Below are 57,671 nucleotides of genomic sequence, written 5' to 3'. Positions count from 1 at the left end.
TCCGCACGGATTCTCCATATCGCCATAAGCTACGACCATTTTTTGTCTCCAGACGATAAAAATTTTTCTCCTCCGGATGTTGTCTCAGGTAGGTAAGCGCCTGTTTCTCAAAATCATCTCTGGGGCCACCTTCAGCTTTTCGCCAAGGGTAAGGGTAATCGCTGTACAAACGCACTGACATACCATTCTGTTGTTCAGTGACTTTTTTGCCAAGTTCGATCGCATAAGTTGCTGGCGGAGGAATTGCACCCTCTTTGATTAGGTAGTTGTGAGCAATGGTAATTCCTTGTACTTTTTTAGCGCGATTGGCAGCTGAATCGCTGTAAAGTCTCCAAGCATCAATAATTGACTTGGCTTGCAATTCGGTATTCATGAGTGCTTGTGATTTTATGAGGCTAGCCGAGAGACTAGACATATTTGCTAAAGCTACACCCACGCCAATAGAGAATAACAGCAAAAGAATCAGGACAGTTTGTTTGAAAAGCAGATTCAGGAAAAAGCTCCGCACTCTAGAAATCAAATTATTCATTGCATAATCTCGGTTTTATTTGTTTCCCTGTCATGCCCATAAAAGTTTACTAGAGATTGTCAGGATCTACACCCATAGCTCGAAGTCTTTCTGCTAATAATTGAGCGCGTTGTTCAGCTTTTTCAGCGCGTTGTTTTTCCTGTTCAGCACGTTGTCTTTCCTGTTCAGCACGTTCATCTCCAGTAGCTAAAACAGTAAAATTTTGATAGCACCAGCGTAACCACACATCTTGTCTACCTTCAAACTCACCTTCCCAGAGAGTGACACCTAAACCAACTTGTTCAAGCCAAGTTTCTGAAGTTTCAAAGTAGCGTCTTCCTCTTAGTTCATAAACTCGCAGTACTTCTTCTCCTAACTGCTGGGTAGGATCGTACACGATATAGTAACTGGCTCGCATTTGTTCATAAATATTCAACTTTTTGCCTAATTCATCACCTTCTTTATTAGAGACAATTTCAATTACTACTTCTGGTGGTTTACCAAATTCCCATAACATATAACAGCGATTTTGTTTTTCCCACCAGTTTGTAGGGATTTCAACATCAAAACTCAGAAAGACATCAGGTACAATAGCAGGCTGTTTGTAGGCATGATAAATACCAACATTAGCTGCTGCTAAGAAAGTTTGCTGTTGTTGAGAACTGTAAAGAGAGCCAACCAAAAGGCGTTGTTGTTTTTCAGAGGCAAAATTATCCAAAGGTGTATCGTCTTCAGTAACTAGCTGGTTGGCATCTGGTACGTAGTAATTCTCATCATTGATTAGAAGTTGCTCAACCATGACTTTATTCACTATTTGAGAGCATTATTTATAGCTTAGTTGATTGGGGAAGAGAGGATAAGTAGGCGGATAGCAGTTTTTGCACATTCCATTGCAGAGCAATTACGTTTAGCTAGAATGTCTGAATAGGTTGTGGCAAAATTTACAGAGATTGGCGTGCAGAATAAAGCGACAAATATTAGAGATGCGATCGCACTCTTGTAACTCCTGCCACAATATTCTTTAGTATTAACTATGCATTTGCAGTAAACCTGGGCTGCATCCCAAATAAGAAACCACTTATGCTCACCCAAGATAAACAACAACGTAACTGGAAACCCATCATCAATGCATTTGAAGCTGTCCTAGGTAAAAATGGCGTAGTCCAACGCCGTGAGGAACTGATTACTTATGAATGCGATGGTTTAACAGCCTATCGCCAATGCCCGGCGGTAGTTGTACTACCCAGAACTACAGAACAAGTTGCTGAGGTAGTGAAGTTATGTAACAAATACTCTGTTCCCTTCATTGCACGGGGTTCTGGGACTGGGTTATCTGGAGGTGCTTTGCCTGGGAAAGATTCAGTTTTAATTGTCACCTCCTTAATGCGGCAAATACTCAGCATTGATTTGGACAATCAAAGGGCTGTTGTGCAACCAGGAGTAATTAATAGTTGGGTGACACAAGCAGTAAGTGGTGCTGGATTCTACTATGCACCAGACCCCTCTAGCCAAATTATCTGCTCAATTGGGGGCAATATCGCGGAAAACTCAGGTGGAGTACATTGTCTCAAATATGGTGTAACTACTAACCATGTTTTAGGATTAAAACTCGTACTTCCCGATGGTGAAATTGTCGATGTGGGAGGGCAAATTCCCGAAATGCCTGGTTATGATTTAACAGGTATATTTGTGGGTTCGGAAGGTACTTTGGGTATTGCTACAGAAATAACCCTAAAAATTCTCAAAAGTGCAGAATCAATTTGTGTATTGTTGGCAGATTTTACTAGTGTTGAAGCTGCTGGGGCAACGGTTTCCGATATTATCAGTGCGGGAATTATTCCTGGTGGTATGGAAATGATGGACAACTTCAGCATCAATGCTGTTGAAGATGTTGTGGCAACAAATTGTTATCCCCGCGATGCTACGGCAATTTTGCTGATAGAAATCGACGGTTTGGAAGTAGAAGTTGCAGGTAATAAACAGCGAATAATCGAAATCTGTAAACAGAATGGTGCGCGTAGCGTGACTTCTGCTAGCGATCCAGAGACGCGCTTAAAACTTTGGAAAGGACGCAAAGCTGCTTTTGCTGCTGCTGGACATTTAAGCCCTGATTATTATGTTCAAGATGGTGTAATTCCTCGGACACAATTACCCTATGTGTTGCAAGAAATTGAATTATTAAGCCAAAAATTTGGTTATCGAGTTGCCAATGTATTTCATGCTGGCGATGGCAATCTTCATCCACTAATTCTTTACGATAATTCGGTGCATGGAGCATTAGAAAAAGTGGAAGAATTAGGAGGAGAAATTCTCAAACTTTGTGTGAGAGTAGGCGGTAGCATTTCTGGCGAACATGGTATTGGTGCAGATAAAAAGTGCTATATGCCAGATATGTTTAGCCAAACCGATTTAGAAACTATGCAATGGGTAAGGGAAGTATTTAATCCTCAAGGTTTAGCTAATCCAGGAAAGATATTCCCTACACCACGCACTTGTGGGGAGGCGGCAAATGCAGCAAGTGTCAAGCAATTTGAAGGAGTAGATAGATTTTAATTAATTGTTAGCTGCGAACAGTTTTTTGATTGGAAATAGTAAAAGATTTCACAGCAGTAAATTATTTCAATAAACCACAGAGACATAGATTTTTGTAAGTTTTAGTAAAAAAGCCTGCTAACCCAGGCTTTTTTTGCATATTTTTACTCTTCTATATAGAGGCTATATTTGATAGTCTCGAAAAATGAAGGATTTGCAGTTTTGCTAATGGCATCTTTGGATATCACGAAGAATCAACATATAGCTACACGATCCGGAGCCTTGAAATTTATTTTGTAGTTATATATATTCCTTCTATTCGTTCAAAAGTAAGTCAATCTCACAGATGAATCGGTTTGCCCGCCGTTATTTTTGTTACTGGCTGTGTTTGGAATTAATATTATGCTTAATCGCATTTTCGCTTCCTTCTCACTCAGTTAATTACCAAAAAGCCAGCCATCCAACCACAACAGAAATTCGTGGCGTTTGGCTAACTAATGTTGCTAGTGGCGTATTCTTTGTGCCTTGGGGTATTAACCGCGCTGTCAACCAACTTTCGGCACTCAACTTTAATACGATTTATCCTGTAGTTTGGAATAGAGGGCATACTTTTTACAATAGTGCGGTTGCCAAAAGATTTATTGGTTCTGATACGCAAACTTTACTCAAAGTTATGCATGGTGGAGGTGATGTTTTAGCTAAGTTAATTAAACTTGCTAAACCTAAAGGGTTAAGTATTGTTCCTTGGTTTGAATACGGTTTTATGACACCGCCTAATTCAGAATTAGCCAGGCGATACTCTGATTGGTTGACAATTGGACAAGAAGGTATCAAATCAATTAAAGAAATTCCATTGGAGGAAATCGATACTAGTCATATCAGTAAGCAAGCTTGGCTGAATCCTCTACATCCGCAAGTTCAAGAGTTTATTCAAGAGCTAATTGTGGAAGTTGTTAGCAATTATGATGTGGATGGTATTCAGCTTGACGATCATTTTGGGATGCCAGTACAGTTTGGTTACGATGCTTTTACTGTCGAACTCTATCAGCAAGAACATCAAGGTAAAAGTCCGCCAAAAAACCCTTTTGATCCCGAATGGATGCGTTGGCGAGCCGATAAAATTACCGATTTTATGGCTGCAATCTATCAAGCTGTGAAGGCGATTAAACCTGAGGTGAAAATTTCTCTATCTCCGAATTCTCAAGCTTTTGCTTACAAATACTACTTACAAAATTGGGAAGATTGGGTAAAAAAAGGTTTGGTAGATGAGTTGATTTTGCAGGTATATCGAGATAACAAAAGCAGTTTTATTGCTGAACTGGAAAAACCAGCGGTAGAATTTGCTCGCAGTCAAATACCTGTAGGTGTGGGGATATCAACCGGAACTCTACGCGATTCTGTAGATATTGCTCAAATTAAAGAACAGGTGAAAGTGGTACGCGATCGCAAATTTCCCGGTATTTCATTTTTTTATTGGGAAAGTTTATGGGGTTACATCTCGCCGGAATCACCCCAGCAGCGCCGCCGGGCTTTTCGAGAAATATTTAATACCAAAGCTGCAACACCAATGTTACTACCGAAGAAAATTTGATGCTATTTGCGCCTGCTAAACCTCAATTTAGTTTTACACTGCGGTGGACTTTAGCTACTTTTAGCGGTTTTTTAGTAAGTTTGCTCTTCATTGAAATTGGTGAAAAGCCCGATTTGGGCGTTGTACAAGCTGCGATTGGCGGACTCGCGATCGCTTCTGCTCAAAGTCTCATTCTCAGACAGACAAGCTTCTATGGAAAGTGGGTGTTTTTCACCGTTGTGGGTTGGATAGCGATCGCAGTTATTGGTGTTGGTGTAGTTGGTTGGATTGTACCCACTACTCAATTGCTTCCTATGAGAATCCTCACTGGCGCATTTTACGGCGTCATTGGCGGTTTTGTCATTGGACTCGCTCAATGGTTAGCAATTTACCAGTCAGTTCCTTTAGCTTGGCGCTGGATCTTCATTAGTGCAGTCAGTTGGGCAATTGCCATACCCATCGGTTCTGCTATCGGGATTGTTTTACGCCAACTTACCCAGGTATTTTTAGGCGAAGTCATCGGTTTAGCGATCGCTTGGTTAATCTTTTCAATTCTCACCGGGATGAACGCATATAAATTGCTGAATTGAATTTCTCATTGGTGAAGAGTCAAGAGTCAATAGTCATTTCTCCCCACACTCCCGTCGTCTTGCATTAAAAATTATTACAATTATTGACGATCCTGCTTGAATATACCTACAATACGTGCAAAAATCTTAAGGAATTGTTAACAATCAATCTCAAGTCAGTTTGCGTTAACTTACTCATATATTTTCGCCTTCAATGAGTAAGGCTTGTTAAGCTTACTGTTATGGGCTTTTCGAGATTTCTGATTGTAAATAAAAAAGACACAAACTCAAATAAATAAAGGCTGACATCCTTTGCTTTAGGCGCTAAGGAGCATTCTTACCATAGTAAAAATAAGAGAGAGCGCCTAGATGAGTCAGTAACACCAGACAGGGACTCTCGCATGAATATTAATCAATCCGAATCAAGTGTAGAGCTGAAACCGCTATCACCGCCTTACTTTCTCTTCGGAAAAGATGCAGAAAATAAAAGTAGTAGCGAACAGTTTCTACTCAGTATCTACGATTCTGGGCAGGCATCTATTTTTGTGGTTGACGTTCTCGAAGATGGAGATTTTCGCTATGTAGCGCTTAACCCAACTCACGAACGATGGGTAGGACTGAGATCGGATGAACTCAAAGGTAAAAGACCTGAGGATATTCTCTCACCCACGGATGCGGCTAGGGTAAGACAGCACTATAGTGATTGTGTACGCTTTGGTAAAACAATTTCTTACGAACAATGCTTGCAATTTCAAGGGGTTCCTACTTGGTGGAGTACGACGCTGACACCATTACGGGATGCTAACTCTAGAATTTACCGATTGATTGGCACTAGTAGTAATATTACTCCGGCAAAGCAGCTAGAACGAGGCAGTAAGCTACAACAGCAAAGGGCGCAACTAGTAGAAGCGATCGCGCAAAAAATTGGTCAATCTCAAGATTTAGAAACAATTCTGCAACAGATAGTTAAAGAATTGCGGAATTTATTAGACAGCGATCGCGTTTTAGTTTACCGCTTCTTAGCTAATGGCAACGATCGCATCGTTGCAGAAGCAACTGTGGCTGCTAGCGGTTCGTTGTTAGATAAAAATATTACAGATCCTTGCTTTAGCAGCAAAAATCGCGATCGCTACAAACGAGGCGGAATTCAAGTAATTGAAGACATTTATGCAGCTGGGTTACATCCTTGTCAAATAGATTTTCTCGCCTCATTGCAGGTGAGGGCTAATTTAGTTGTGCCAATTCTCCTACAACAGGAGTTGTGGGGGCTATTGATTGCCCAGCATTGCAGTAAACCCCATCAGTGGCAAGATCCAGAAATTGACTTACTCAAACATCTAGCAACCCAAATCGGAATTGCAGGCCAGCAAGCAGAACTTCAGCAGCAAGTAGAAAAGCTGAAAGCCCAGATGAAATTACAAAAACAACAGCATACAGCTGAGTTAGAAAGAATTCAGGATTTTCAAGCGCTGGGGCGACGCATTACAGAAAACATCCGCGACAATCTAGATGCAAGCCAGGTACTAGAAACAGCGATTCAAGAATTAACACAGTTACTCAAATGCGATCGCTGTCAAATCGAACTTTACAGTGATGATTGCACTCTCGCAACCATTGCTTATGAATACACTACCAGTTCAACTGTCTGTCAGGGATTGAGTAAAACCGTTGCAGATTTCCCGGAAGTTTATCAACAATTATTACAAAAACAACCTCTGCATTCTGTAGAAATTATTCCCGGATGGCAACCACGATTGCGAGTAATTACGCAGATAGCTTATCCCATTTTCGATGCTCAAGGAATTATCGGCAATCTTTGGGCGATCCGCGCCACACAACAACCCTTTGATGAATTGGAGAATGGACTAGTCGCGCAAATCGCTAATGAATGTGCGATCGCAATTCGCAGATCTAGGCTGAATCAAACCATTCAAACCCAGGCTAAACAGTTAGAAACAATCGAACGCCTTAAAAGTGAATTTATCCGCACCTTAGCGCAAGAACTCCGCACGCCTATCACCAGTATTAGTCTTGCAGCCCAAACTCTCGAAAGCGTTCTCACAACTGAGAGACTTTCGGATAGAGACATAGTGGCGCAACTACTACAGATTCTCCATAGTGAGTGTGGACGAGGTAGTAAGTTAATTAAAGACTTGCTGACGCTTACCCAACAAGAAGATCCACACGATCGCCAAACCTTAATCGCCATCGACTTACAAACCTGGCTACCCCCAATTGTTGAGTCTTTTCGTCAAGTTACGGCTTGTCAGCGACAGCAGTTAAAACTAGATATTGCAACGGCACTGCCACCTTTAGAAACAGATATTACAGAATTAGAGCGCATTGTCACAGAACTTTTGAGCCATATCTGTAAATACACACCTGCGGGTAAAACGATCGCAGTATCAGCCCAATTGATAGCAGATATGGTACAGATTAGTTTCCAGAACTCAGGATTAGAAATACCTGTACAGCACCAGACAAGAATTTTTGAACCGTTTTATTACCTCGCCAAAAACAACGCTTGGCAACATAGCGGGACTGGGCTAGAACTGGCATTAGTGCAGAAAATGGTCAAACATTTAGGCGGTTCAATTCAAGTAGAAAGTGTAGCTGGGGAAACCACCTTTATCCTGAAATTCCCGAAAGCTTAAATATATCTCTCATTCTATGCTAGTAAAGCGCCCAGCAATTTGCTATAATCACAATTTGTATGGGTGACTAGCTCAACGGTAGAGCATCGGACTCTTAATCCGCTGGTTCTGAGTTCGAATCTCAGGTCACCCACCTCCTGAAAGTTTTCAACTACCTAAATAGCAATCGCATCACCAACGCCCAAGGCGATCGCACTTTTGGCGATGATGCTTGAGATAAGCGATCGCAGCTTCAACAAGCTAAAACTAAACAGGTCATCGCTCACACTATCCTGATGCTAGAGATACGATCAAATCTTTTTATCAAGCATCGATTTAGTAAATTTGATATGTTGCTGTTGTTTTAATGTTGCTGGGGATGCTAATAGGCTCCCGGTTGTGATAATTAGTACCAAAGCCGACGGAATTAGAGGAACCCAACCAGCTTGAAAAAATAAACCAGCACAGATTCCCACTAAGCAGAGTAGGGTTATACCTTCTACTACCGCTATGAGCCAGAAATTTCGTAACCAAGATCCTAAAACACCTCCCAGCAGTGACCAACCCCAAATCCATAAAAATTCAGCCCAATCTGGCCAGTCCCATATCAAAGGTCTTTTGTCCAAAACTGTACTGATTATCTGGCTTGCTATCTGCGCATGAATCAAAACTGGAGGGGTTCTAGCCGCTTGCTGTGGTGAAACACTATAGGGAGTATATAAACCAGGATGAATACTAGAAGCAGTTGTGCCAATAATTATCAACCTATCTTTAATCTGCTTAGGGCTGACTTGATTAGTAAGAACTTGTGTCAGGGTCACTTCCTGTGCTACCTGAGTAGAGTTACGGTAATTTAACATTATTTGATAACCTTGTGCATCTAACTGTTGGTAGCTACCAAAATTACTTGTCAAGATGGGGAAGATATTTTTACCAACAGAGAAATGATATTTATCAGGAAAATCTAATTCCAGACCTGCTTTTTCAAGGTAACTAATTGCCACTAAAGCAGCAAATGAAAATTGTGTTCTACATTTCTTATCTGTAGATTGAGCAAATAACAAAGCGCGACGTACAAATTGATCGTCTTCGCTGTCAGGAATTAGGTCAGTATAGCCTACATAATCTATAGATAAAGTCGGTGGTGGTGGAATTTCTTGTCTACGTATGCTACTGAATAAGCAAGTACCAATAATGTTGTTATGGCTTGCAAGACCAATAGCAAAATTTTTTTGTCCTGGTCGGTAAAGATTTAGCCCAATGACACGAGGTTGATAAGACTCTAGTTTGTGTAATAGTTTATTAATTGTCTCATCTGACAATGGCCAATTTTCTCTTGCTAGATCCTCCTCAGTAATTGTTACCAGCAGGATACGGTGATCGAGGTTTTCTAATGGGCGCGATCGCAGCATTTGATCATAAACTTTTAACTCCCAAGACTGTAATACTTTGAAATGGCGTACTCCCAGAGCCAAAAGTGTTACCACTAAACTTGTAACCAGCACTCTTTGAACTTTCAAAGCTTTCATGGGAACTGGCAAATATTCTTTTAGCCACCTATGATCAAATACTTTCTTATAGATCAGATTGCGTACATACAATCTAGTATTCTCACAACGCACAATTCCTGAAAGCTTTAAGTGCGACTTGAACAATGATTGTTCTTCATCTAGAACAGTACATTTTCCACGTATGATCTCGCGGTAGGTAGTTAAGACACCAAAAAGATCAGGTGCCCGTTTGGTAAGCATATCGCGCACAAATTGTAAGTTATTATCTTGTTGACTCATCACGCCGAAGAAAGTGTTACTCACTATTCGATCTACATCTTTCTCCGTTATCTTCATATGCAAAAATTTAGATAACTCCTTTGTGTTATCTGTCTCTCTATTTACCTCTTCTAATAAAGCACCACACAAACGCTGCGTTAAATACGGATGGCCCCCTGTCCACTTCAGTACCCATTGCAGCACTTGCTTTGCTTCTTCAGTAGGCAAACCTAATCCATCGGCTAGAGGTAAGGCTTCCTTAAAGGTAAAATCAGTCAAATCTACACGCTGGCCAATATTAAACGGTGTGCGCTTTGCATCGCGGATTAAATCGCCAGGAGTTGCCACGCCAATCAAGACACTTGTGAGACGCTGAAATTCAGGATTGATGGCACGGGCAATGTACAGATAGCGAATTGCTGTGTAGAAATCATCTGTAAAATCTAGGCTGAGGGTAGTATCAATCTCATCCACAAACATCACCACTCGTTCCTGAACTTCAGCCAGTAACACCTTCTCAAAAAACAGCGTTAGCCGTTGGGTAACACCAAGATAACTGTATGCCTGCCACCACTGCACTACATTAGTATCCAACATCAGTTGGTCTTCCATAATTGTCAGCAAACCCAAATACCAGGCTTCCGCACTTACTTGAGTACCAATCTGAGTCAGATCAATCATTACTGTTTGAATGCCTTCATCATTCAATCGTTCAGCAGTCCGCACCATCAAGCTAGACTTGCCCATCTGGCGGGGCGTCAAAACATAAGCAAAAGTGGCTGACCTGCATAAACTGAGCAATTCCTCATCGGCTTGGCGGGGAATGTAAATCCCACCACCAGCCTGCACGGTTCCACCGACTGTGTAAATGGTTGGGTTAGACATGATGATTCCTCCGTTCTTTCCCCACCAAACCGCCCGCAGGCTGGAAGCCTGGGGCTAATAATACGAAGCCTGCCTTCGCAGGCTGGATTTCTTGAGCCTGCAAAGGCAGGCTTTGTACGAATAGCCGCACCATTCTATAGGGACGGAGGTCTTTCGGGATAACGAGGGGTCTGATTCCTGGTTTATTCACGCAAGTTCTCCCGTAAATACTCGGCGTAAAGCTGACAGCGTGGTATGAGTAATCGCCCACTTTCTCGCACCAAACCCGCACCCCGCAATCGCCAAAAAACCCGTTTATCTTCACAGTTGTTCTGACGAATTATTTGCAGCAAGCCTTGAATCAACTCGGTTTTATCGTGCAATAGCGAGAGGTGATGGCGCAGGTGGTCGCCAAAGGGGCCGTGTTCAGCAGTGGCGTTGGTGAATAACTCAGTAGTAGACATTTGCCGAGAAGCAACCAAGTAAAGCGATCGCCGCACTAAGTAGGGATGTCCGCCTAATAACGCTATCAATTGCCGTTCTTCGCTGGGGTTGAAGGGTAAACCATGACGTTGATTGAGTTCAGCAACCTGTTCTGATGTGAAGTCTGCCAGTTCAATTACTTGCCCCACATTAAAGGGAGATTGATTGAGGTCGTTAATTAGCTGATAAGGTTCAGTAGAAGTAACTAGAGTTAAATCAAGCTGTTTCCAAATAGGAGTAGTAGCCCGGCTATTGTGCCAGCTACGCAACATCCCAAAGAAATCATTGCGAAAGTCGGTGTCAAAAATTTTATCTACTTCATCCATTGCCAAAACCAAAGGCTTACCCAATTCCTTTAAGATGTGGCGACTCACGTAGCGGGTGCAACGCTGGCTATTACCCAACGGAGTATTCCAATACTCATCAACTTTGTCTGCCATTTCTAGCACATCGCTTAACCAGAAGCAAAACTGGCGAAAAAATAGTTCGGCATTCCTCAAAGCCGCTTTTTCAAACAGTTGAAAATCTAGGAAAGCTACCCGCTTACCGCCATTCTCCGCAGCTTCTTTGGTGCGAATTAACAGCGAACTCTTACCTACTTGTCTCGGCCCCTTAATTGTAATCGTCACTCCTCGCTGGGCAATTGTCTGCAAAGCTAGGAAATCTGATGGGCGTTCTACGTAAAATGTAGATTCCGTATCCATAGTTCCTTCCGGCATTTCCAGCGCTACTGGCTGTGCAGAAGCAAAAGGACGGGGAAAGGATGATGGTTGATGAACCTGGAGTAAATCAGCTTTAGCTTGCGCCTCACCAATAGTCAATTTGCCGCCAGAGATAGCTTGCGCCAACTCTGTAATTAGGCGCGGTGTGTCCTCTGCACCTTGCCAAAACGCCCAGTTAATATGGTTGAGGTAAGCACTCAGGGGATACTGGAATGGTTCGCGATATGCCAAACGCACAGGTAAAATAGCGGGGCGTCCTCCCTGAACTTGAGCTAGTTCATGAGCCATCCTCACTTCTGTCTCCACCATCTCACTGTGGACTGACTGGGATGACAGGAAAACAATCAGAAAATCAGCTTGGCGAATTTCTCCTGCAATGCGTTCAGCCCAGTGTGTGCCTACTAACATTGTTTGGTCGATAAAAACTTGATGTTGTGGCGACAATGCTTGAAAGACTTGTAAAGCTACTGACTCATCGGGAGTAGTATCGCGCTTGTAGTTGATGAAGATGCGCTTAGGTTGGGAGGGGGAAGGGGGAAAGGGCAAAGTGGAAAGGGGTGAAATTGTTGGTTCTGCTGAGGAAGGCTTGCGGCTTTTGAGAACTGGGGTGGCATATTCGGGGATATTCTCTAAATCGATGGCAACGCGCCCAAACTCGTAAGCATCATCGTAGGATCTACCTGCGCCTAAAGCATCATAAAACCCAACTGCAAATTTAATTGCCGCGCGATCGCCTATCGCCTGATTCATTCCCATTACATAATTAATATGTTGGTGAATCGCTTCTGCTTGCGCTTCACTATAACAGGCGTTTAACAACACACACTCTATCTTGTCTTGAAATAACCTAAACAGCCTGCCCAGTGATTCTGTACTCACCAGTTGCAACTGTCCGTTATCATCTTCCAAAACCAGACCTTTATCTCCTTCCCCATGTCCCGAAAAATGGACAATCTCAGGTTGATAATCTAAAAGCGCGCGTCGCAAATCTTCAGGACGCACAGCCCATTTAGTAATCATCTCAAACTGCTCGCGAATCTTGGCACGTTCCAAACCCGCCTGAATTTCTCGTACTTCCTCATCCAAGCGCAGTCTCGCCGTATTCTTGGGATTTGCTGATAAAATCAGGATTTTTTTCACGCTGCCATCAAATGTTGCAACCAGGCTTTGTCTCTAGATGCAGTTTACTACAGCAGAGTTACGGAGAATTACGGGCAGAATAAAGAAGCTTTGCAAGCAGGGTAAAAGGTAAGGGAGAAAGGGTAAAGGAGTCGCAGATGAAGTGTCAATACTAGTGAATGAAGCTTAGATACTCATTAACCAAGCTCAGATACTCATTAACCAAGCTCAGATACTCGTTAACCAAGCTCAAAGACTCGTTAACCAAGCTCAAAGACTCGTTAACCAAGCTCAAAGACTCGTTAACCAAGCTCAAAGACTCGTTAACCAAGCTCAGATACTCATTAACCAAGCTCAACTACTCGTTAACCAAGCTCAGATACTCATTAACCAAGCTCAACTACTCGTTAATCAGGCTCAAAGACTCATTAACCAAGCTCAAAGACTCGTTAACTAAGCTCAGATACTCGTTAACCATATCCTAAGACCTGATTATTTATTACCTTAAAAACAATAAAGAGCATTCCATCATTGAGAACGCTCTATTAAAAGATAAATTATTAAGGCGATCGCGAATTAAGTTAAAAATTTGACCCGTTCTCAAATGCCTAATTTATAGCAAAATTAGGCATGAAGATTCACTTGCTCTTGTAACCAGGGGTCTACAGGCTTTCCATCTTTGCGACGTAATTCAATCTCCACTACCATGACTTCCTTAGAACCGGGAGGAGCAGGTTTTTGATGAAAGATAATGTCATATTCCAGCGGATCGTGATTGCGTTCTTTCAACCAGTCATGCACTTTGGTTGTGGCAAAGAATGATTGCCCTTGCTCAAACATACGAGTAATCTGCATCTGTAGCGTGTAGGGATTTATGCGACCCATTTTCTACCACCTTTCTCAAATAATTCGTAGGTTTAGCATTGCCTACCCTACTGGATACATTCATGTTAGTTCTATCACAAGCAACGTTTCTACCTCACAAGATATTAATTCAAACTTCAGATTTCAAAGATGCGATCGCCTGTGCAATGCTGTTTGGAAAATACGGTATGCAGTACAATAGCCTGGGGTTCGGTAAACCTCATAATCTCTAGTTGATGAATATAAGTCAAAGTTAATCTCTCTCAAGATAAAGCGGTAAAAAACCCTGAGTACGGTAAACTCCAATACTAGATCTGTGAAGCAACCGTTACAATCAAAGCTATAAAGTAAGTGGAGGAGCCACCAGGATGCAAGTTACATACGACTCTGATAAGCGTAAATTGCTATCCTCTCTATCTCATGGGGCGATTTTCTTTAGTACAACATTGTTCTCAATTGGAGTTCCCATTGTCATCAACCTAATTTCTGATGACCCAGTTGTGAAAAGCAATGCCAAAGAATCGATTAATTTTCACTTCAATGTTTGGTTCTGGGCAACTGTAATTGGAGTACCAATTGCGATTTTATCTTGGCTTACGTTTGGTCTGGGCGGAATTCTTTTCTTCCCAGTAGTAGGTTTTGGTTTTCTACTACACTGGGGATTGACGATTTGGGCGCTGTTTCACTGTCTCTCTAACCCAGATCAGCCATTTCGTTATCCATTTATTTTTAGAGTTTTTTGATCGCGCTAACTACAGATACAGTATATATTTGCAAAAAGGGATTGAGGAAATCATCCCTTTTTTTTATGAATTAATATCAATTGGAAAATGATTGCGATAGTTAAATTAACGCAACCAGGTGCAGAAGATAATTTTGAATTTCAAATCCAACATCATACTCAGATACTGTTATTCACCAAAACTTAAGTTAATGAAGTTTGTGGAGTTTCTACTTTAATCAAAATCTTGAGTAATGCTACTACCCCAATTTGCGCAGAAACAGCATCAGCATCCCATTTACCATCACTTTTGTACTTACCTTTAGTGTAGAGATTAGTGCCTAACCATAAGTCAGGACTCAAAACTTCTGGATGGTATTGCCTAAGTCTCTGATATTCCGTTTTGAGATCTCGAAATCAAAGTGATATTTCTGTAGTCATATCTGTAGGCACTAAGTAATAGCACTGCGTTTTTTCGTGCCATAAAGCTAACTTATTTTTCTTAATTTGAAATTTATTGATACAAAAAATTAAATTTTTTTTGAGGTATGAGTCAGTTGCTAATGCTACGATCTTTAAGAGTTTGGCTCAATCTCAAATAATGTAAATTTATTTGTACAATAATTAGTTTTTTTGGCATTACTAGACTTTAGCTATTACTTAGTTTTATAGCGATACTTGAATTTACATTACGTAACTACTGAAATATTGTACATAATAACATTCTTCTAATACACTATATAAGTGCTTTTTCTGGATTAAATATGTACTTATATATACTAAGATTGTATATGATAAGTAATAATTATGACGAGAATTTGTATCCAAGGGTATGTTCTCAAACAGAATCAATCTACACAACCATGTTTGTACCTACCTACTAAATAGTTAAATGGAGGCAACTACAAGATGAAACTACAAGATTTCTTAGGTAAACAAGAAAAATGGAACTTTGAGGCGATTGGCCAAGACACAGAACTAACTCGTCAGATTCAAGTACTTTTAATTGGTTTGGGGCTATTAGATCCTCCAGCAGATGGCAAGTTTGGGCCAGTTTCAGCAGCAGCTTTGAGAAAGTTTCAAGAATTAACTAAATCAGGAGAAAAAGATTATTTAGGAGCAGTCACAGCCAAAAATTTAATTGAAACTAAACCAGATGAACTACCTGAACCACCTTTAAAACTCAGCAATAGCATTGCTAGCAGAATTGTGAAATATTTGCAGGCAAAAGATTATCAGGTATTCACGGGAGCTAGACAATACAACATTGTTTATATAGAGGGAATGAATGAAGATTGGACTCTCAATAGCGATACACCTAATCAATTTAATGACCGTCGCATTGTCATTGAAATAGTAGAAGGTGTTCCCAAAATTGTGAACCACTGGCAAGCTACTACAGAACCAGGTAGCTATTATACTTACAACCCGATGAATCCTGGAGGAGCAGCCAGAATTAAGTTTGGGCAATACAAAGCTTGGGCTGTTGGCTATCATGGAAATGCAGACCGCCACGAAGCGTTAATCCAAGTTGCGCCAATTACTGTTCACCGAGATTTCAACAAAGATTTTCAACGCACTAACGACAAACTTGATACGGGGCTTTTCCAAGTTAATCAACACTGGGGTTATGATGCTCCAGTCAATGATATCAAGAATGCTAGCGCTGGTTGTTTAGTGGGGCGTAGGCGAGATGGACATCGAGAATTTATGGCAATTATTAAACAAGACCGCCGCTATCTAGCTAATAATGACTACGTCTTCTACACTACAGTTATTCCTGGAGATGATTTTTTGAAGACTGTCCCTGCTTGAAGTCTGGCATCTGAATTTTGTAGTAATTTAACTACCTGACAATTTCATAATATGTGCCCACCATGCTAAGTCAATCTAGTAACGGTGGGCATTGCTTATTAAATATACCTCTTGACAAGAGAGCGATCGCATATTGAACCTAGATCGAGTAGTATAAGCGATCGATCCGCCATGACTGCTGCTGTCTTGTTAGAAAACGTCTACAAATATTACGACAAACGCCCTGTTGTTAACGATCTGTCATTCACAATTGAAACAGGAGAAATATTTGCGCTGCTTGGCCCCAACGGTGCAGGTAAATCCACAACAATTCGGATGCTGACTACATTGACAAAACCATCCCAAGGAAGACTGGAGGTAGGAGGGTATGATGTAGTCAGTCAATCGATGCTAGCTAAACAGTCAATTGGTGTAGTGTTACAGCAAGTTAGTGTGGATGGCGATTTAACAATCTGGGAAAATATGGAACTGCATGGAAGGCTACATCACATTGCCAACCCACAGCGACAACTCAGAATTAACCAATGGTTAGATTATGTCGAACTCACAGATAGACGCAACGATCTGGTCAAAACCCTGTCTGGCGGAATGAAGCGACGGTTGCAAATAGCTAGAGCTTTATTGCATCAACCAAAAATTTTGTTTTTAGACGAACCGACGGTAGGACTAGATCCCCAAACCAGGCGACGGCTTTGGGAAATTATCCGAGATTTGAATAAGCAGGGGATGACAATACTACTGACAACCCACTATATGGATGAGGTGGAATATTTGTGTGATACTTTTGGTTCGCTCAAGCCTGGACGTATTGGAATTATGGATAGTGGTAAGTTAATTTCTTTAGGAACTTTGCAACAATTGCGTTCTGCTCATGGCGAAGGTTTGGTAATGAAGCAGTTAGATGCTACTCAAGTGCAAAATGATGGGGCGCGGCGCTGGGAATATCTATTTTTTCCGACTCTAGAAGCAGCTAATATCTATCTGGAACAACAGCCTAATAAAACTGGGATGATGGTGCGTCCCTCTAACCTAGAAGATATTTTTGTAGAACTAACGGGACGCCAGTTAGATTAACCTCATCCTCCTAATTCCCGTAATAATGCTTCTACTCTGGCGACGCCATCAAAGTCATTGCGTCGCTGGTATAAGTCACGCGCTTTATTTAGCAAGTTGCTGGCTTGCTTGGCTTGTCGTCTTTGCTTATACATCGAACCCATTAACTCATAAGTTTGAGCGTTATTGCGATCGAGGTTAATTGCTTGTTCGTAAGCCCAGTTAGCTGCTTCGTAGTCTCCCAAACGAGCCTGAGTGACAGCTAATCCCAAATAAGCATTAACATTATTGCGGTTGAGTTGAATAGCACGACGGTAAGCTTCTTTCGCCCCAGATGTGTCTCCCATATTACCTTTGATGTAGCCCACAGCATAATAGAAATCGCCATTGTTGGGACTGATGGCAAGAGCACGACGATAAGCTGCTAGCGCTGCTTGAAAATTTCCTTGTTGAGCATATAAGTAGCCAATTCCAGAGTGAATTTTGGCATTCTTAGGTTCTAGGCTTGCTGCTTGTTGATAAACAGAGATTGCCCCATTATAATCACCGGCATCTACTAATCTCCGTCCATCTTCTAGCATTTGCTTGATTTCTGGAGACCTGGCTTGAGCTAACAAAACTTGAGCTTGAGCCGCTGGGGATATAGTAGCAGCGAAACTGCCTAATAACAAAATGCTTACTATAAATGAGATCCGTTTGTACACAGTAAATATCCTGAGGTTAGAGGGAACTTTTTTCTTGTACATTAAAACAGAAATGTTGATTTTTGAAAACTGTATTTATGCACTTTTATAAAATATTAATAATCTTTTATAAGCACTGTCAGTAGTATTGAGAAAAAAACCGAGTTTTCACTGAAACATAAAGTAAGAGGTAGCTGAATTAACGTATATTCCACAGTATAGTGAAAACAAAATGCTTTGTTGGCATAACTGGGTTAAATTTATACCTTACATAGCAATCCTGTTTGCGTTGTGAACTTACTCTTGGAAGCTGCCAATAATCAACAGGCAATAGATTTTTGATGATGAATAATTGAAACCTGCTATCCAAGATACTTATATCCGATTTATAAGAGCTTTTGCGATCTAAATCTATCCTCATCTGGCGATCGTACTGGATCAGATCGCTCTTAACTCAGAAATGTTCCCTTAAGTCCTGCTCTCTACTCCTGAGCATAATTGATGCAAACACTTGCAAGCGTATTTATACACTCCTAATTTATGTTGTAAGGTTAATCTTAGGCACAGGCAAAAAGCAGCAAATTTTCTCATTAATGATTTAGGATTACTATAGTTAATCAACTTACAGATTATGTATGAGGGTAAATTATGATTTTGACTACAACTGATGTGATTCAAGGCGCAGTTATTCAGTCATATTTAGGTATTGTGACGGCGGAAGTCGTCTATGGCAGCAATTTCCTGCGAGATTTCTTGGCTAGTATTCGCGATATTGTTGGAGGACGCACTGGTAGCTACGAACGTCTTTTTGAGCAAGGTCAACGCAAAGCATTACAAGAATTAGAGTTACGCGCACAGCGTTTAGGAGCAGATGCAGTAATTGGTATTGAAATTGATACAGGTACAATCAATGTTGACCAATCAGGAGTGCTATTACTGATTACTGCCACAGGTACTGCTGTAAAGATGCGTTAGTTTTTCTATACTGATAAATTTAGCTATTATTTATATGTGAATAGAATTTAAATAGATAAATGCCAATAGTTTTTCTAAAGTAGATGTCATTTATTCAACAAAAACCGAATCTGGTTAATTAATAATATTTTTTTACAGAGTAAAATTAAATGACTTTAATAAAATCGATAATATATTTACGATTGAGTATTAATATTTCATAACACATGTAAGAATTCAAATAAAAATTATTGTTTAGATTATGCTTGAACTGTCTTACACAAAAGAAATAGACATAATTTATTACTACTAAAGATAGATTAAGTAACTCCTTCTGCTGATAGATAGAAAAAATTACATTTAGCAATTTAATTTAAATCACAAGCAAAAGTATACCTGGAAAAATTTTGCTGAAGCAGTAAAGGAGAACATAGTTTATGTCATATACAAATCGGGTAGGAGACCAAGTTATTCCTCCTGAGCCTGTGGTAGCGGGTCGAGTTGCTGAATATCACGACCTAGTGCGTTGGGGCCCGATCGTTTCTGGAGTGTTAGTTGCTTTAGTTACGCAATTAATTTTAAGTGCATTGTTTGGTGCAATTGGTGCAGGTAATGTTGCAGGTTCGGGCGCACCCAGAACGATCGCACCTAATGTTGCTAGTAACGTAGGTCTTTGGTCAACTATTGGTTTGTTAATTTCCTTGTTTACTGGTGGTTGGGTGACAGCGCGCGCTTGTGGCCCCATGAACCGCAACACAGCATTACTTAACGGCGCGATTCTTTGGGCAACCACTTTAGCACTTAGCTCTTGGCTATTGGCAAGTGGGGTATCTGGTGCTTTTGGTGTAGCAGCATCTAATGCAGCCGCAGTTCTTAACCAAACACAACAACCGATTGGTAATGTGCAGCAAAATATACCAAACGTCTCTGCTCAACAAGCTCGCGATATTGCTGCTGCTACCTCTAGAGGCTTGTGGTGGTTTGTATTCGGTTCTTTGTTAGGTTTAGCCGCTTCACTAATAGGAGCAGTTGCAGGTGCTCGTAAACCTAGAACTATTACTTACAATCCCTAGGAAAGTGTTTGAAAAAGCACACTTAATCAGATTTTTGTAGCACCTTTTTTAAGGTGTTTTTTAACATCTGGGCTTGAGATTAGTCTATTGTTTTACCAGCATCTTTAGTTAGATATTAGCGGGATAATTATCAAGACTAAGAATGCATAATCATTCTATAGCCCCACCTATGGCACAATAAAGAACGGTAATCAGAAAAATCTTGATAAGGTAATTTAGTGAGTCCTACTGCTCAAACCACAGCGAGTACGCGACGTGTGGTATTTCCGTTTACAGCAATTGTGGGTCAGGAAGAAATGAAACTGGCCTTGCTGTTGAACGTGATTGACCCCAAAATTGGTGGTGTAATGATTATGGGCGATCGCGGCACCGGCAAATCCACAACTATCCGGGCCCTGGCCGACCTGCTGCCAGAAATCCCCGTGGTTGCCAATGACTCCTTCAACAGTGACCCCAACGACCCCGACTTGATGAGTGATGAAGTCCGCCAACTGTTAGAACAAGGGGCAGAAATCCCTGTAGTTCTGAAAAAAGTCCAGATGGTAGACCTGCCTTTAGGAGCGACAGAAGACCGAGTTTGCGGCACAATCGACATCGAAAAAGCTTTATCTGAAGGTGTGAAAGCCTTTGAACCGGGACTATTAGCAAAAGCTAACCGGGGTATCCTCTACGTAGATGAAGTCAACTTACTAGATGACCACCTCGTAGACGTGTTGCTTGACTCCGCCGCCAGTGGTTGGAACACCGTAGAACGGGAAGGAATATCTATTCGTCACCCAGCGCGTTTTGTGCTTGTTGGTTCGGGAAACCCGGAAGAAGGCGAACTACGTCCCCAACTTCTCGACCGCTTTGGGATGCACGCCGAAATTCACACGGTAAAAGAACCTGCCTTGCGGGTGCAAATTGTGGAGCAAAGGGCAGAATTTGACCAAAATCCGCTGGCATTTGTTGATAAGTACCAACCACAACAAGAAGCACAGCAACAGCAAATCGTTAACGCGCAGAACTTGTTGCCAAATGTCACCAGCGATTACGAGCTGCGGGTGAAAATTTCGGAAATTTGCTCGGAATTGGATGTGGATGGGTTGCGAGGTGACATTGTTACCAACCGCGCTGCCAAAGCCTTAACCGCCTTAGAAGGACGTACCGAAGTCACAGTTGACGATATCCGTCGTGTAATTACTTTATGTCTGCGTCACAGACTGCGGAAAGACCCCTTAGAGTCGATTGATTCTGGCTACAAAGTAGAAAAAGCTTTTGCGCGAGTCTTTGGTGTAGAACTACCCGATGATACTGCACAGAAAAACGGTACAGGTCAAAAGTTAGGAGCGAGGGGTTAAGCATTTTTAGTTATGAGTTATGAATTTCGTATCAAACTAGCTTCATAACTCCTCACTTCTCACTCTTAACTCAGCACTTTTAACTCAACACTTGCTATGAGATTTTGGCATTTTTGGTTAAATAGCTTTATTTTATCTAGCCAATACAACCCACCTAGGTTTGTAGAGTTATTAATGTTAACGGTAGCGATCGCCATGCTAGGAATTGCTACCCTGTCACCAGATAGACCATATATGATACTGGGTTTGAGCTTAGTAGTGGGAGCATCTATTTCCATTTTAGTGAGAGAAGCGATCGCTCCCTCTCCTCAAACCCGAATTACCCAACTCACAGCATTGATATTACTCTTTATTAGCCTTTATGGTTTTGCTGATTTGTTGCAAACTCTTTAATTTGGTCAAGAATCCAAAGTCAAGGGTTATTAATTTTGAATTCTTAACTCCATCCTTGCATCTCCACTAGTTCCATCGACAAATCATTAATTTGCTCTAAGTCGGGTTTGTGGGGGAGGGTTGATTGTTCGTAAGCAGTTTCCATTTTGGCAACTAATTCCTCTGCCATTTTCATCACCTGTTCATAAGAATATGCACCGTGAAGAATAGCTTTTAAATCCTCTGCATCACCAGCTATTCTTCTATCAACTGTAATTGCTCCTTGTTGCAAAATTTCCAGTCCGCTGCGTAATAGTCGAATGCAGTGCATCCCATGCTTCAAGTCAAAACCAGACTTTTTCTCCATTTCTGCCCTAGCTGGATTGCGATTTTCCTGCCATGATAAGTAAGCTTTCCATTCTCTTAAAGCTACTTGGTAATTTTGACTTTTCTGAAGCAGGCGAATAAAGTCTTTACGGCTATTAGTTAGCTTTTGTGTATATTCCAGCGTTTCGTCTGGTAAAGTGTACTGTTTTAGTACACCTTTGAAATCAATTTCTGCTGTCAGCAATTGATATAATTGTTCAGCTTCTTCTAAAAATTCAATTCGTCCTCGAATTAAGAGATAAAGATATTCCAGAAAAGCATTTAGCTCATCTTTAATTAGCGGTAATTCGTCTTCTATGCCAAAATCAGATGGTAGTGGTTTCTTTTGCGGTGGATTTAATAACCACTTACGATGAGTTTCCATCTTTTTAATTTGGGCAAAAGCATAACCAGAGTAAGTATGTTTTACCTTCTTAGTTAAAAATAACCTTTTGTGGTTTATTAAATGCTGCCCAACAGGAGTTAGCACGGGATAATTTTGTAACCACAGCAATTCTAAAACATTAGGATTAGCTCCAGCTAATAAATGCAGGATTTTTCTTAATTCGTAGATAACAGTATCTTTATTGTTATCTAAAAAAGGAAAAATTCCTGGCTCATCCCAGCCATTTTCTTTTTGTTCTATGCTATCAAATCCTAAATAATACCTTTTAGGTGCAATAAACACACCCCGATAATCTAAGTCAGAATCGGGACGATTTAAGCCATAGCCGTGACTACCTGCTAAACCAAGCAAAATAGTTCTTTGTTCAACTTCTATTCTTTTCATCTTAGTAATTAAAATATAGCCATCCTAGCTTATGCGCGATCGCAGTGCTATGAGTCTTAATCCTCTTCGTCCTTTGGGAAAAAACTTCTCTGTTGTTGATTGCACACCAACTAATTGCACAATAGAGAAAATCTGAGCAACGGGATCTGCTGCTCAGACTTTTCGGTGCTGTTCTGTGTCTCATCTAACTACACCAGCACAAATCTCAATTTCGCCAATTAACCCAAAATTTTTTGCAAAAATCCGATTATTTTTTTGCTAACCTACAGGCGATCGCTCAAATGGCTTTACACTCAAGGCTTTTACTCAAAAATCGGAAAGATGTATTGACTCCATAGCAATTAGTAAAATATGATTTTAGATTGTCTGTCTAATTCCTGCTCGGATCAGGTAGACATACCGCAAAAGCTGGCAAAAGTGCTAAACCGCTTTTCTACACGAGAAGCAAACCAGCTACCTGTACGGCAACCTCAAGGACAATTCCATGACTTACGCAATTATTGAAACTGGCGGCAAACAACTAAAAGTTGAGGCTGGTCGCTTTTACGATATTGAGCTACTGACTGCCCAACCAGATGAGAAAGTTACAATAGACAAGGTATTACTCATCCAGCACGATGGCGAAGTTAACATTGGACAGCCACTAGTGGAAGGGGCGACTGTAGAAGGGACTGTGCTACGACACCTCAGAGGTCGTAAAGTCCTGGTCTACAAAATGAAGCCGAAAAAGAAAACCCGCAAAAAGCGCGGACATCGCCAGGAAATCACTAGACTGATGATTAACTCGATTAACCTCAATGGTGCTGCATTAGTAACGGAAGCAGCAACAACCGCTGAGGCTTCCTCGGAAGAAACTGCTGCTGAATAATTAATAAAAGTTAGCTGACAAAAGGAAATTATGGCTCATAAGAAAGGAACAGGTAGTACACGCAACGGTCGTGACTCTAATGCTCAACGCTTAGGTGTAAAACGCTACGGCGGTCAAGTTGTCCGGGCGGGAAACATTCTCGTGCGTCAGCGCGGTACGAAATTTCACCCAGGTAACAATGTTGGCATTGGTAGTGATGACACTTTATTCGCCTTAATCGATGGCATTGTAACTTTTGAAAGAAAAGGCAAAACCCGTAAAAAAGTTAGCGTTTACGCACCAGCTGCTGCTGAATCTGCTGCTAGCTAGAAAAATAGGGTAGGCAATGCCTACCCTAAAAAATTTACACTTACAGTCAGGATTGTAATGCCGAAAAATCCTCAGCTTAACGGATAAACAAGTGGTGAAATAATGCTAATTGCAGCCCTGCGCCCAAGGCTAAACCTGCTAATGAAAGGATAGATGTCATCCAAAAAGCTGGCCATTCCTTAAACCCAGCTGTTTGAAAGTCTATTCTCGCCAAGATAGCCGCAGCCACAATTAGCAAGGTGTCAAGAAACATCCGAAACCAGGCAAGCATGATAAAGAACAAGAATGCAGCGAAAACTGCGAAAAAGAAAGTCCTGGTGCTTGATTTAAAAACGATACTGGAAACATCTGCCACTCTAGTCCACGGGACAGTTAAACTTCCTACAAACAGCACAATAGCAAGTACGGTTACTGTCCAGATAAACACAGAGGCTTTGGTCTCGGCTATGACCCAGCCTAAGGTACTGTAGCTAAGTAGTAAAAGTGTAAGGGAAACCCAAGGAACTCGTTGCACAATCGACATGGGTTAAATTTTTAGTAGCGAGTCAAGCCTTTGTTTCACAACGACTTGGGGTAATTTTAGGCTTTATTTCAGAGAGTTGGCGTATTTTCTCATGGATATTTCCCCTCAATCCAATCCTTGAGGTAGGACTGAACTGTCTTAAGCTATCGATCGGAACTGCTCGCAGAGTCAAGGAAAGATTAAGTCAGTGGTATAGATTTTTAATCTAATGCCGTAGACTATAACTTTATCATCTTATATTTTCTGGCTTCTAGCAATCGTTGATTATGCTCTTGTCAAAATAGCGAAACAAGTTTACAGAAAATTCGCAGACAAATCAGTTAAATTTTTTCTTAAACATTTGTAAACTGTTAGCAGCCGAGTAGCCGCGTGTCACATCTTGTTAAGGAATTATCATGAGACAACTTGTTATTGTTGAGCGCGTATGCCTGATTGGTCATATCGTGTCGATGGTGTTTGGACTTGTAGGCATACTACTAGTCGTACCGAATGCTGAAATCATTATGAACCTAACCGAGGTTGGACAGACCGCTATGCAGTGGAGTATGGCAGGAGGCGGTGTGGTTTATATGATTTTGGGTGCGGTGGCTGTATTTTTGTATGCCTACCGGACTTTGGGATTGGGTCGCGCTTTGGCGTTTATGCTGCCATCAGTATTTATTTCCTTAGGAAGTGAATTATCGGGAACCAGCACTGGCTTTCCGTTTGGTCACTACAGTTACTTAAGTGGACTGGGCTATAAGATTGCAGGTTTAGTTCCGTTCACAATTCCCTTGTCCTGGTTTTATGTAGGATGCGTTTCTTACCTGTTGGCGCGTGTGGGTTTAGAAGTCGATAAAAAACCCAGCTTGTTACGTCATGTCGGTGCGATCGCCTTAGGTGCTTTATTATTAACTTCTTGGGATTTTGTGCTCGATCCAGCAATGAGCCAAACCTCCCTTCCCTTCTGGTATTGGCAACAACCAGGCCCGTTCTTTGGAATGCCTTACCAAAACTTTGCTGGCTGGATGGGTACTGGATCTGTCTTTATGACAGTGGCAGCATTGCTGTGGAGAAATAACCCCATCAAATTAGAGCGATCGCAACTCAATGTACCTTTAGTAGTTTATTTAAGCAACTTTGGCTTCGCTACTGTGATGAGTTTAGCCGCAGGCTTCTCCATCCCCGTATTGCTAGGTTTGGTGCTAGGTGTAGCTCCGGCTGTAGCACTTTGGTGGCAAGGTACAAATGGACAAGCTGTAGCTATGGAAGCAACTCAGGAAATTTCCGTAGCAAAGGTCAAGGTTGCTTTGAAGTAACGGACTGGGGAATAAGGGATGCGGGGGACAAGGGAGACGGGGGAGTTTGGGCAGAGAGAACAGAAGAGAGAAACGAACCACTTTCTGAGCTTCCCCCCCATCTTCCCCATCCTCCCACACTTCCCACACTCCTTGTTTGCCCCATGCCCCATCCTCAATTTAATAACAAAATATTTTTACACTGGATGATGCTTTGATATCAGTTAGCACGCTATCGGTTTTACTACTAATACTTCAATTACCCGCAACAGCGATTTTACTTTCACGCTTGGTAAAGGGGCCAAGACGCCATCCGCCGATTAAACCTCAACAACCAACGCCAGATATTTTAGGTAGTGTCAGCGTTGTGGTGCCAACACTCAATGAAGCTTTGCGGATTAGCCCACTTTTAACAGGCTTGAGTCAGCAAAGTTACGAACTTCGAGAAGCGATAGTTGTAGATAGTCGCTCTCAGGATGGCACGCCTGAATTAGTCAAAGCAGCCCAAAAACAAGATCCTCGGTTTCGCTTATTTACAGATGATCCTTTACCATCAGGTTGGGTAGGTCGTCCTTGGGCTTTACATAATGGTTTTTTGCAGACTGCTACAGATAGCCAATGGTTTTTAGGAATGGATGCCGATACCATACCTCATCCTGGTTTGGTGGCTAGTTTGGTGCAGACAGCCGCAGCCGCAGGTTATGACTTGGTATCACTGTCACCGCAGTTTATTCTCAAATATCCAGGCGAATGTTGGCTACAACCAGCATTGTTAATGACTCTGCTTTACCGATTCGATCCGGCGGGCGTGAATACAGAACAGCCAGAAAGAGTCATGGCTAATGGGCAGTGCTTTTTATGCCGTCGTTCAGTTTTAGCTGCTGTGAATGGTTATACCAGTGCCAGTAGTTCTTTTTGTGATGATGTCACCTTAGCCCGGTATATTGCAGCGCAAGGGTTTAAGGTAGGCTTTTTAGATGGGGCGAAGGTGCTAAAGGTACGGATGTATGAGGGAGCCATAGAGACATGGAAAGAATGGGGACGCAGCCTCGACCTGAAAGATGCATCTCCGCGCGCTCAGATTTGGGGGGATTTATGGCTACTCTCAGCCGTGCAAGGTCTACCCCTGCCAATTGTACTGGGTTATTTATTATTTGCGCCTCAGCTTGCCCCTGCCCCGCTTCCCCTGCAACTTTTGTTAGGGTTAAACGCATTTTTACTGGTAATTCGTTTTGCCATGCTCTTAGCGATCGCACCTTCTTATGACCGCACAACTGCTAAAGGTGGGTGGTTGTTCTGGCTTTCACCTCTAGCCGATCCTCTAGCTGTATTGCGAATTTTCCTATCTGCTTTCCGTACTCCACAGGAATGGCGGGGGAGAAAGTATAGTCAATAGTCATTGGGCATTGGGTATTGGGCAAGAGTCAAAGGTCAATAGTTATTTGTCTCCCCACACTTCCCACACTCCCCTCTCTCCCCACACTCCCTCCCGCGTCGCGTCAGCCCAATTACTCGTCCTCCCCTCCAACGCGATCGCCTCGTTCCAGTTCCCAGAGAATTTGATTACCTTCGCGTCGTACTCGCGAGACAATCCAGTTGCGCCAGCGCCATTGGTCGCCGCGACTGGTGACGGCGCTAGCGTGAACATCCATGAGGTCGGCGAGTTCCGAACTAGTGATTAAGTAGCCTTTGGTGGCGATTTCGTCAGCAATACGTAGAGTCTCGACTAAACCGCGTAGTTGTGCCACTCTCATTTCCGGTGGCTTATTATCAGTTGAGGTAGCAGAGTTTGTAATAGTTGGCTCCATAGTATTTAGATGTGATGCAATACTGATTTTTTGTGTATTTGTGTCAATTATTGTAGAGGTTGCCGGATATTCAGTTACTTCTGCTACATTTGATTGATTAAATTGTGGTAAAGATTGATGAGCATCTGTCAGGGAAGATTGCTTTAGAGATGGAACTTTGCCACTAGCAAAAGTACGAGCAATTACATCGCAGCGCTCGTTACCTACATTACCAGAATGACCCCGCACATACTCCCACTTTACTGTATGGCTATTAAGTTCGTCCAAAGTTTCTAAAAGGTCTTGGTTTTGCACGGGTTTACCATCAGCTTTTTTCCAGCCTTTCTTTTTCCAACCTTTGATCCACTTGGTAACGGAGTTGATTAGGTATTCGCTATCGGTATAAAGGGTGATGGGTTGAGTTTGTCCAGAAGTTTGCAGAAATTGCAAAGCAGCGATCGCTGCTTGCATTTCCATTTTATTGTTGGTGGTGTGGGAAGATGCACCGCCTATTTCGTGAACTGAGCCATCACTAAAGTAGACGACAACACCCCAACCCCCAGGGCCAGGATTTCCCGTACAAGCGCCATCAGTGTATATGCTTTGGATTGTGCGTTGGGACATGGTAAACGAACCGCGTTGGTACATTCAGTAATTTAGCGGCGAAAGATGCGAAGAACTATATATGTTAGCACGGCAAAAATCAAGCCTATTGCCAAACTGAGACTAAAGACTTCGATTTGGTAAGCAAGAGGGTTTTTGTTTTTCGGGATTTCTGCCAGGATAACAGCAGAGGCGATTTGACTAGTTGCTAACCCGATACCTGCGATCGCTATTGTAGTGTTGAGAGTGCGATCGCTTTTGGTTTGCTCTAGGTCAATTATCCCCTGGATGGTGCTGTTGAGGTTTTGCAACATAGTTAAGCCAGGACTAAGGTTGGCTAAATCTGCTTTTATTTGGCTTTGATATTTTGGTGCATAAACTTCGTCCTTACTGAATTTCTTGAGAAATTCTAAGTCACTACCTGGATATTTCGCCTCGATATCAGCTAAACGATAGCGATAATTTGTGAGGTTTAATTCAATTGTGCGGCTTTGATTTTCGAGATAATTTAAAGCAACAGAATAGTCTGACAGGTTAATTAAGTTAGTTGTGAGAGTATTTTGTAACTGGTTTAATTTTAAGCTGTTAGTTTGCAGCCGCCTTGGTAATTCAGTTGTCTGTCTAATAGATGGTTGAATTTCTACATATTCTCTTTTGAGGATATGTTTTTGATAGCGACTTTGATAATACGACCAAACTACCTTATGGCGATATTGCCATAACCGCATAAAATCGTAATAAATATTTCTTACCTTTTCTCTCATTTCATCTGGCGTAATATGTTCGGGAAACAACCAGATTAAGAGATGATGGCTTGATTCTCTAAATTTATCCCAGAATTCTTTACCTTCACCCGCTACATTTTGGGGACAATACCACAACTCAAAAATTGTTCCCTCTGCTAGCTTCCCCTTACCAATAAAATCTCGCTGCCAAGTGTAATTGCTAACAACTTGAGTGTAGCATTTTTTGGCTATATCCTCTATTTCCGCATTGGTTTTAGTACTTGTTAGCTTGCCCCAAAGCAACCAAGTTTGACCAATTGTACCTGTTTGTTGAGATAGGCGATTAGTAATTTCTTGTTTGAGTTTGTTAAACGGTTCGCTGTCGATATCTTGTGCAGTATCATTTGGCTTACCATTAGCATCTAATTTGCCAGAAAAGTTAACTTGCAATCCGTAGGTATCATCTAGTTGCAAAGGATAGTAATAACCATCTAACGCTGTGGAAAATTCTTTAAAATTTCTAGTTCTGGCTTTTCCCAGTAACTCAACTACATCTGCTCGACTATCTTTATACTTGAGAAATTCTCTATGCTTTTCTTGCAAGCTAGTTGCATCTATACCGCCATATACTTTGCGTGCAAAATCTAGGCAATTCCTAATAATTTTTTGCTCATCTTCCCCTAAACCTTCTCTGATGTCATAAAGGAACAAATCAATACTAGGATAAATAATAGTGTCAGCCATTTGCTGTTTTGCCGATAATAAAGTTCCGCAGCTTTTGTAAGATATTGGGTGTGACAGCTTTCTTAGCAGCAGCTACCGAATCATCGTTACTAAAAGCGTTAATTGCTGCGTTAGTCAATTCTTTAGTTGGTTCTTCTGGTAGGGGTAGAGGTTCCAGCCCTTTCAACGCGAACAAATGAACTACTTCATGAATATCTGAAACCCAACCCCAGTAAGGAATGTGAGGTACGACTTCGATGTATCCTCAACATATTCAACTGTTTTGGGCATCAAAATGCTATCCGCCATCTTTGAACAATTTGTGCAAGAAAGTCCAATAAGTGTGATGGCACGAGGATTAATGGAGCGAGTATTCGCCCCAGAAATCATGGATAAATTATTTGAAACCCATGCAAAAGTCCAATACCAGCAAGACTTATTGTTTTCCAGCCAAGTTGATTTAATGAGTTTGGTAGTGTGTGGAATTCAGAAATCGGTTCATGCAGCCTACAAAGCAAGAGCTGCGAACTTAATAGTGAGTAGTACTGCACTATATAAAAAGCTCTCTGGCGTGGAACTGGGCGTGAGTCAGGCGTTAGTTAGACAAACAGCAAGCCAATTGCAGTTGCTCATTCAAAAAATGGCAGGAGAACAGCCAAATCCACTACCGGGATATCAACACAGAATTGTTGATGGGACTTGTCTAGGTGCCACAGACCATCGACTAGATGCAATTCGGTTATTTGCAGCTAAGGCTCTACCAGGGAAAGCGATAGTTGTGTCAGATCCACTGTCAAAGCTAGTAATAGATATTTTTCCCTGTGTTGATGCTCATGCCCAAGAGCGTAGTTTATTTGATGATGTACTTTTGAGTGTCAAAGCAAATGAAGTTTGGAATGGAGACCGAAATTTTTGTACAGCCAAGTTTCTGTTTAGGATTGCAAACCAACAAGCTTTTTTTGTGGTTCGTCAACATGGGTCGTTAGGTTATCAACAACTCTCGCAATTAAAAGCTGTAGGTCACACAGATACAGGCAATCTATTTGAGCAGGAAATCGAAATTAATTACGACGGTAATTTGCTGAAATCTCGCCGGATTTTGCTGAAATTGTTCAAACCAACCCGAGACAAGGAATGGGAAATCGCCATTTTGACCAATTTACCCTCTCATGATGCGGATGCTGCAAAAATTGCTGAATTGTATCGTAATCGCTGGAGCCTGGAGACTCTTTTTCAAACTGTAACTGAGAATTTTCACGGCGAAATTCAAACCTTAGCCTATCCCAAAGCAGCTTTATTTTCATTTTCGATGGCATTAACAACATACAACATTCTTGCTACTCTCAAAGCTGCCTTAGGATCTGTACATGGAGTCGGTAAAATTGATGCTAGCTTGTCAGATTTCTATTTAGTTGATGAAATTACTGGCACTTACCGGGGAATGATGATTGCAATTCCAGCCGTCCATTGGCAAGCATTTGAGACCTTTTCTCTTGAGCAAATGGTGTTGGTTTTGCAAGATTTAGCAGCCAGAGTCGAACTTAAATGTTTCCTCAAGGCGATTCGAGGGGTAAAGAAAAAGCGAGAACCTTTAATAGTTGACAGCAAACATCGTCACGTTTCTACTGCGCGACTTTTAGATACCCATCAGAATACTCAAAACAAAAGCTAATATTTCTGGTTTTGACTTAAATCGCCTGGAGGATAATTCAATGCACTTTCATGTCTGCTGCAAACGGCTTTATGCTTTAGAAATTAGTCAGGGTAAGGCTTTTATTAATTATCTCTTACTAGTTCATTTGTTCGCGTTGAAAGGGCTGGGTGGACAATGCTCACCTTGTGCAAATTATGCTGCAATACTGTACGGGTAAAAATAAATAACCACCGAGCTACACGGATGCACGCCGATAAATTAAGATGTTTAGTTATGCAGATGTCAAGAACTCGAACTGGGCTGTGGTGGGCAATGCCCACCCTAAAGATTAAATTTATAAATTAAATCCGCCTGTATTTATAAAACCTGCCCAATAATATGGATGTTCAAAACGCTTTTGTTTCTTACTTGATACCTCCATTACATTCATTTGATTTAGCTTTCTTCTAATAAAAGGGCGGATAACAGTTTCATCTGATGGCAGCTTTGCAAAGATTACTCGATAAATACTTTCAAGTTTCCTAAATGTTAAATTACGTAACCATTTGGTTGCTTGATTGAGAGCGACGACTGGGGATTTACCTTTTTTGATTTGCCAGTAAAAGTAAATCATCAAAAAACTACTCGCCTCATCAGTTAAACTCCACAAGCTGCTAACCACATCTGTCACACCTTGAGACAGAAAAGCACTGACTAAACCTGCATATTCGGCAGTGATTGTTTGATTGCCAGTAATTGCAGTTTCACAAGATGAAAGGCTGACTAGTTGATATTTACTGAGATTCTCAATATTACAAATTTCCTCTAGGGTGAGAAATTCTTCACCGCTAAGAGCTAAAGCAGATTTTTTGGGATTATGGAAATTATAAGTGCTGTGTCCTGTAAAGTGAAATACGTTATAACCGTCTTTTAGAGATGTTTTAACTGTTGCATTTGTGGCATCTTCTCCAGGAATTTCCTGCGTTTTTGGATTGTTAAATAACTGGGTAATGACAGCAGATTCTAGAACTGCATGAGGTAGCTGGGGCAAATCTTTACTGTTGGGGTATTCTACGCTAAGTAAAGGTAGTTCGTGAATTGTTCCTAAATTTGTTTGTCTTAGTTTTTGCAAGTTAATACCAATTTGAGCGCTGGGTAAATAGCTGATGGTAAATTCAGGAGGAAACAGTGCATGGAGAGGAAAGCGGTGTAAGTCGCGGTGAGGAATGAGAATTAGCTGGGTAATATCTGAGATTTGAGAGACAACAGCATTGATATCGAGAATCTTATCCAGTTCGTTAAGCATTGCGGGTAACTTGTCGCGCCAAGTTTCTGCTTCTGCACTCTGCTTGTCTTTACCTTTGCGATAATCGGCGTATTTTTCATTCCAAGTTTTTACCCAGTTTTCAAAGTCACGTAGGCGTTGCGTTGGATTCAGAAGCGTTTCTCCCAAGACAAGGGGTGATGGGGTGTTGTGCTTGAGGATGAAAGTATGTAAAGCTGCTGGACTGAGATGCCAATAAACTATGGCAGTATTGGGATTGAGTAATTCTTTCATCTCTACCCATTTGGGAGACTCATCACTCCACCCATCTAGCAGCCAAGACAAGCAAGCATTTTTTCCCTGTTCTGCTAATTCCAATGCAGCACACCAGTCTCCTGACTGTACTGCTAAATCAACAGTAAACTGCTGAAAACCTGCGAGCTTCAAAGCTAGCTGCTGTTTCTTAGCAGGACTTTTGCACTCATCCAGCAAGCGCCGCAAAACATCTTTACCCCGTCGCTGGAGTTCTTCGGCTTTAGCCTTTTCCCCCAAATTCAACTGGACGCGAATTAAATAGCGCAAAACTTCCAGATGCAACTCAGGAAAATCTTCTGCTGTCAGGGTTTTTAGTGCCTCATTGTAGCTTTTAACAGCTTTGTACCAATAACTGCGGGGGTGAGAATCTCCTCGCCCTCGGAAATAGTGAGCATTACCTATTGCTTGATGCAATATACCCCAACCTTCTGGGTGAGTATTTTGTTGGCAATACTTCAAACCTTCTTCATAGCTAGCCACTCTTCCCTCATAGCCACGCTGGTTAAGCTGAGGATTTTGTGTAGCAATGGTACTAGAAAAAGCCAACAATTGATCGCAACTAACCGAATTTCCTGCTGCATTACCCCGGTTGTACCAAGCTTCGTGGTAGTCAGGTTTGAATTTGAGGGCGTTGTCATAAGATGCGATCGCACTTTCAAATTGCCCTAAATTAACCAGCGCCACACCCCGGTTGATCCAAGCTTCGTAGAAGTCGGGTTTGAATTTGAGGGCGTTGTCATAAGATGCGATCGCACTTTCAAATTGCCCTAAATTATCCAGCGCCACACCCCGGTTGATCCAAGCTTTGTAGAAGTCGGGTTTGAATTTGAGGGCGTTGTCATAAGATGCGATCGCACTTTCAAATTGCCCTAAATTATCCAGCGCCACACCCCGGTTGATCCAAGCTTTGTAGAAGTCGGGTTTGAATTTGAGGGCGTTGTCATAAGATGCGATCGCACTTTCAAATTGCCCTAAATTACCCAGCGCCACACCCCGGTTGTACCAAGCTTCGTGGTAGTCGGGTTTGAATTTAAGGGCGTTGTCATAAGATGCGATCGCACTTTCAAATTGCCCTAAATTATCCAGCGCCACACCCCGGCTGATCCAAGCTTCGTAGAAGTCGGGTTTGAATTTGAGGGCGTTGTCATAAGATGCGATCGCACCTACAAAATCCCCTGATATAAATTGCTCATTACCTTGATTAAACCAAGCTTGCGCATCATCTGTAATATTTATCGCTGCTTCTTCCTCCGCGTCCTCTGCGTCTTGGCGGTTCGTTTCTTCCTCCCACCTCAACAACCGCCTGCCGATATCATAAGCAACATCACTAACTTCCCCAACACTCAACTCACCCAGTCGCATCATCCGCGTTGCTAACTCATCATTCTCTGTAGCTGAAGCTAGCAACCTTTCACCAAAACCACGCAACCACTCCACCAAATTTGCCTGATTAATGCGGTTTGCATCCAAAAAACCTTTTACCCGTCCCCGACTCCAGCCTTTCTCATTAACTCCCGCTAACAACTGGAGAAAGAACGATTTATACTCCGCATCTGTCCATTGTCTGCGTATTTCTCTGGTTTCCTGCGCTGCTAATGACGGAGAAATAGGCTTTTTTCTGCCCAATAATTGCTGAATCAACCTTTTGAACCATCGCCAAAGCCGCCTGAACATCTGCCGCAACCTTGTATCGCTTTTATCAAATATTTTACTCTAGAGGATTAGCTTAAAATAATCGTGGAGTAAGGACAGCAACTTCAGGAGTAAGGACAGCAACTTCGGGAGTAACTACACAAACCTCGGAAGTAACGACAGCAACTTCGGGAGTAACGACAGCAACTTCGGGAGTAACGACAGCAACTTCGGGAGTAACTACACAAACCTCGGAAGTAACGACAACAACCTCGGAAGTAAGGACAGCATATTTTTTATCATTGACGGATTGTTAGGTGTTTCGCCCTCCTAGATTTGCACACCTCCAGCTTGAAAAATCTGTTCGGCGGTTAAATTCAATTCCGGGAAGGTGGGTGAGATGATACGATCGCTGTTTCGGAACTGCTGGATTTGGTATTCCCCCTCGACTAAGGAGTAAACCGAGATAGTGGGTTGTTTGGGATTGCCAATAAACCGCCTACCGCCTAAAGCAGCATAATCTACAATCCAGTATTCGGCGATGCCCACCGTTTCATAAGCAGCCACTTTTGTCAGATAATCATCACGCCAGTTAGTACTAACCACTTCAATTACCAACGGTATAGATTCGGCTAGGCTTACAGTAGAGTCTTTTTTCCAGAGTGGTTCATTGACTAAATTGGGGCGGTTTAATAACAGCACATCTGGAGAGTAAGCTGATTCGCTCTCTAATGGTTTAACCAACGCTGTTTTGGGAATGATGTAGGGAAGTTTTAGTCGCCCAAGTTCGATAGATATATTTAGTGCCAAAAAACCTATAACTTCTTCGTGTTCACCTGTAGGCTGGGACATCTCTACAACTACTCCATTATGCAATTCATAACGTTTTCCAGAGGTGTCGGGGTATTTGGCAACGAATTCATCGAATGTAACTATTTTGCGTAAGGTTTGAGCCATAAATTTATTGCCTTCTATATCGCTTCATTTGTCATTTGTCATTTCTCCCTTCCTGTCCCCCTTGTCCCCCTTGTCCCCCTTGTCTCCCTTGTCCACCTCATCCCCTGTTCCCGGTTTAATGCTTGCAATCAAAACATCGCGATCTAATATTATTGGGTATTCTCTAAAAATGCGATCGCCTTAGACCGATGATTGAAGTTGAGCATCTGAGTAAAATATACGGTTCTACCCCAGCGATTTCTGATGTGACTTTTAGCGTCGAACCTGGGGAGATTTTAGGCTTTTTGGGGCCGAATGGCGCTGGTAAAACTACTACTATGCGGATTTTAGCCGGTTATTTACCGGCAACCAAGGGTACGGCGAAGATTGCAGGCTTTGATGTCCACGATAATTCTTTGGCTGTGCGGCAACGCATTGGTTATTTACCGGAAACACCGCCGTTATATCCAGAGATGACGGTGGAAGGATTTTTGCATTTTGTCGCCAGAATTAAGGGCGTACCCGCAGGCGATCGCAATAATAAGGTACAAGCTGCGATCGGGCGTTGTAATTTAGATGATAAGCGCAAAGTAATCATCCGCAAGCTTTCTAAAGGATATCGTCAAAGGGTAGGGATTGCGCAGGCGATCGTCCACGATCCACCAGCAATTATCTTAGATGAACCGACGGTAGGACTTGACCCCCGGCAAATCATTGAGGTGCGAAATTTAATTAAAAGTCTCGCTGGAACCCATACAATCATTCTTTCTACCCATATTCTCCCAGAAGTTAGCATGACCTGTAGCCGCGTTGCGATTATCAATCGCGGTAAGGTAGTTGCCACCAACACACCAGAAAATCTCATGACACAGTTGACAGGTGGCTCTGGTTATGAAATAGAGATTGAAGGAGAAGCCGCCCTGGCAAAACAAGTACTGCAAAATATATCGGGTGTGAGTCTGGTAGAATCAATTCCGGCAGTGGGAAGTCATCACCCACCGCAAGCAAACCGTTCTTATTTGCGGGTGATATCGCAACCGGGAACCGAACCGGGAAAGGATATCGTAACAACAGTGGTGCGTGCGGGATTCGCTTTACATGAAATGCGGCGTGTCAGCGCTACCTTAGAAGATGTGTTCTTGCAACTGACGACAGAAGAAAAGAATTTAGAGTCGATAGAAGACTCAGCAATATCAGAAGGAGAAGCCGCGTAGATGGGTATAGTACTGAGTAATATTATCGCCATTTATCGCCGGGAATTGCAGAGTTACTTTGTATCCCCGTTGGCTTATGTAATTGCTGGCATATTCTGGTTTTTATCTGGGTTGTTCTTAGTCATGATTTTGCTAGGGCCAGATGGAATTTTGCCAACCATCGCCGCTTTAGATTTACAAGGACAACAACTACAAGTACCAGTACCGCCAATCGATGTTCCTTATGAATTTATTCGCGCATTTTTAGACCGCATGGGGTGGCTATTATTATTTGTGCTGCCAATTCTTTCAATGGGACTATATGCGGAAGAACGTAAGCGAGGCACTTTAGAACTGTTAGCAACGTCACCAATTACAAACTGGGCGGTAGCTGTCGGTAAATTATTAGGGGTACTGACTTTTTTTGTCACAATGATTGTGCCCTTAATCGCAATTGAAGCTTTTGTGATTAGTACCTCCAATCCCCCAATGGCACCGACAATTCTTTTGTTAGGACATTTTGGATTAATCTTACTAGCAGCAGCAATTTTATCTTTGGGAATGTTTATTTCATCGTTAACAGACAGTACAATTCTCTCTGCGGTCTTCACCTTTGCAGTCATTTTAATGCTGTTATTCGTTGATTTAATCGCTAAAATCGTCCCTGGCCCAATTGGTGAAGCTTTGAGCTATATTTCTTTGCTGAAGCATTTCAATACTCTTATTCAAGGCATTTTTGATACCAGCGCCATACTTTTATTTATTAGTTACATTTTTTTGGGTGTCTTTCTCACATCTCAATCAATTGATGCATTGCGTTTTCAAAGGCAGTAGTCATTTGCAATCTATGAAAACCTTTGTGTCTTCGTGTCTTTGTGGTTCAAGATTTTTTACCACTAAGGCACAAAGGCACAAAGAAATGAAAGTTTGAGAAAGATTTTGCGTAAGTCTTGATTTAGTTGCGTTTAACTACTTAGTCAGGCCAAATCACCAAAGACAAATAACAAATAACAAATAAAATGAAAATCGCTGCTAAAAAGAAACTTTGGAAATATCTGTTTTGGTTTGGCCCTTTTCTATTAGTTGCAGGCTTAACTTCTGGGTTAGTGGCATCAAATTGGGGGCCAATTTCCTTAGCATTATTATTTACTGGAATTGTGCTCATTGGGTTGTGGGCGATCGTGCAAAGCCAAGAAAGTCAATGGTGGCGGCGACGTTCAACCCAAGCGGGAACTAACGCTTTGGTGGCGACTATAGCAGTACTAGCAATTTTAGGGTTAATAAACTTTTTGGGTACTCGCTACCACTATCGAGCAGATTTAACAGAAACGCAGTTATTTACCCTGGCTCCCCAGTCGCGGGAATTAGTACAGAATTTAGCACAACCAGTTACAGTCTGGATTTTTGATGTCAATCAGAATCCGCAAGACCGAGATTTGCTAGACAATTATCGCAGGCAAAGCTCAAAGTTTCAATTTGAGTATGTCGATCCGCAAGCTAGACCGGGATTGGCAGAAAAGTTTGGCGTGAAAGATTACGGAGAAGTTTATCTAGAATCTCAAGATAAAAGACAGTTAGTGCAGGTGGTGAATCAAAATGAACGGCTGTCAGAAGTGCGGTTAACAAGTCGGCTGCAACAAATTACCACTGCTAACTCAGCTAAAGTTTACTTTCTCCAAGGACACGGCGAACATCCACTAACAGCAGCTGAAGGTGGAATGTCTCAAGCAGTTCAGGGATTAACTGATAAGAATTTCACAACCTCACCACTGAATTTAATAGAAAAGTCCAAAGTTCCCGATGATGCGGCGGCGGTGGTAGTAGCAGGCCCAAAACGAGAATTGTTTGAGGGTGAAGTGAAAGCTTTAAGCGATTACCTCAATCGTGGCGGTAACTTATTGCTGATGATTGACCCTGGTAGCGACCCCAAACTCGACAACTTACTCAAAGATTGGGGTGTTCGCCTGGATAATCGTTTAGCTGTTGATGTTTCTGGGAGTGCTGCCAGATTTGGGCCAGCAGTTCCAATTATCACCGAGTACGGACAACATCCAATTACCAAAGATTTCGGCAACGGCAGTTCTTATTATCGATTTGCACGTCCTGTAGAAACTACTCCGGTCGCTGGTGTGGAGTCTACTCCTCTGTTGCGCACCAAACCTTATCCTAACAGCTGGGCAGAAAGCGACCTGCAAAGCGAAAAACTAGAGTTTAATGCTGACAAAGACCTGAAAGGCCCGCTAACTTTGGGTGTGGCTTTAAAGAAAAAACTACCAGCAGCATCAACAACTCAGCCTAGCCCCACGCCTTCACCACTACCATCACCAACAACTCAAGGTCAAGCTACACCTTCACCTATTGCCAGAGGTCAAGGAAAACCAAATACCAGCCCTTCGCCTACCCCTTCTGCGCTACCATCACCAACTACCGCCAGCCAAGCCAGCCCAACGCCTAATCCTTTACCAAGTCCTACTATTTCCCCACTCCCAACCAACAAGCCAGATGAAAAAACTCCGACTGAATCAAGGTTAGTCGTCATCGGCAATTCAGATTTTGCCACCGATGGCTTGTTTGAACGACAACTAAATGGCGATGTATTCCTCAACTCAGTCACTTGGCTAAGTCAACAGGATCAACAATCCCTATCAATTCGCCCCAAAGAAGCGAAAAACCGTCGCCTTGAAATCTCAACCGCCCAAGCCGGTCTTTTAACATTATCCTCTCTGTTACTTCTACCCTTGATTGGTCTAGTTGGAGCATCTTTGATTTGGTGGAAAAGACGGTAGGAAGAGGGATGAGGGAGTGTGGGGAGTGTGGGGAGTGTGGGGAGAAATAATTAATTGACTGTTGACTATTGACCAAAAATGAAATTTTCGCGAACGACTTTAATTTTGCTATTGCTAGCGCTGGGTTTGGGCGGTTTTGTGTATTTCTATGAAATACGTGGGGGAACTCAGCGAGAAGAAGTTAAGGAGAAACAGCAGCAAGTTTTCTCTTTTACGGCAGATGATGTGCAGTCTTTGTCAATTACGACGCAAAAGAATGCCTTAACTCTGGAACGGAACCCCCAAGAAAGCCAACCTAAGTGGTTGCTGAAATCCCCGGTGTCAGAGCCAGCGAATGATGCTATTGTTTCTTATTTGATGGATTTGTTAGTCAAGGGTAAGAGCGATCGCACTTTATCCATCCCAGCTAGTCAAAAAGGCGATTTCGGTTTAGATAAACCCCAAGCTACTATCAATATCAGCTTGAAAAATCAAAAAAGCCATCAATTATTGTTAGGTAAGCCTGACTTTAATCGCCGTTTCTTATACGTGCAAGCTGACCCAACGGTAAAACCCGATGGTAATATAGATGTTCTGTTGGTATCCACAGATTTTGAAAATGCAGTAAATCGCGATTTATCAGAGTGGAAACAACCCGCAGCTAGTAGCGATAAAACATCTCTTCCCAGCCCTCCGCAACCGACTCCAGCAAGTAGCAAATAACTAGCAAAAGATGGGGGAGTGTGGGGAGTGTGGGGGGATGAGGTGAGACCAGCGCTGCGGGAGGGTTTCCATCCGCAGGCGACTGGCGAACCCGAAGGGGGGACAAGGAGGACAAGGGAGCAATTGTTAATTGCCCATTGATTGACTCTGGACAAATGACCAATGACCAATGACAAATGACAAATGACAAACCCAACAGCAACATTGCTCATTTCTTGCCCCGATCAACGGGGTTTAGTGGCGAAAATTGCTAACTTTATCTATGCTAACGGTGGCAATATTATCCATGCAGATCAGCATACAGATTTTGCTGCTGGGTTATTTCTCACGCGGATTGAATGGCAGCTAGAGGGGTTTAACTTACCACGGGATTTAATTGGGCCTGCATTTAATGCGATCGCGCAACCTTTAGGTGCTAAGTGGGAACTGCATTTTTCTGATACCATACCGCGTATTGCTATTTGGGTTAGCAAGCAAGACCATTGTCTTTTCGATTTAATTTGGCGACACCGGGCTAAAGAATTTGTCGCAGAAGTTCCTTTAATTATTAGCAACCATGCAGATTTAAAAGTCGTAGCAGAGCAATTTAATATTGATTACCATCACATTCCCATAACTAAAGACAACAAAGCCGAACAAGAAGTTAAGCAATTAGAATTACTTCGGCAGTATCAAATTGATTTAGTTGTCTTGGCGAAATATATGCAAATTGTCAGTGCTGATTTTATTAGCAAATTTCCTCATATTATTAATATTCATCATTCATTTTTACCTGCTTTTGTGGGAGCTAATCCTTATCACCGAGCTTTTGAGCGTGGCGTGAAAATTATTGGTGCAACGGCACACTATGCCACTGCTGATTTAGATGCGGGGCCAATTATTGAACAAGATGTAGTGCGAGTTAGCCACCGCGATGCAGTTGAAGATTTAATTAGAAAAGGCAAAGATTTAGAGCGAATTGTATTAGCCAGAGCAGTGCGATCGCATTTACAAAACCGCGTGTTGGTGTATGGCAATCGGACAGTAGTATTTGAGTAGTTGACTTACTACCCATTTCAACATGGTATGACTATGGAAACTATGCTGATAATTGTAATGGTAGTTGAACTATAAATGTTGTTAAATTTTGATTACTTGTAACTTCAATTGTGCCTTGCAGATGCCCTACTAGCTTTTTAACTAATGCTAACCCCAAGCCTGTGCCAGTATTTTGTTTAAGAGTGCTTTGAAATATCTGGGAATCTGAGTCAAATATATTAAATTTTTCTTTTGTCTTACTTTTCAGAATGCGGTAAAACGGTTCAAAAATTAGCGATGTTTCTGTTGCCGGAATTTCAACACCAGAATTGCTGATGATAATTTGTACGTTCGGAAATTCAGGTTTTGCATTTTCATTAGTGAGGCTTGTAGTAGCTTCAACAAGTTGGACATTTACTTTAATCCGTTCGCCAGAAGGCGTATATTGACAAGCATTGTTGAGCAATTCTGTCACAATGCGAGTCAGCAAAGTTAAGTCTGAAACTAGAGGTGGTAAATCTTGAGGAATGATAATTTCTAGAATCTGTTGTTGAGCTTGAGCTAATTCTTGAAAAGTCTCGGCTATATGAGGTAGCCAAGATTGGAGAAAAATTGAAGTTAATTCTAAAGGACAGATATCTGCGTCAATCATCCGCATTTCTAGCAAATCATCTACAAGATTTAGCTCGCGTTCGCATTGATCGCGTAAGATATTTAAATATTGAGTTACAGATTTAGATGTAGCAATTCCTTTTGAGTCCAAAATATTCGGCTGATCTAGAATATTTTCTAGCATAGAAATTGCCATTTTAATGTGTGATAAAGGCGTTCTCATCTCATGAGAAGTGGTTGCTAAAAAATCTTCTTTTAACTGGTTGAGGCGTTGGAGTTCTGCCATTTGAATTTCTAATTGACGAGCGCGTTCAGCAGCAAGATTGCGTTCTTCGGCTAGCCTTCTTTGTGTATCATCTCTAAAAACCATGACTGCTCCTGCTACTGCACCATTGTTATCTCTCAGAGGTGTAGCGCTATCAGCTATTGGGATTTTGGTGTCGTTTTTGGCAACAAGTAAAATGCGATTGTTGAGATAAATAGGGGTTTGGGTTTGCAGTGCTAAAACTATAGGATTTTCTACTGTCAGCTGAGTTTGTTCGTCAATGAGTTGGCAAACTTCGCTCAACATCTGGTCTTTTGCTTCATCTAATCGCCACCCTGTTAGTGCTTCAGCTACTGGATTCAGATATTTGACACGTAAATCAGTATCGACAACAATTACTCCGTCTCCCATTCCCCGCAGGACTGTACTCAAAAATTGCTCGCGTTCGTAGCGATTAAGTGCTGTTTGGATCGCAACATACAGTTCTTGCTCTCTAATTGGTTTGAGAATGTAACCAAATGGTGATGTCAACGTTGCTCGTTCTACAGTACTTTGATCGGAATGTCCGGTAACATAAATTACGGGAATTTGTAAGGTATTCCAAATTTGCTCTGCTGCTTGGATACCATCCATTTCTCCCCTGAGTCTAATATCCATAAGAATCAAGTTTGGTCGCAGTTCGGTTGCTTTCTCAATTGCAGCATCTGCTGAATCTGCGATGTCTAGTACTGTATACCCAAGAGATTCTAAACTTTCTTGTAAGTTGATAGCAAGAATAAACTCATCTTCAACAACAAGGACTTGAATTCTTTTAGACTTATCTTTGTTTGAAGAGATGTTTGTCATAAAGTTATGTCCTGCTTTTCTTAAAAGTTATTTTAAACTCTGTTCCCTGGTAAGAGTTAATTTCGATACTTCCTCTTAATTGTTTAACTAAACCGTAGACAAGAGTAATACCCAGAGTTTTAGTTTTGCTGCTATCAAAATCCTCAGGTAGCCCAATTCCATTATCTCGAATAATGAGTATTAAAGTACTTTGGTGCTGATTCTCGATCGCAAGTTCCGATTCTTGATATAACCGTAGCTGGATTTCACCTTGACGATTATTAGGAAAGGCATATTTTAAAGCATTGGAAACTAGTTCGTTAATAATTAATCCACAAGGAATTGCGCTTTCAATATCTAGGCTAACGTTATCAACTTGAGTATTCAGTTTTACACTACCATAATTAATATTATAAGAATTAAACAAATTAGTGGTTAATTCAGGAATGTATTGCGAGAAATTTATATTTGCTAAATCGTCAGAACGGTAAAGTTTTTCATGAACCAGCGCAATAGAGGCAATGCGATTTTGGCTATCACGCAGAATTGCTGCTGCTTGCGAATCTTGTGTTCGTCTGCATTGCATCTGTAGCAAACTACTAACAATTCCTAGGTTGTTCTTGACACGATGGTGAATTTCTTTGAGTAATACTTCTTTTTCTTTTAAAGAGGCTTTGACTTTTTCTTCTGCTTCTTTATGCTCGGTAATATCTTGTTGAACGCAAACTAGAACAGTTCCATATTCAGGATGCTCAAATACGGAAGTTGTAGCACTACACCACAAAGGAGTGCCATCTTTCTTGATATTATGAACTTCATAGCTAGCTTCACCATGTTGCAAGACAGCAGATGTAATAGCTTCATTAACCGCTTTAGCTGAGATGCGATCGCCTGCATAGTTAATAATCGAGATATGCCGATCGGTTAATTCACCAGCACCATAGCCAAACATCTGCTCAAATTTGGGATTGGCATAAACAATGATTCCATCATTGGCTCGAATTAAGCAAATTCCTTCAGCGATGCTACGAGTTATCACTGCTTGCAACTCAAGCATTTTTTGAGCGCTTTTATGTTCAGTAATATTGATGCTACTACCAACAATGCGATATGTGCGTAAGTTTGCGTCTTTAAGTGGAGTTAGAGTGGTGATCCACCAAGTTTCCTCTTTTCCCTTAAAAGGTAAGCATTCCTCATAGGTAATGGTTGTTCCGGCGTCAATGCAATCTTGATAGTGCTGTCGCACTACTGCTGCTGCATTTGCTGGTAGAAAATCTTCAGGAGTTTTACCTTGCACATTATCACTACAAAAACCTGTGATATGTTCGTGAACTGGGTTAACACTCACAAAACGAAAATCATTATCTAGAACATCTACAACAAAAATCGACTGTCCCACCCCGTGATAAATACTGCGTAAAAAGTTTTCCTGCTCTTGAAGGGTTTGCTCGGCAATTTTGCGATCGCTAATATCAAATGCTACTCCTTGCAGAATCGGAGTTTTGCCATCTGGTGCTAGCACAAGGCTGGCTTGATCTTTCACCCAAATGATGTCGTCTTCGGCTGTGAACAGGCGATATTCATTATTTACAGATTCGCCAGTTGCAATTGCATCTTGCACGCTTTGTATGACGCGATCGCGATCTTCAGGATGCACATAGTCCAGCCAACTGTTAAATAAGCCCGCATTCCACTGATCGCGCGGAATCTTGAGCATTTTCTCAATTTGGGGGCTGATATAAGTAAATTCAGTAGTGGCGGTGATGGGTGAAGTGTAGACTACCCCAGGAATCTGCTCAATTAAAGTTCGGTAGCGTAACTCAGCTTGTCTGAGCTTTTCTTGTGATTCTATGCGATCGCTAATATCAATGATCACGCCCAGCATTCTTACAGGATTACCTGCTTGGTTGTAAATCCCCCGCCCTTTGCCAATTAGCCAACGAACTGTACCATCAGGGTAAATCACCCGAAATTCTGCTTCATAATTGATATGCTGTGCCAGCGCATTGAATAAACTTTGTTCCACTCGCTCCCCATCCTCTGGATGAACGGAATCACGCCATAGTTGATATGATGCTGATGAAACTCCTGGCTCTAAACCTAGTAAGCGATAGTGGTTGTCATTCCAAATGACTTCTTGGGTTTGCATATTCCAGTCCCAGATGCCGATAGCATTAAATTCCAAAGTTAGTCTTAATTGTTCTTCACTTTTGGCTAAGGCGGCTTCTGCTCGCTGGCGATCTGCTTCGCTCTGCTTGCGAGCAGTAATATCTGTAATTCGTACTAAGATCGTAACTTGGTCAGCAACAGCGATTTGTTTGACGGCGATATTTCCCCAAAAAGAATTACCCTGCTTAGTGAGATATTCAATTTCTCGACACCAAAAACCCTGCTGCTCAATTTCTGCGATAATGGCTGCTGATTCCTCAGCAGTGAAGTCACGTTTTTGCAGAATTTTACCATTAATACCCAGAAGTTCGGCTTTGCTGGAGGCTTGAAAAAGTTCTACTGCTCGATCGTTGCAGTCGGTATTCAGTAGCGTTTCTGCATCAACTAAAAATAGAGCATCAGTGGATTCATTATAGATAACTTCTCGGAGATCGCGGCTCTTGGTAATTTCTAACTCAGTTTGTTTGCGTTCTGTAATATCTATAATGGCTCCTAAAAATTTAATTAGCTGCCCTTGAGAGTCATGAATTAACTCGGCTCTAGACTCTACATGACGTATCGAACCATCAGGGCGAATAATGCGATACTCTAAATTGAATGGTTTGTTGTGGGCGATCGCTTGTTGCTGCTGAGTTTGCAAAGCTACACGATCTTCTGAGTGAATCATCTGGAAAAATTCCGCCGTGGTGGGTTCCGATTGGTGAGGATCGAGACCAAAAATGCGGAAAGTTTCTGCTGACCAATGGCGTTCGTGAGTTTGTAAATTTAATTCCCAACTACCCACATGGGCTATTTGTTGTGCAGTGGCTAATTGCGCTTGACTCTGGGAAATTCTTTCCTCAGCTTGCTGGCGTTCGGTAACATCCTGGGCAGTGCCGTAGAGCCGAATTATCTGTCCCTCAGCGTTGCATTCTACATGACCAATTGCTTCAAAATAGCGAAAAGAACTATCTGGTTGCAGTACGCGCAGAATCAGCTTATAGGACTCACCAGTGGCGATCGCTCGTTCTACGACTTGGTGTAGTTTTTCACGATCTTCAGGATGATAAAATTGAAAACTTTCTTCATCAGTCGGTTCTCCTTGGGCGGGATCGCGATTGAACAGGTAAAACAGCTCCTTTGACCAAGTAACTTTTTTACTATCCATGTCAAATTCCCAACTCCCCAGGCGGGCGACTCGTTGAGATTCTGCCAACAAAGCTTCACTTTTACGTAGGGTTTCTTCTGTCTGTTTGAGGTTGGTGACATCTACCATCAATCCGTCCCAAGCTACGCGACCATCTGGTAATTGGCGTGGCGTAGAACGAAAATGCAACCATTTCAGTTGACCGCTGGGTGTCCGAATTCGCTGTTGCCTATCGAATACAGACAGATTTCTAAAAGACTCATCCATCGCTAGTTGTAAATGCGGGCTGTCTTCTGCAATTACCTGACTATAAAGTAAACTTGAGTCTCTCAGGGCATCTTCTACTTTGACTTCCATCAACTTTTCAATCCCAGCACTGAGATAAGAAAAGTACATACTATCATCGCGATCGCGGATAACTTTGTAAATTGCGCCATTGGGAAGATTATCCCCAATTCTACGTAACATAGCTTCGCGTTCTTGCAAAGCCATTTCTGCCTGTTTTTGCTCAGAAATATCTTTGATTAAGGCAAATCTCGCTGGCTTCCCAGCCCAAATGATGAAATGCGAATTAATTTCGACATCAATTACAGTCCCATCTCGCAGACAATGTTTTGTTTCACCAATATAGATTGAGTCAGTTAATAAACTAGGGTCTGACATTATCTGTAGAAAATCACTTACACCCTCAGGAGGACGAATATCTCTAACTGTCATAGAGAGAAATTCTGCCTCTGAGTAGCCATATTTTTTGGTTGCAGCTCGATTCACAGCCAAAAATCTGTGACTTTCTAGATTGAAAATACACATAGGACTGGGATTACTTTCAAATAGCAGTCGATACTGAGCTTCTGAAGCTTTTAACGCTGTTTCCATTTGTTTGCGCTCAGTAATATCTGCTAGGGAACCAACCAAGCGCACGGGATTTCCTTGCTCATCCCAAACAGCCTTAGCCCGCGAGCGAAACCATCCGTAACTCCCATCTTTGCGGCACAGACGATACTCGACGTTATAATCTGGAACTTGTCGTTGCAGATACGCCTGTTGTGCAGCAATTACCTGCTCATAATCATCCGGATGAATGCGAATGCTCCACTCATCATCGAGATTGCTCAGTTCGTCGCGTTCATAACCCAACATCTCATACCAACGGTCAGACCGGAAGGTTTGATTAGTAGTAATGTTCCAATCCCAAATGGCTTCATTAGTTCCGGCGATCGCTAATTGCCAGCGTTCTTCGCTATGCCGCAGTGCTTCCTCGATACGTTTGCGATCGCTAATATCATTAGCCGTACCCGTGACCATCCAACAGTTATCGACTGCATCGTAGCGAGAAGTATAAGTACCTGATATCCAACGCCAAGAGCCATCTTTATGCTGAAATCGGTACTCTACCGTTGCAGTACGTTCAGCCAAGAGCTCCTCAATCAAAGGCATAATCACTTTTTCTTTATCTTCTGGATGCACTCGCGACATCCACAAGTTTTTATTGCTCAAAATTTCCTGTGATGTATAGCCAAAGATAGTTTCACAGCCAGGGGATTGATACTCATATTGCGATTCACGATTAAAGAATAGGCGAAAATTGACAATGGAAGTAGCGATCGCGCTATCAAGAATATCTTTAAATCTGGTTTGGGATGCTTGATAGCTAACTTCCTTTTGAGACGCTGCTTGTGCTAACTCTGCTGTTTTAGTCTCAATGGTTTGGTAGAGTCCCTCTATCACTTCACGCCAAGTCACAACACTAATTACTTGTCCGTGATTGTCAAGTATGGGCAAGTGGTCAATATCATGCTGGCGAAATAGTTGCACGACAGTGGAAAGATTTTCTGCATCCCTGTGACTCAAGCTAATGACAGGTTGACTCATCAGTTCGGCAACGGTCGTAGCTGCCAATGTGTTAAATATTTTCTTAACTACATTATTTACCGTGAAAATACCAACTAATTTTGCTTGCTCTAGAATCAGCGCGCAGCTTGCTTGAGCTTGACTCATCTGCTGCATCACATCAAGCACTGAAGTATGTTTAGGTACTAATAGTAAATTTTTTTGATTATCTCGATCGAACCAACGCATTTTTGGGAAATCCATCTAAGTCATTCCTCCTTAAACATAAAGGGCGGAAATCAAGAGCAATAGAATTATTTGTATTAAAAATAACTTTTATTAATAAGTGTAATGTCAAATTTTTTGCCAAAAATACTGCTTCTTCAGAATTTCCTCAGAATTTTGATTTAGTGTTTCCTACTAGAGTGTGATGCCTTGTTTGGTATTAAACTCTGAGCTTCTACTGTTTTCAGTAGATAGCTATTCTCTATGTTGTCTTAGAAAAGCAGAATAGCAATTAGCTCAACAAAAACATAGAGAAAGTATCAATTATGTTACAAGGCAAATAAATTATGTCAGTTCAGATTGAGATGGAGAAGTTAGCTCCTAGTTTAATGTTTTCTTATCAAAACGTAGGTTTGTTAACCAAAAAGCAACCTAGTATCTCTAAGCAGAAGATCAAGTGTCCTTTATGCGGTTACGATCGCACTCGCAAACACGGTAAGACAAGTAAAGGTAGCCAACGCTATTTATGCCCAAGTTGTCGCCAAACTTTTAGCGAGACTTTAAACACGCTTTATTACCGTCGTCAAGTGAACAACGAAGACGTACAGATTGTATTGCAATCCTATGCCGAAGGTATGAGCTTTAGAGCTATCAGTCGCATTAGTGGTTTAGCTTACAATACTGTAGTCAGAATTATTCAGGCTGCCAACCAAAAGGCGCAGACACAGCAAGCAGAGGTTGAGTAACGGCTAGTTTGGCTGAAAAATCTCAAAAATATGCCCCAATACAGGCCAGGAAAAGTAGTTATGGTGTTTGGAACCTGTCCTTGCACCATCAAGCTACCTGCTGCTTTACGAAATTAGCAATTAAGTTTTTTAGGCGAACGAATTATTTTTCACGCCAATAACCTTGTGGATTATGGGATGAATACTGTAGCGATGCTATGTTGAGATTGAACCTGTATATTTTTCAGATTTTCCCAGTAGATTATTGTGGTTAGGACTGCTAACCAAGAATTTAAAAAAAATCTCTAGAACGCTAACAAATAATTTAGGTAATCTTTGGCCAAATACCAAATAAAGGGAACGGGAAATAGGGAATTAGCAATAGAGAAAAAAGAAAAATGACTAATTCCCAAGCTCAATCAACCCGAAAATCGGTTAATAATGAAGAAAGATTAAGTTTCATTGATCGAACTCGCAATGAACCAGACTGCTCTCAATGTAATTGCAATATCTATCTTCTTAATGACCTTATCGGCGTTGTTAGGGCCATTATTCAACATTCCGCCTACCTTACCAGCAATAGCCACCTTCACTATCTTGGGAATAGCCACTTTCGATAGTTTCAGCTTGCAAGGAAAAGGAGGTTCTATCGTTTTAGATTGGATTGCTGGTTTCAAGAGCGAACATCGCGATCGCATTATCCACCATGAAGCGGGGCATTTTCTAGTCGCACACCTACTAAATATTCCCGTAACTGGCTATACTCTCAGTGCTTGGGAAGCTTGGCGACAGGGGCAACCAGGACAAGGTGGTGTGACTTTTGATGATGCTGAATTAGCATCTCAACTAGAAGTAGGCAAAATTAGCGCCCAAATTGTGGATCGCTACTGTACTGTTTGGATGGCAGGTATTGCTGCGGAAAATTTAGTGTTTCAAAATGCTGAAGGTGGATCTGACGATCGCCGCCAGCTAGCAGAAGTGTTGACAAGATTAGGCTTTTCTGATATAAATCGGCAACAGAAACAGCGATTTCATGCCCTACAAGCCAAAAACCTATTACAAGAACATTGGTCGAGTTATGAAGCCTTAGTCAAAGCCATGCGACAACGCGCCTCAGTAGCAGAATGTCGCAGTGCGATCGAGAGTGCTGATTTAACATCATCTTACTAACTATTAGATCTCCAGCTTCTGCCAGAAGTCTGGGATCTAAGCAGCAAACTTCACTCTACGAATTTAAAATTCTGTTGATAAACACGCTTTAAGAAGAAGCAGCTTTAAGATACGGAACATGGGATAAGCGATCCCAACCAATTACTTTATTTCTGCCAGTAGCTTTGGCTTCTAATAAACATTGATCGGCACGATGTAATAAACTGATACCTTGATCGTCATCATCGCTTTGCAACGAGGCGGTTCCTAAACTAATCGTGATGTTAATAGTATGTTGATTATTGATCGCAAATGGTTGTTCGCTAACTATGCGATTCAAGCGACGTGCTACGATTAATGCTTCTTCACCAGTAGTATTGGCTAGAAGAATCACAAATTCTTCGCCACCATAGCGAAAAGGAGTATCTTGAAAGCGTAAATTATGTCTAACGCGAATACACAGCAACTGCAAAAGGCGATCGCCAACTAAATGCCCATAAGTATCATTAACTTTTTTAAAATAATCGACATCTAATATGATTAAACTTAATGGCAGCCCTTGATCTCTGGCTTTTTGAATTTGCCTCGGTAAGTCCCACTCCAAAGCACGACGATTGTTGAGTTCTGTCAAAGAATCAGCTAAAGCGATCGCTGACAATAAATCATTTGTCCGAATCAAATCGCGATACTTTTTCGCTTTACGCAACCCAACAGTTAATTGAGCTAGTATCAGACGCTGGTTAGCGGTCAACTCTGCCAATGTATAATCTGTTTTATCCTCAGGAAGCTGCCAAATATAAGCATCAGCTCCTTGTTTTAATGCTGAGGAAGTCATCTCCAATTCCCACTCCCAGCCATATTTATCTCTATCAGTTATCTGCTGAGAACGATCTTCCAAAAGAATACAGTATATCCAGGATAGTTTTGCTTGGTCTTTTAACCAGCTACATAATTCCATACTGCCATCTAAGCTAGCCTGCACAACTATAATGTCGGGAGGAGTCTCTTTAATATAGGAAACAGCCCGATCGAGATTGGCAATAACTTCAACGCTAAAAGCGGTTGCATAACGGATCTGATCTGGAAGCGTAGTGAGAAATTTATGACTCCCGAAGACCAGAATAGAAATATTCATTGCTTTGCTTTTTGCCCTCTTTTTACTTTAAAAGGATGACCTTGTAAAACTGCTGTTATCACTTAATTAATACTGAATAAGTCGGTATTTCTGGTTAGGGAATATTACCCTATATTTAATTGTTTTACTATTAAATATATGATTTATTTGCAATTTTAATCTCCTTTTAAGGATTTCCCCCAACTACGTGTATCAACAAAATAACTTCTGAACATACTTTCTGCTTTTTTATATTTTTTTTAAAACAGTAGAAATACTGAATATTCCTTCGCGAGACAAAAGTCTTTATGTATTTTCCAGGTACTAACCATTGGTAATATTTATCAATCTAGTGATTGATAGTAATAAGCATATAATGAATCAAAAAAATTACTAAACTTGAATATTTAAAATTTTCTAAAATTTAGATTTCCCTGTAAAAACCGATAGTTTATTCAAAACTTAAAAATTGCATATCCCATAAATTACTGAATCTAGTTATTCAAATAGAACAGATTTGTCTGCTAGTGCATGAGTAGTAAAAGCCTGATGCAGTAAGTATTAAGTAATACTATTGCTAAATGAATAACCTAAGTCCGATGAATGTTTTTTTATGAATTTTATCTTTATTAAAACTTTGAAACTACTTAAGTAATTATACATAAATATTTCAGCAAAATCTCTGAATATCGCCAAATTAATCTTGCATAAATACGCGATTATCCGCCCTTGCAAGAGACGGATAATCAAAAGCAACACTTTATGTAAATGTAAAAAATTTTCTATCTAACTTACCAACAGAAACTTATCAATAACCTGCAATTTGATAACCCGCAGCAACAATGATCTGTTTGATAGATTCCTCAGACGCTGCGGATTCTACGGTGACAGTTTTAGCATTGACATCTACATCTACTTTGGCATCAGGTTCCATAACATGAATAGAGTTGCTAATTTTTGCCGCACAGTCTTCACAGGCAATATTGGGTACATTCAGTTTTAATGCCATTATTTAACTCCACAAAAAAAAATTAATCTATTCTTAATGATTAATGTTATCTTCTCCATTGCGATCGCCCATCCTACCAGAGTTAGGCGATCGCACTAGTACATAACTACTTCTTTATCTAGATTGACTAGCTGTAAGATTGCTGAAAATGCCAAAATATATAGATATAAAGATATATGTGCAAATAGACTAAGTAATGCTGAAAGTAAGTGCAAATACCCTGTGGCTTCTAGATTAGCTATCTTTAAGGCATCTACAAAAGTTTTTGATTTCCAGCTTATAGGCTTGTGTTCTGTTTGAGTTTTGCAGCTAACTTGGCTAACGAATTCACTCGCCAGCAAAAAACGGTAGCACAGATGTCCTTAGCTGCGGCATACTTTGTCTGTAAAGCGAAGTAACGATCCTCTGTCGGCCTTCCCAAGTTTATTGATATTAAATTTGTAAAACCCATGTCTTCAAATCCCCACTACCTCAGCGGTAACGAAATTCGCACCTTATTCCTTAACTTCTTTGCCCAAAGGGGACACCAGATTCTCCCAAGTGCTTCTCTTGTGCCGGAAGACCCGACCGTACTGCTGACGATCGCGGGGATGCTACCATTTAAACCGATATTCTTAGGGCAACGGACGCCGGAATTTAAACGGGCTACCACATCCCAAAAGTGCATCCGCACCAACGATATTGAAAACGTGGGACGCACCAAACGCCATCACACGTTCTTTGAGATGCTGGGTAACTTCAGCTTTGGAGATTATTTTAAAGAACAAGCGATCGCTTGGGGATGGGAAATCTCCACCCAAGTCTTTGGTTTCTCCCCCAACAATCTTGTCGTCAGCGTGTTTGAAGAAGACGACGAAGCTTTTGCAATTTGGCGCGATAAAATTGGCGTTCCGGAAGCGCGAATCAAGCGCATGGGCGAAGATGATAACTTTTGGGTATCCGGCCCGACTGGCCCTTGCGGCCCTTGTTCGGAGATATATTATGATTTTCACCCCGAACGTGGCGATGACAACATCGATTTAGAAGATGATTCGCGGTTTATCGAGTTCTACAACCTGGTGTTTATGCAATACAACCGGGATGCTGAAGGTAATTTAACACCACTGCAAAATAAGAACATCGATACTGGTATGGGTTTGGAAAGAATGGCGCAAATCCTGCAAAAAGTACCAAATAACTACGAAACCGATCTAATTTTCCCGATTATCGAAACAGCAGCGCAAATTGCGGGGATTGATTACCACAGCAGCGATGATAAAACCAAAATATCGCTAAAAGTAATTGGCGATCATGTGCGTGCTGTGGTTCACATGATTGCTGACGAAATCCGCGCCTCCAATGTGGGACGGGGTTATGTATTGCGGCGATTAATTCGGCGGGTGGTGCGTCATGGGCGATTAATTGGCATTTCTGGGGAGTTTATTACCCAAGTTGCCGAAACTGCGATCGCGCTTTCGGAATCAGCTTACCCCAATGTACGGCAACGGGAAGCTGCAATTAAAGCGGAACTGCAACGAGAAGAAGCCAATTTCCTGCGTACTCTCGACAGAGGCGAAAAACTGCTGGAAGAAATTATCCAACAGGTGAAACAGCAAGGAAAAACCCAAATTAGTGGAGAAAGTGCTTTTACCCTCTACGATACCCACGGTTTCCCCTTTGAACTTACTCAAGAAATTGCTGAGGAAAACAACCTAACAGTTGATGCTGAAGGATTCCGCAAGCAAATGGAAATTCAACAACAAGGCGGTAGAGACGCACACGAAACCATCGATTTAACTTTGCAAGGTTCCCTCGATAAACTAGCAGAACATATCCACGCTACCGAGTTCTTAGGTTATACCCAACCAGCAGCAACCGGGAAAGTTGAGGTATTGCTAGTAGCTGGTGTTGCTCAAGAAGAAGCAGAAGCCGGCACAGAAGTGCAAATCGTCCTCGACAAGACGCCATTCTATGCCGAATCTGGGGGACAAATAGGCGATCGCGGTTATATCTCTGGCGATGGCGTTGTCGTGCGCGTTGATGACGTGAAGAAAGAATCAGATTTCTTTGTGCATTTCGGACGCATCGAACGCGGTACAATCCGAGTAGGAGATGCTGTAACTGCCCAAATAGATCGCGCTTGTCGTCGTCGTCTGCAAGCTAACCATACAGCAACTCACCTGCTACAAGCGGCGTTAAAGAAAATTGTCGATGAAGGGATATCGCAAGCAGGTTCCTTGGTTTCCTTTGATAGATTGCGCTTCGACTTCAACTGTCCTCGGGCTTTGACAGCAGAGGAAGTTCAGCAAATTGAGGAACAAGTGAATACTTGGATTGCTGAGGCACACTCTGCAAAAGTCGAAATATTACCTTTAGCAGAAGCCAAAGCTAGAGGTGCTGTTGCCATGTTCGGTGAAAAATATGGTGATGAAGTGCGAGTGATTGACTTCTCCGGCGTATCAATGGAACTGTGCGGTGGGACTCATGTCAGCAATACTGCGGAGATTGGCGTATTTAAGATTATCTCCGAGGCTGGTGTGGCTTCGGGAGTGCGGCGGATTGAAGCTGTTTCCGGCCCGGCGGTGCTAGATTATCTTAACCTGCGGGATAAAGTCGTCAAAGATTTGAGCGATCGCTTTAAAGTTAAACCCGAAGAACTACCAGAGAGAATCACAACTCTGCAAAACGAACTCAGAACCAGCCAAAAACAACTGGATGTATTGAAAGGACAATTAGCGATCGCAAAATCTGATAGCTTGCTGCAAACAGCCGAATCTGTGGGTGACTATCAGATACTCGTCGCTCAATTAGATGATGTCGATCCAGAATCCTTGAAAACCGCAGCCGAACGCTTATTACAAAAACTCGGTAACGGTGCAGTAGTGCTGGGTTCCGTTCCCGAACCTGATAAAATCAGCTTAGTTGCAGCCTTCAGTGCAGACGTGAATAAGAAAGGTTTGCAAGCAGGTAAATTTATCGGTGCGATCGCCAAAATTTGCGGCGGTGGCGGCGGTGGACGACCAAATTTAGCCCAAGCAGGCGGACGCGATGCGAGTAAGTTACCAGAGGCATTAACGCAAGCGTTGAGTGATTTAAAATCCGGGTTGGGTTAATTGTATTTTCTTGTGGGGCAGGCAAGATGCCTGCCTTTAAAATATTTAATCCAATTTTGGTTTACATTTTAATAAAAGGTAAATAAGTTTCTAATGATTTTCATTCATTAAACTCACAAATAATTTTCCTAATTCAGAAATATGCACACTGATATGAGCTACACCATATCCTTCTAGAATTACTCCTGTAGGCGATGTCTCTGCAAGCCCAGAGCGAACTAAATTGCTTAGAGAGCTACTATCTAGGCTGTCTTTAATCAACTGCTTTAAGTCTTCTATAAATGCGATATCTATAGCAGAAGCTAATCGCCTGAATGTTTCTAAATCAATTTTTTCTTTTATTAGTTTTAAAAATAGTTCAGCCAATATCTGAGTTTTTTCTAGATCATCTAGACGATTGATGATGAGAACTAGGCATTCACCAATTTTGGACTTTGCCTCAGCATTATTATCTAATTTTCTAAAAAAATTTTGCTTTTCTTCATTACTTATATTTTCTAAACCTAGAAGAAATTTCTGTATTTTTAGCAAAAAGATATGATCGGTAATAGTTTTTGATAATTTAGCAAGCTTGACAGCAGAGCCTAAAACTGGAATATCTTTTGCAACGCCTTCCAGCAAAGAGTCTAATGCTACTTCTCCTAAATCCGCTAAAATATCAGCTGTTTGTGAAGTTATTTCTGATCTTTCCATTTAAGTTAATACTTAATATTGTGTTATTTGTGAAGCCAGATAGCACTAAAATTTAATTAGGAACTGTATACCCATAATAAATAATACACGGAAAATACACGGAAATGTTTCTATGCAAAAAGTTACAGTTGATGAAATCCAACAAGATCCATTAAAGTACCTCAATCAAGTTGAGGCAGGTGAAAGTTTTATTATTCTTCAAGAAGATAAACCAATTGCTGAACTAAAACCAATTCAAAATCATAGCAAGCCACAGCGACCATTTGGTTTATGTTCTGGAGAATTTAAAGTTCCTGATGATTTTGATGCACCTTTGCCTGACGATATTCTTAATGCATTTGAAGGCAGATGAGAATTCTTCTAGACACTCATATTTTTTTATGGTTTATCAGTGGTGATAATCAGCTAGCCCCAGAAGTTAGAGATGCCATTCGTGATACAGATAACACAGTTTATCTTAGCGTTGTTTCAATATGGGAGTGCATTATCAAATATCAGTTGGGAAAGCTACCATTCCCAGAGTCTCCAGAAATATATCTTCCTAAACAACGCGATCGCCATCAAATTGCAAATCTCGATTTAGATGAAGGTAGTGTTACTCAACTGGCTAGACTACCAGCATTGCATAAAGACCCATTTGATAGAATGCTTATTTGTCAAGCTTTACATCACGGGTTAAAAATTGCAACTATAGATCCAGAAATTCTCAAATATGCAATCGATGTCATGTAAAAAGATAACTATTTTAAGCGATACGTACAGTAAACTACGCTGACACATTCTTAACTCCAGCAGTAATACTATAACTTTCTATGTTGAGCGATCGCTCTTTGATACCATTTTTTTAGATTAGATGCAAAGTCAAGGATAGCCGCTATTGAGTCAAGGATAGCCGCTATTGAGTCAAAGATAGCCGCTATTGAGTCGAGGATAGCCGCTATTGAGTCGAGGATAGCCGCTACTGAGTCGAGGATAGCCACTATTGAGTCGAGAATAGCCGCTACTGAGTCAAGGATAGCCACTATTGAGTCGAGAATAGCCGCTACTAAGTCAAAGATAGCCACTACTGAGTCGAGGATAGCCACTATTGAGTCAAGGATAGCCGCTTCAGGGTTGGTTTTTGTGTGGTGCGATCGCTTAATTATAAAAACTTATTGGCAGCAAAGTAATCTCGAAAAAAGCGATCGCTCTGAAACATCATTTTTTCAGACTAGATGCAGGGTTCGTTTTTGTGTGGTGCGATCGCTTAATTATAAAAACTCATTGCCAGCAAAGCAATCTCTAAGTCTTGTAAGCTTTGTTCGCTCTGACAAATAAATTTTTTTGTTTTGCCCATAGACGCAAAGAAGATCGCAAAACAACTACTTTTAGTCGAATAATGATGTAAAAAAAGTTTGCGGAAAGTTGCATTCGGGGATTGGGTAGAAGTAAAAACGTAATCCAAAGTATTCACTTAGCTGGTTATGGTGGTAAACCTAGTTTGGCTCGAAAATCTTTGTCATATTTAGCCTTATCCCAATTTTCAGCAGATTTAACTTGCTCAGGAGTCAGGTCTTTGGCACTGCGGAGGTCGGCACTGCGGAGGTCGGCACTACTGAGTTTGGCACTGCGGAGGTCGGCATTGAAGAGGTCGGCATTGAAGAGGTCGGCACTACTGAGTTTGGCATTGAAGAGGTTGGCATTGAAGAGCTCAGCACTGCTGAGGTTGGCACCGCTGAGGTTGGCATCGAAGAGGTTGGCATCT

General features: G+C 41.6%; 48 protein-coding genes, 1 tRNA gene and 1 pseudogene (2 of these 50 only partly in view). 29 read left to right on the top strand and 21 right to left on the bottom strand.

Going from position 1 to position 57,671, the window contains the following annotated elements:
* Both AACU33_RS26690 and AACU33_RS26685 read right to left on the bottom strand, forming a co-directional pair.
* A protein-coding gene (locus AACU33_RS26690; protein ID WP_096592367.1) for an adenylate/guanylate cyclase domain-containing protein crosses the window boundary here: on the bottom strand, positions 1-529 show its start. 1,322 nt of this gene lie to the left of the window's left edge; 529 of the gene's 1,851 nt are visible here — the first part of the coding sequence; it begins with the start codon at positions 527-529; the stop codon falls past the left edge of the window.
* Between the two features lie 49 nt (positions 530-578).
* Positions 579-1,307 carry a Uma2 family endonuclease gene (locus AACU33_RS26685; RefSeq protein ID WP_096592365.1) on the bottom strand — a complete coding sequence of 243 codons (729 nt, stop codon included), beginning with the start codon at positions 1,305-1,307 and terminating at the stop codon, positions 579-581.
* Positions 1,308-1,588: 281 nt separating this feature from the next.
* Here AACU33_RS26685 and glcD point away from each other — a divergent pair, with 281 nt between their 5' ends.
* The 5 genes from glcD to AACU33_RS26660 all read left to right on the top strand — a co-directional run bounded on the left by glcD (position 1,589) and on the right by AACU33_RS26660 (position 7,966).
* A complete protein-coding gene (gene glcD, locus AACU33_RS26680; RefSeq protein WP_096592362.1) occupies positions 1,589-3,061 on the top strand; it encodes a glycolate oxidase subunit GlcD in 1,473 nt (490 codons plus the stop codon).
* Between the two features lie 325 nt (positions 3,062-3,386).
* On the top strand, positions 3,387-4,631 hold the full coding sequence (locus tag AACU33_RS26675) for a glycoside hydrolase family 10 protein (protein ID WP_096592360.1): 1,245 nt from the start codon (positions 3,387-3,389) through the stop codon (positions 4,629-4,631).
* Positions 4,631-5,200, top strand: a complete 570-nt coding sequence (locus AACU33_RS26670; protein ID WP_096592357.1) for a hypothetical protein — start codon at positions 4,631-4,633, stop codon at positions 5,198-5,200. Before AACU33_RS26675 ends, AACU33_RS26670 begins: the two co-directional genes overlap by 1 nt.
* 380 nt (positions 5,201-5,580) lie before the next feature.
* The gene (locus AACU33_RS26665; RefSeq protein WP_096592355.1) at positions 5,581-7,833 is read left to right on the top strand and encodes a sensor histidine kinase; all 2,253 of its coding nucleotides are present in this window, start codon (positions 5,581-5,583) and stop codon (positions 7,831-7,833) included.
* A gap of 61 nt (positions 7,834-7,894) precedes the next feature.
* A tRNA-Lys gene (locus tag AACU33_RS26660) sits at positions 7,895-7,966 on the top strand.
* Positions 7,967-8,123: 157 nt separating this feature from the next.
* On the opposite strand, the gene AACU33_RS26655 is transcribed toward AACU33_RS26660, so the two are convergent.
* The 3 genes from AACU33_RS26655 to AACU33_RS26645 form a co-directional block, all read right to left on the bottom strand.
* The gene (locus tag AACU33_RS26655) at positions 8,124-10,466 is read right to left on the bottom strand and encodes a CHASE2 domain-containing protein (protein ID WP_339376311.1); all 2,343 of its coding nucleotides are present in this window, start codon (positions 10,464-10,466) and stop codon (positions 8,124-8,126) included.
* Positions 10,467-10,648: 182 nt separating this feature from the next.
* On the bottom strand, positions 10,649-12,790 hold the full coding sequence (locus tag AACU33_RS26650) for an AAA-like domain-containing protein (RefSeq protein ID WP_096592350.1): 2,142 nt from the start codon (positions 12,788-12,790) through the stop codon (positions 10,649-10,651).
* A 603-nt stretch (positions 12,791-13,393) separates the two neighbouring features.
* On the bottom strand, positions 13,394-13,654 hold the full coding sequence (locus AACU33_RS26645) for a hypothetical protein (RefSeq protein ID WP_096592345.1): 261 nt from the start codon (positions 13,652-13,654) through the stop codon (positions 13,394-13,396).
* A gap of 62 nt (positions 13,655-13,716) precedes the next feature.
* Here AACU33_RS26645 and AACU33_RS26640 point away from each other — a divergent pair, with 62 nt between their 5' ends.
* Together AACU33_RS26640 and AACU33_RS26635 are read left to right on the top strand one after the other, a co-directional pair.
* On the top strand, positions 13,717-13,866 hold the full coding sequence (locus AACU33_RS26640) for a hypothetical protein (RefSeq protein WP_339376310.1): 150 nt from the start codon (positions 13,717-13,719) through the stop codon (positions 13,864-13,866).
* Positions 13,867-14,001: 135 nt separating this feature from the next.
* Positions 14,002-14,376 carry a DUF4870 domain-containing protein gene (locus AACU33_RS26635; RefSeq protein ID WP_096592341.1) on the top strand — a complete coding sequence of 125 codons (375 nt, stop codon included), beginning with the start codon at positions 14,002-14,004 and terminating at the stop codon, positions 14,374-14,376.
* Positions 14,377-14,558: 182 nt separating this feature from the next.
* Here AACU33_RS26635 and AACU33_RS26630 read toward each other — a convergent pair whose 3' ends face one another.
* Positions 14,559-14,717, bottom strand: coding sequence for a hypothetical protein (locus AACU33_RS26630; RefSeq protein ID WP_339376309.1), 159 nt, complete (start codon positions 14,715-14,717; stop codon positions 14,559-14,561).
* A gap of 546 nt (positions 14,718-15,263) precedes the next feature.
* Between AACU33_RS26630 and AACU33_RS26625 the strand changes: the two genes are divergently transcribed.
* Both AACU33_RS26625 and AACU33_RS26620 read left to right on the top strand, forming a co-directional pair.
* On the top strand, positions 15,264-16,169 hold the full coding sequence (locus AACU33_RS26625; protein WP_096592339.1) for a peptidoglycan-binding domain-containing protein: 906 nt from the start codon (positions 15,264-15,266) through the stop codon (positions 16,167-16,169).
* Positions 16,170-16,340: 171 nt separating this feature from the next.
* Positions 16,341-17,243: an ABC transporter ATP-binding protein gene (locus AACU33_RS26620; RefSeq protein WP_096592336.1), complete on the top strand. Its 903-nt coding sequence runs from the start codon at positions 16,341-16,343 to the stop codon at positions 17,241-17,243.
* Between the two features lie 2 nt (positions 17,244-17,245).
* Here the strand turns inward: AACU33_RS26620 and AACU33_RS26615 are convergent, their stop codons facing one another.
* Positions 17,246-17,926 (bottom strand): tetratricopeptide repeat protein, encoded by a 681-nt coding sequence (locus tag AACU33_RS26615; RefSeq protein WP_096592334.1) that lies wholly within the window; start codon positions 17,924-17,926, stop codon positions 17,246-17,248.
* 627 nt (positions 17,927-18,553) lie between these two features.
* Here AACU33_RS26615 and AACU33_RS26610 point away from each other — a divergent pair.
* The 4 genes from AACU33_RS26610 to AACU33_RS26595 all read left to right on the top strand — a co-directional run bounded on the left by AACU33_RS26610 (position 18,554) and on the right by AACU33_RS26595 (position 21,665).
* Entirely contained in the window at positions 18,554-18,880 is a 327-nt protein-coding gene (locus AACU33_RS26610; protein ID WP_086686669.1) for a YbjQ family protein, read from the top strand.
* 416 nt (positions 18,881-19,296) lie between these two features.
* The gene (locus tag AACU33_RS26605; RefSeq protein ID WP_096592332.1) at positions 19,297-19,932 is read left to right on the top strand and encodes a hypothetical protein; all 636 of its coding nucleotides are present in this window, start codon (positions 19,297-19,299) and stop codon (positions 19,930-19,932) included.
* A 218-nt stretch (positions 19,933-20,150) separates the two neighbouring features.
* Complete coding sequence (bchI, locus tag AACU33_RS26600) at positions 20,151-21,272, top strand: magnesium chelatase ATPase subunit I (protein ID WP_096592330.1); 1,122 nt, start codon at positions 20,151-20,153, stop codon at positions 21,270-21,272.
* Between the two features lie 96 nt (positions 21,273-21,368).
* A complete protein-coding gene (locus AACU33_RS26595; protein ID WP_096592327.1) occupies positions 21,369-21,665 on the top strand; it encodes a hypothetical protein in 297 nt (98 codons plus the stop codon).
* A 43-nt stretch (positions 21,666-21,708) separates the two neighbouring features.
* Here AACU33_RS26595 and AACU33_RS26590 read toward each other — a convergent pair whose 3' ends face one another.
* On the bottom strand, positions 21,709-22,800 hold the full coding sequence (locus tag AACU33_RS26590) for a nucleotidyltransferase domain-containing protein (protein ID WP_096592324.1): 1,092 nt from the start codon (positions 22,798-22,800) through the stop codon (positions 21,709-21,711).
* A gap of 351 nt (positions 22,801-23,151) precedes the next feature.
* Here AACU33_RS26590 and AACU33_RS26585 point away from each other — a divergent pair, with 351 nt between their 5' ends.
* Genes AACU33_RS26585 through rpmA form a run of 3 tightly spaced genes read left to right on the top strand, consistent with a single transcriptional unit; the run spans position 23,152 to position 23,977 of the window.
* A complete protein-coding gene (locus tag AACU33_RS26585) occupies positions 23,152-23,304 on the top strand; it encodes a hypothetical protein (RefSeq protein WP_339376308.1) in 153 nt (50 codons plus the stop codon).
* Positions 23,285-23,668, top strand: coding sequence for a 50S ribosomal protein L21 (gene rplU / locus AACU33_RS26580; RefSeq protein WP_096592322.1), 384 nt, complete (start codon positions 23,285-23,287; stop codon positions 23,666-23,668). Before AACU33_RS26585 ends, rplU begins: the two co-directional genes overlap by 20 nt.
* A gap of 30 nt (positions 23,669-23,698) precedes the next feature.
* On the top strand, positions 23,699-23,977 hold the full coding sequence (gene rpmA / locus AACU33_RS26575; RefSeq protein ID WP_096592319.1) for a 50S ribosomal protein L27: 279 nt from the start codon (positions 23,699-23,701) through the stop codon (positions 23,975-23,977).
* Positions 23,978-24,053: 76 nt separating this feature from the next.
* Here rpmA and AACU33_RS26570 read toward each other — a convergent pair whose 3' ends face one another.
* On the bottom strand, positions 24,054-24,500 hold the full coding sequence (locus AACU33_RS26570) for a hypothetical protein (RefSeq protein ID WP_096592317.1): 447 nt from the start codon (positions 24,498-24,500) through the stop codon (positions 24,054-24,056).
* Positions 24,501-24,895: 395 nt separating this feature from the next.
* On the opposite strand from AACU33_RS26570, the gene cruF reads away from it, so the two are divergent.
* Positions 24,896-25,798 carry a gamma-carotene 1'-hydroxylase CruF gene (cruF, locus tag AACU33_RS26565; RefSeq protein ID WP_096592314.1) on the top strand — a complete coding sequence of 301 codons (903 nt, stop codon included), beginning with the start codon at positions 24,896-24,898 and terminating at the stop codon, positions 25,796-25,798.
* Positions 25,799-25,979: 181 nt separating this feature from the next.
* A complete protein-coding gene (gene cruG, locus AACU33_RS26560; protein ID WP_096592312.1) occupies positions 25,980-27,173 on the top strand; it encodes a 2'-O-glycosyltransferase CruG in 1,194 nt (397 codons plus the stop codon).
* 112 nt (positions 27,174-27,285) lie between these two features.
* Here cruG and rnhA read toward each other — a convergent pair whose 3' ends face one another.
* From rnhA to AACU33_RS26545, 3 genes are read right to left on the bottom strand one after another with little or no spacing between them, the layout of a single operon-like run.
* A complete protein-coding gene (rnhA, locus tag AACU33_RS26555; protein WP_096595396.1) occupies positions 27,286-28,188 on the bottom strand; it encodes a ribonuclease HI in 903 nt (300 codons plus the stop codon).
* 32 nt (positions 28,189-28,220) lie between these two features.
* Positions 28,221-29,636 carry a hypothetical protein gene (locus AACU33_RS26550; RefSeq protein ID WP_096592309.1) on the bottom strand — a complete coding sequence of 472 codons (1,416 nt, stop codon included), beginning with the start codon at positions 29,634-29,636 and terminating at the stop codon, positions 28,221-28,223.
* Positions 29,629-29,811, bottom strand: coding sequence for a hypothetical protein (locus AACU33_RS26545; protein WP_339376307.1), 183 nt, complete (start codon positions 29,809-29,811; stop codon positions 29,629-29,631). Before AACU33_RS26545 ends, AACU33_RS26550 begins: the two co-directional genes overlap by 8 nt.
* Positions 29,812-29,910: 99 nt before the next feature.
* On the opposite strand from AACU33_RS26545, the gene AACU33_RS26540 reads away from it, so the two are divergent.
* The gene (locus AACU33_RS26540; RefSeq protein WP_096587106.1) at positions 29,911-31,287 is read left to right on the top strand and encodes a transposase; all 1,377 of its coding nucleotides are present in this window, start codon (positions 29,911-29,913) and stop codon (positions 31,285-31,287) included.
* Between the two features lie 316 nt (positions 31,288-31,603).
* Here the strand turns inward: AACU33_RS26540 and AACU33_RS26535 are convergent, their stop codons facing one another.
* Both AACU33_RS26535 and AACU33_RS26530 read right to left on the bottom strand, forming a co-directional pair.
* On the bottom strand, positions 31,604-34,501 hold the full coding sequence (locus AACU33_RS26535) for a CHAT domain-containing protein (RefSeq protein ID WP_096592307.1): 2,898 nt from the start codon (positions 34,499-34,501) through the stop codon (positions 31,604-31,606).
* Positions 34,502-34,789: 288 nt separating this feature from the next.
* Positions 34,790-35,416: a Uma2 family endonuclease gene (locus AACU33_RS26530; RefSeq protein ID WP_096592304.1), complete on the bottom strand. Its 627-nt coding sequence runs from the start codon at positions 35,414-35,416 to the stop codon at positions 34,790-34,792.
* A 188-nt stretch (positions 35,417-35,604) separates the two neighbouring features.
* Here AACU33_RS26530 and AACU33_RS26525 point away from each other — a divergent pair, with 188 nt between their 5' ends.
* The 5 genes from AACU33_RS26525 to purU all read left to right on the top strand — a co-directional run bounded on the left by AACU33_RS26525 (position 35,605) and on the right by purU (position 41,114).
* A complete protein-coding gene (locus AACU33_RS26525) occupies positions 35,605-36,609 on the top strand; it encodes an ABC transporter ATP-binding protein (RefSeq protein WP_096592302.1) in 1,005 nt (334 codons plus the stop codon).
* Complete coding sequence (locus AACU33_RS26520; protein WP_096592299.1) at positions 36,610-37,422, top strand: ABC transporter permease; 813 nt, start codon at positions 36,610-36,612, stop codon at positions 37,420-37,422.
* 185 nt (positions 37,423-37,607) lie between these two features.
* Positions 37,608-39,374 (top strand): GldG family protein, encoded by a 1,767-nt coding sequence (locus AACU33_RS26515; protein ID WP_096592297.1) that lies wholly within the window; start codon positions 37,608-37,610, stop codon positions 39,372-39,374.
* A gap of 78 nt (positions 39,375-39,452) precedes the next feature.
* Positions 39,453-40,076 (top strand): DUF4340 domain-containing protein, encoded by a 624-nt coding sequence (locus AACU33_RS26510; RefSeq protein ID WP_096592294.1) that lies wholly within the window; start codon positions 39,453-39,455, stop codon positions 40,074-40,076.
* 183 nt (positions 40,077-40,259) lie between these two features.
* Positions 40,260-41,114: a formyltetrahydrofolate deformylase gene (gene purU, locus AACU33_RS26505; protein WP_096592291.1), complete on the top strand. Its 855-nt coding sequence runs from the start codon at positions 40,260-40,262 to the stop codon at positions 41,112-41,114.
* A 40-nt stretch (positions 41,115-41,154) separates the two neighbouring features.
* Here the strand turns inward: purU and AACU33_RS26500 are convergent, their stop codons facing one another.
* Complete coding sequence (locus AACU33_RS26500; protein WP_096592289.1) at positions 41,155-42,816, bottom strand: hybrid sensor histidine kinase/response regulator; 1,662 nt, start codon at positions 42,814-42,816, stop codon at positions 41,155-41,157.
* A 4-nt stretch (positions 42,817-42,820) separates the two neighbouring features.
* Positions 42,821-48,184, bottom strand: a complete 5,364-nt coding sequence (locus AACU33_RS26495) for a PAS domain-containing protein (RefSeq protein ID WP_096592286.1) — start codon at positions 48,182-48,184, stop codon at positions 42,821-42,823.
* A gap of 398 nt (positions 48,185-48,582) precedes the next feature.
* Between AACU33_RS26495 and AACU33_RS26490 the strand changes: the two are divergent.
* Positions 48,583-48,867, top strand: a pseudogene (locus tag AACU33_RS26490) (IS1/IS1595 family N-terminal zinc-binding domain-containing protein); the annotation flags it as partial.
* Between the two features lie 480 nt (positions 48,868-49,347).
* The gene (locus tag AACU33_RS26485) at positions 49,348-50,040 is read left to right on the top strand and encodes an ATP-dependent Zn protease (protein ID WP_096592281.1); all 693 of its coding nucleotides are present in this window, start codon (positions 49,348-49,350) and stop codon (positions 50,038-50,040) included.
* Positions 50,041-50,128: 88 nt separating this feature from the next.
* Here the strand turns inward: AACU33_RS26485 and AACU33_RS26480 are convergent, their stop codons facing one another.
* Positions 50,129-51,154, bottom strand: a complete 1,026-nt coding sequence (locus AACU33_RS26480; protein ID WP_096592278.1) for a diguanylate cyclase — start codon at positions 51,152-51,154, stop codon at positions 50,129-50,131.
* Positions 51,155-51,941: 787 nt separating this feature from the next.
* A complete protein-coding gene (locus AACU33_RS26475; RefSeq protein ID WP_096592276.1) occupies positions 51,942-52,142 on the bottom strand; it encodes a heavy-metal-associated domain-containing protein in 201 nt (66 codons plus the stop codon).
* Positions 52,143-52,591: 449 nt separating this feature from the next.
* On the opposite strand from AACU33_RS26475, the gene alaS reads away from it, so the two are divergent.
* A complete protein-coding gene (gene alaS, locus AACU33_RS26470) occupies positions 52,592-55,234 on the top strand; it encodes an alanine--tRNA ligase (protein ID WP_096592273.1) in 2,643 nt (880 codons plus the stop codon).
* Between the two features lie 90 nt (positions 55,235-55,324).
* On the opposite strand, the gene AACU33_RS26465 is transcribed toward alaS, so the two are convergent.
* Complete coding sequence (locus tag AACU33_RS26465; RefSeq protein ID WP_339376306.1) at positions 55,325-55,927, bottom strand: hypothetical protein; 603 nt, start codon at positions 55,925-55,927, stop codon at positions 55,325-55,327.
* A gap of 112 nt (positions 55,928-56,039) precedes the next feature.
* Here AACU33_RS26465 and AACU33_RS26460 point away from each other — a divergent pair, with 112 nt between their 5' ends.
* Together AACU33_RS26460 and AACU33_RS26455 are read left to right on the top strand one after the other, a co-directional pair.
* A complete protein-coding gene (locus tag AACU33_RS26460; RefSeq protein WP_096592271.1) occupies positions 56,040-56,279 on the top strand; it encodes a type II toxin-antitoxin system Phd/YefM family antitoxin in 240 nt (79 codons plus the stop codon).
* On the top strand, positions 56,276-56,659 hold the full coding sequence (locus AACU33_RS26455) for a type II toxin-antitoxin system VapC family toxin (RefSeq protein ID WP_096592268.1): 384 nt from the start codon (positions 56,276-56,278) through the stop codon (positions 56,657-56,659). The genes AACU33_RS26460 and AACU33_RS26455 overlap by 4 nt, the downstream gene beginning before the upstream one ends.
* A gap of 68 nt (positions 56,660-56,727) precedes the next feature.
* On the opposite strand, the gene AACU33_RS26450 is transcribed toward AACU33_RS26455, so the two are convergent.
* Both AACU33_RS26450 and AACU33_RS26445 read right to left on the bottom strand, forming a co-directional pair.
* Complete coding sequence (locus AACU33_RS26450; protein ID WP_096592266.1) at positions 56,728-57,012, bottom strand: hypothetical protein; 285 nt, start codon at positions 57,010-57,012, stop codon at positions 56,728-56,730.
* A 376-nt stretch (positions 57,013-57,388) separates the two neighbouring features.
* Positions 57,389-57,671: the final stretch of an nSTAND1 domain-containing NTPase gene (locus AACU33_RS26445; protein WP_096592263.1), read on the bottom strand. Its footprint extends 2,576 nt past the window's final position; the window shows 283 of its 2,859 coding nt (coding positions 2,577-2,859); its start codon lies beyond the right edge, outside the window; the stop codon is at positions 57,389-57,391.

It is taken from the genome of Calothrix sp. NIES-2098 (assembly GCF_963875125.1).
GTDB lineage: Bacteria > Cyanobacteriota > Cyanobacteriia > Cyanobacteriales > Nostocaceae > Aulosira.
The sequence above is the reverse complement of the archived record's forward strand: the minus strand, read 5'-3'. Positions and strand labels throughout refer to the sequence as shown.

Excerpts from the sequence above, each read along its gene's own strand:
- AACU33_RS26480 (WP_096592278.1), bottom strand. The coding sequence starts at position 51,154 with ATGAATATTTCTATTCTGGTCTTCGGGAGTCATAAATTTCTCACTACG.
- AACU33_RS26635 (WP_096592341.1), top strand. The coding sequence starts at position 14,002 with ATGCAAGTTACATACGACTCTGATAAGCGTAAATTGCTATCCTCTCTA.
- AACU33_RS26640 (WP_339376310.1), top strand. The coding sequence starts at position 13,717 with ATGTTAGTTCTATCACAAGCAACGTTTCTACCTCACAAGATATTAATT.
- alaS (WP_096592273.1), top strand. The coding sequence starts at position 52,592 with ATGTCTTCAAATCCCCACTACCTCAGCGGTAACGAAATTCGCACCTTA.
- AACU33_RS26460 (WP_096592271.1), top strand. The coding sequence starts at position 56,040 with ATGCAAAAAGTTACAGTTGATGAAATCCAACAAGATCCATTAAAGTAC.
- AACU33_RS26475 (WP_096592276.1), bottom strand. The coding sequence starts at position 52,142 with ATGGCATTAAAACTGAATGTACCCAATATTGCCTGTGAAGACTGTGCG.
- AACU33_RS26610 (WP_086686669.1), top strand. The coding sequence starts at position 18,554 with ATGATTTTGACTACAACTGATGTGATTCAAGGCGCAGTTATTCAGTCA.
- AACU33_RS26485 (WP_096592281.1), top strand. The coding sequence starts at position 49,348 with ATGAACCAGACTGCTCTCAATGTAATTGCAATATCTATCTTCTTAATG.
- AACU33_RS26620 (WP_096592336.1), top strand. The coding sequence starts at position 16,341 with ATGACTGCTGCTGTCTTGTTAGAAAACGTCTACAAATATTACGACAAA.
- AACU33_RS26465 (WP_339376306.1), bottom strand. The coding sequence starts at position 55,927 with ATGGAAAGATCAGAAATAACTTCACAAACAGCTGATATTTTAGCGGAT.
- cruF (WP_096592314.1), top strand. The coding sequence starts at position 24,896 with ATGAGACAACTTGTTATTGTTGAGCGCGTATGCCTGATTGGTCATATC.
- AACU33_RS26670 (WP_096592357.1), top strand. The coding sequence starts at position 4,631 with ATGCTATTTGCGCCTGCTAAACCTCAATTTAGTTTTACACTGCGGTGG.
- AACU33_RS26655 (WP_339376311.1), bottom strand. The coding sequence starts at position 10,466 with ATGTCTAACCCAACCATTTACACAGTCGGTGGAACCGTGCAGGCTGGT.
- AACU33_RS26595 (WP_096592327.1), top strand. The coding sequence starts at position 21,369 with ATGAGATTTTGGCATTTTTGGTTAAATAGCTTTATTTTATCTAGCCAA.
- AACU33_RS26510 (WP_096592294.1), top strand. The coding sequence starts at position 39,453 with ATGAAATTTTCGCGAACGACTTTAATTTTGCTATTGCTAGCGCTGGGT.
- rplU (WP_096592322.1), top strand. The coding sequence starts at position 23,285 with ATGACTTACGCAATTATTGAAACTGGCGGCAAACAACTAAAAGTTGAG.
- AACU33_RS26495 (WP_096592286.1), bottom strand. The coding sequence starts at position 48,184 with ATGGATTTCCCAAAAATGCGTTGGTTCGATCGAGATAATCAAAAAAAT.
- AACU33_RS26645 (WP_096592345.1), bottom strand. The coding sequence starts at position 13,654 with ATGGGTCGCATAAATCCCTACACGCTACAGATGCAGATTACTCGTATG.
- AACU33_RS26500 (WP_096592289.1), bottom strand. The coding sequence starts at position 42,816 with ATGACAAACATCTCTTCAAACAAAGATAAGTCTAAAAGAATTCAAGTC.
- AACU33_RS26585 (WP_339376308.1), top strand. The coding sequence starts at position 23,152 with ATGATTTTAGATTGTCTGTCTAATTCCTGCTCGGATCAGGTAGACATA.
- AACU33_RS26515 (WP_096592297.1), top strand. The coding sequence starts at position 37,608 with ATGAAAATCGCTGCTAAAAAGAAACTTTGGAAATATCTGTTTTGGTTT.
- AACU33_RS26590 (WP_096592324.1), bottom strand. The coding sequence starts at position 22,800 with ATGAAAAGAATAGAAGTTGAACAAAGAACTATTTTGCTTGGTTTAGCA.
- AACU33_RS26520 (WP_096592299.1), top strand. The coding sequence starts at position 36,610 with ATGGGTATAGTACTGAGTAATATTATCGCCATTTATCGCCGGGAATTG.
- rpmA (WP_096592319.1), top strand. The coding sequence starts at position 23,699 with ATGGCTCATAAGAAAGGAACAGGTAGTACACGCAACGGTCGTGACTCT.
- AACU33_RS26550 (WP_096592309.1), bottom strand. The coding sequence starts at position 29,636 with ATGGCTGACACTATTATTTATCCTAGTATTGATTTGTTCCTTTATGAC.
- AACU33_RS26535 (WP_096592307.1), bottom strand. The coding sequence starts at position 34,501 with ATGTTCAGGCGGCTTTGGCGATGGTTCAAAAGGTTGATTCAGCAATTA.
- AACU33_RS26530 (WP_096592304.1), bottom strand. The coding sequence starts at position 35,416 with ATGGCTCAAACCTTACGCAAAATAGTTACATTCGATGAATTCGTTGCC.
- rnhA (WP_096595396.1), bottom strand. The coding sequence starts at position 28,188 with ATGTCCCAACGCACAATCCAAAGCATATACACTGATGGCGCTTGTACG.
- purU (WP_096592291.1), top strand. The coding sequence starts at position 40,260 with ATGACAAACCCAACAGCAACATTGCTCATTTCTTGCCCCGATCAACGG.
- AACU33_RS26675 (WP_096592360.1), top strand. The coding sequence starts at position 3,387 with ATGAATCGGTTTGCCCGCCGTTATTTTTGTTACTGGCTGTGTTTGGAA.
- AACU33_RS26525 (WP_096592302.1), top strand. The coding sequence starts at position 35,605 with ATGATTGAAGTTGAGCATCTGAGTAAAATATACGGTTCTACCCCAGCG.
- AACU33_RS26455 (WP_096592268.1), top strand. The coding sequence starts at position 56,276 with ATGAGAATTCTTCTAGACACTCATATTTTTTTATGGTTTATCAGTGGT.
- AACU33_RS26605 (WP_096592332.1), top strand. The coding sequence starts at position 19,297 with ATGTCATATACAAATCGGGTAGGAGACCAAGTTATTCCTCCTGAGCCT.
- AACU33_RS26665 (WP_096592355.1), top strand. The coding sequence starts at position 5,581 with ATGAATATTAATCAATCCGAATCAAGTGTAGAGCTGAAACCGCTATCA.
- AACU33_RS26685 (WP_096592365.1), bottom strand. The coding sequence starts at position 1,307 with ATGGTTGAGCAACTTCTAATCAATGATGAGAATTACTACGTACCAGAT.
- AACU33_RS26540 (WP_096587106.1), top strand. The coding sequence starts at position 29,911 with ATGCTATCCGCCATCTTTGAACAATTTGTGCAAGAAAGTCCAATAAGT.
- AACU33_RS26570 (WP_096592317.1), bottom strand. The coding sequence starts at position 24,500 with ATGTCGATTGTGCAACGAGTTCCTTGGGTTTCCCTTACACTTTTACTA.
- AACU33_RS26625 (WP_096592339.1), top strand. The coding sequence starts at position 15,264 with ATGAAACTACAAGATTTCTTAGGTAAACAAGAAAAATGGAACTTTGAG.
- glcD (WP_096592362.1), top strand. The coding sequence starts at position 1,589 with ATGCTCACCCAAGATAAACAACAACGTAACTGGAAACCCATCATCAAT.